A 45,544-nucleotide genomic window follows, 5' to 3' on the forward strand; every position below is an offset into this window, starting at 1 on the left:
TCGGGCGCGCTGTAGTCCGGAAAGTCCAGGTGGTGCGCAATGCGCGAACTCATGCCGGGGTTGGACTGGAAGAAGGTGTCCATGCGGTTCTTGTAGCCGGCCAGGATCACCACCAGGTCGTCGCGCTGGTTCTCCATCACCTGCAGCAGGATCTCGATGGCTTCCTGGCCGTAGTCGCGCTCGTTCTCGGGGCGGTACAGGTAGTAGGCCTCGTCGATGAACAGCACACCGCCCATCGCCTTCTTCAGCACCTCCTTGGTCTTGGGCGCCGTGTGGCCGATGTACTGGCCCACGAGGTCGTCACGCGTGACGCTGACCACATGGCCTTTGCGCACATAGCCCAGGCGGTGCAGGATCTGCGCCATGCGCAGCGCCACCGTGGTCTTTCCGGTGCCGGGATTGCCGGTGAAGCACATGTGCAGCGAAGGCGCCTGCGCGGCCAGGCCATGCTGGGCGCGCAGCTTGTCGATCACCAGCAGCGCGGCGATGTCGCGGATGCGGGTCTTCACCGGTGCCAGGCCGACCAGGTCGTGGTCCAGCTCGTCCATCACCGATTCGACCTGGCTTTGTGCCAGCACCTCGGCCACGGTGCGTGCCGGTTCGGCGGCCGGCACGGGCCGCGGCGCCGCGGCTGCGGCCGGTGCCGAGGCACCGGGAATCGAATACAGCGGAGTGCTCACGAGACGCGCCTGTTGAACGTTAGAGAATGACGCAGTTCATGCGCCACCGCGCTCGGCTTCGGGCCGGTCGGTGGCATAGCTGTGCGTGGTGTAACGCATCGAGCGGCCGTTCACCTCTTGCCGCACCAGCTTGAAGCCGGGCTCGCGGGCGGGCCGGTTGACGATGAAGCTCATCGTGATGGTCTCGACACCGCGCGTCGAGTCGAAGGCCATCAGCCGGATGTAGTGCTCCGGAAAAGTCTTGCGGCAGGTGTTCAGTTCCAGCATCACGCCGGCGGCGTCCTGCAGGTCGAACATCGGCATGCCGAACATCTCCCAGTAGGTGTTGCGCGGATGCGGGTCGTCGGTGTATTCCACGCTCCAGGCATAGCCCTTGGCCAGGCCGTAGTCGATCTGCAGCGCGATCTCGGCGTCGTTGAGTTCGGGCAGGAAGCTGAACTGGCCTTGCGTGAGCCGGCCGGTGGGGTTGGTCATCATGATCGGGGTTCCTTCAGGCCGCTTCAGGCCAGCGATGGCGTGACGGCAAAGTCCGAGGTGTCGGTGGACGCGTAGTTGAAGGTGATGTCGCCCCAGGTGTCCAGGGCCTGCTTCAGCGGGCTGCAGAACTGAGCAGCCTGACGCAGGATGTCGAGGCCTTCATGCTTGATGTCGCGCCCTTCATTGCGCGCTTTCACCATGCACTCCAGCGCCACGCGATTGGCCACGGCGCCCGCCTGAATACCCGCCGGATGCCCAATGGTGCCGCCGCCGAACTGCAGGATCACGTCGTCGCCGAACAGGTCCAGCAACTGGTGCATCTGGCCGGCATGGATGCCGCCACTGGCCACCGGCATCACCTTCTTCAGGTCAGCCCAGTCCTGGTCGAAGAACAGGCCGCGCGGCAGGTCTTGCTTGGTGACGCTGTCGCGGCAGCAGTTGTAGTAGCCCTGCACCGTCATCGGGTCGCCTTCGAGCTTGCCGACTGCCGTGCCGGTGTGCAGGTGATCGACGCCGGCCAGCCGCAGCCACTTGGCGATGACGCGGAAGCTCACGCCGTGGTTCTTCTGCCGCGTGTAGGTGCCATGGCCGGCGCGGTGCATGTGCACGATCATGTCGTTCTTGCGCGCCCAGTTGGCCATGCTCTGGATCGCCGACCAGCCGATCACCAGGTCCAGCATGATGATCACCGAGCCCAGTTCCTTGGCGAATTCGGCGCGCTCGTAGATGTCTTCCATCGTCGCGCCGGTCACGTTCAGGTAGCTGCCCTTGACCTCGCCGGTGGCGGCACTGGCCTTGTTGACGCCGTCCATCACGTAGAGAAAGCGGTCGCGCCAGTGCATGAAGGGCTGCGAGTTGATGTTCTCGTCGTCCTTCATGAAGTCCAGCCCGCCCTTCAGGCCTTCATAGACCACGCGGCCGTAGTTGCGGCCCGACAGGCCCAGCTTGGGCTTGGTGGTGGCGCCCAGCAGCGGGCGGCCGAACTTGTCCAGCCGCTCCCGTTCGACCACCAGGCCGGTCGGCGGGCCCTTGAAGGTCTTGACGTAGGCCACCGGGATGCGGATGTCTTCGAGCCGCGCGGCCTTCAGCGGCTTGAACGAAAACACGTTGCCGATCAGGCTGGCCGTCATGTTGGCGATCGAGCCCTCTTCGAAGAGGATCAGGTCGTAGGCCACCCAGGCGAAATATTGGCCCGGCTGTCCCGGCACCGGCTCCACCTTGTAGGCCTTGGCGCGGTAGCTGTCGCAGGCCGTGAGCCGGTCGGTCCACACCACCGTCCAGGTCGCGGTGCTCGATTCACCGGCCACCGCCGCGGCGGCCTCGATCGCATCGACGCCCTCTTGCGGCGTGATGCGGAACAGGCACAGCACATCGGTGTCCTTGGGCTGGTAGTCGGGGTCCCAGTAACCCATCTGCCGGTATTTCAGGACGCCGGCGCTGTAGCGTTTCTTGGCATCGGTGATCACGCCTTGTTCGACGGGTAGGTTCACGGTGGGCTCCAGATCAGGGGATGAATGCGTCGGTGAAGCCACTGTAGGAAGCCAGGCAAATAAGGTAAATTCAATTCTTCTTTGGTTTGACCTAAGCTTTTCCTTAAGCATGAACATCACCTTCCGTCAGCTGCGCGTGTTTGCGGAGGTGGTGCGCCAGGGCAGCGTGCAGCGCGCGGCCGAGCAGCTGCACCTGACGCCGCCGGCGGTGTCGATGCAGATCAAGGAGCTGGAGTCGCAGGTCGGCCTGCCGCTGTTCGACCGCACCGGGCGCCGGCTCTCGCTGTCCACCGCGGGCGAGTACTTCGTGGTTTATGCGCGGCGCCTGCTGGGCACGCTGAAGGAGGCCGAAGACGCGATGGCGCGCTTCACCGGCGTGGAATCAGGCCTGCTGACGATCGGCATGGTCAGCTCGTCGAAGTACTTCCTGCCGCAGCTGCTGGCGCAGTTCCATGCCGAGCACCCTGCGGTGGCGGTGCGCCTGCGCCTGGGCAACCGCGAGCAGTTGGTGGCGCTGATGCAGGCCAATGAAGTGGACATGTCGGTGATGGGCCGCGCGCCCAAGGAATGGCCCAACCGCGCCGAACCCTTCGCGGCCCACCCGCATGTGCTGGTGACGGCCCCCAGCCACCCCTTCGCGCGCGCCGAAAGCGTGCCCGCGGCGGCGCTGGCCCGCGAAGGCTTCATCGTGCGCGAGCAGGGCTCGGGCACGCGCGCCGCGCTGGAGGAATACCTGTCTGCCCAGCACCTGCAGCCGATGTTCATCATGGAGCTGCCGAACGACGAAGCCATCAAGCAGGCGGTGATGGCCGGCCTGGGCGTGAGCCTGGTGTCACGCCACACCATCGGCCTGGAATGGCGCAGCGGGCTGATCAGCACGCCGCCGGTGGAAGGCCTGCCGCTGATGCGGCGCTGGAACCTGGTGACGGCCGCGGCCAAGGCGTTGTCGCCGGCCGCTGAAGCGTTTCGTTATTTCATGCTGGAGCGGGCGGAGGTGCATCTGGCCGGGATGTTTGGCGGGGAGGCGGCGCTGGGCTGAGGCGGTGCGGACGGGCTGAATCGTGCGCGCAGGCTCCGACGCGAGGCTGCCGCGCTGGCGCAGCCAAGCTGAAGCCGGGCTGATTCACGGCCTCGCGAAGGCCACCAGGGCCGCCTTGCCGGCGGTGCGGCTCAGGGCGATGCCAGCCCCCAGCACTTGCGCGCAGCTTCCTGCAGGAAGGCGGTCACCGCCCGCACGCGCGAAGCGTTGCGCCGGCTCGGCAAGGAGACGGCGTACATCGTGTACGTCGCCCGTGAAGCGAAATGCTCCAGGACTTCGACCAGCTTGCCATCCGCCGCATCTGCTGCAGCCAAGGGCCGTGACAGCACCCCGATGCCGGCGCCGGCCACGAGCGCGCGGTGAAGCAGGGCCGAGCTGTTGGCTGCCAGCTGCGATCTGACGGTGATCTCCAGCTTGCGCCCGGCGTTGCGGAACGCCCACGTGACGGCCGGTCCCTGCGCGGTATGCGTCACCGTCTGGTGCCGGTGCAGGTCCGCCGGCTCGGCCGGTTCTCCGTGGCTGCGCAGGTAGTCCGGCGACGCGTACAGGCGCCGCTCGAACGAACCCAATTCGCGGGCGACGACCGCATCGCTGCTGCCCAGCGTCGTGCGCAGTGCCACGTCGATGCCGTCGGTCACCAGGTCCACCACACGGTCATCGGCCACCAGTTCGATGCGCAGTGCCGGATGTCGCTCACGCAGTGCGGCCAGCTGCGGCACGATGAGTTGCTCGCAGATCTCCTGGCTCGACGCCAGCCGCACCGCGCCGGCCACACGGTCGCGTTGCTTGTCGAACGAAGTCGCTATCTCTTCGAGCCGGCCCAGGAGTTCACGCGATTCCTGCACCAACTCGGCGCCCTCGGGCGTTGCCGACAAGCCGTGCGTGGAGCGGCGCAGCAGCGTGATGCCGAAGCCGCCTTCGAGGCGGTCGACACCACGCGAGACGACGGATACCGCCACGTCCATCTCCCGAGCCGCTGCCGAGAACGATCGCAACTCGAGCGAGCGCACCAGCCAGCGCAGGTCGGCAGGGTCGGGCAGGAAAGCTCGCATCGGAAGGTCCTTTGCTCTTGGGCGCCTCGCGTCTGCTTTTGCTTGGCAAGCAAAACCGATTATGCCGAGCGACGGTTTCCGGACGCGGCCGGGCTGCCTACAGTCATTGCACCAACCACCCAGCAAGCGAAGGAAACAGCCATGCCCATCCTCAACGTCAAGGTCAGCGCGCCGCGCACGACGGAGCTTTCCGAACGCATCAACGAGATGCTGCTCGAGCTGACCAGCCGCGTGCTCGGCAAGCGGCGCGACCTGACCGCGGTGGTGATCGACTACGTCGACCCGCGCGACTGGTTTGTCGCCGGCAAGTCCTTGGCCGAACAGAAGCTGGCCAGCTTCTACTTCGACGTCAAGGTGGTCGACGAAACCAATACCAAGGCCGAGAAGGCGCGCTATGTGGCCGAAGCGTTCGAGGCCTTTGCCGCCCTGCTGGGTCCGCTGCACCACGAAAGTTATGTGCATGTGCACGACGTGCGGGCTGCCGCCTATGGCTTCGGCGGCAAGACCCAGGAATACCGCCACCAGCACCCGAGCCTTTGAGGAGACTGCCGTGGAATTCACCAAGCTCGTCGTCGCCGCAGCGATGCGCCGCGCTGGACTGGATGCCTGGATACCCGAAGGTGAGGGCAAGTGGTCGCTGCCGCTGCAGTTCCTGCCCGACGGCGCGGGCTGGGTCGAGCTGATGCGGCTCGATCCCGGCGTGCGCGTGGGCCTGCACCGCCACATCGGCGAAGTCCATGCGCTGAACCTCGCCGGCGAACGCCGCCTGAACGATGGGCGGGTGCTGCGCGCCGGCGACTATGTGTACGAACCCGCCGGCAATGTCGACTGGTGGGAAGCAACCGGCAAGGAGCAGCTGCTCGTGCACGTGGTCGTCAAAGGCAGCGTCGAATACCTCGGCGCGCACCACAGCGTGCTGCAGCGGATCGACACGGCCGATCGCATCGCCGACTACCGCCGGCACTGTGCGGCTATCGGCAGCCGACCGCAGGAGCTGGTTTGAACCGGCCTCGCCGTGAGCGCCAGCACGCGCCCGGAAGCAGTGGTAGCGCAGCCGCGGTGAGGCCGATCCGGGCTCATGGCTCGTTTAAAAAGGCTGTTCGGCGCCGCATTGCCGTCGTCAAACTTGAGGATGCCCTCAGCTGACACTCACGGCAATCACAACCTGCCAGTAGCAGGCATTCGTGACAAACGACTTTCGGGCAGGCGGCGTAGGATTCGTCCCGGACGATTCGGAGGCGCCATGAAGCACAGTTGGGCCAGACGATCAGCAAGGGCGTCGCTCTCGCTGCTGTCGGCTGCGACCCTCGCTGCTGCGGCGCAGGGCAATGGAATGTCGTTCTTCATCACCAGCAACGGACTTGGCAATGGGGCCGATCTCGGCGGTCTTGCCGGTGCCGACAAGCATTGCCAAGCGTTGGCAAAGACGGCAGGAGCCGGGTCGCGCACTTGGCGTGCCTACCTCAGCACAACCGCCAGCGCAGGTGCGCCAGCTTTGCATGCGCGCGAGCGAATCGGAACGGGACCGTGGCAAAACGCGAAGGGTCAAGTGATCGCAAAGGACCTTGAGCAATTGCATGGCGAAAATTCGCTGAACAAGGAGACCGCATTGACCGAGAAGGGCGACGTGGTGCCAGGCTATGGCGACACGCCGAATCGGCGCAACATCCTCACTGGCTCGACACCCGAGGGGCGCGCCTTCGATGGTCAATCAGACACGACCTGCGGCAATTGGACCCGCAGCGAGAACGAGGGTGCCGCTGTAGTGGGCCGCCATGATCGTTCGGGGGGCGATAGGCACCAAAAGTCGTGGAACTCATCGCGCATGTCGCGCGGTTGCAGCCAATGGCTACTACGCCAAGAAGGCGGCGACGGCTTGTTCTATTGCTTCGCGGCCGACTGAAAAAGGTGAGAAGCTCAGCGGCACGCGTGCTCAAGTCGCTGTGAGCGCCTCGACTGCAGCTCTACCGTGAGACGATCGCTTTGCGTCGATCCATTCCGGCCGGCGAGCGTCTCGACAGGCTGCAGGCGAACATCGACGTGGGTCTCCGCGCCAACGCGGACCGACGGGATCGTCACGAGGCCGGCGCCGGATCGAAGCGAATCGCACCCGCGGCGGCGGTGGACGCAAGGGCGGCGCAGCAGGCCCCGACGGCGGCATGTACGAGGGTCATCATGGCTTCCCTTCGCATCCGAACCGAACCTGTGAATACTGCTCCGCAACGGCCGCCGAGACAAGCCGGGATTGAACTCAGGACCCGGCCTGCAGCCGCCGTGCGCGCCGGAGTCGTGTCAGACTGTCTCGCGGGCCCGCCACCCCAGCCCCAGGATCGCAGATTGCCCGGACCTTGGCAGCCTGTGCGGCTCGAATGCACGTCTCTCTCATCCATTGGAGAACGCAAATGGTCAGCAAGAACACGATTTGTCTCTGGTACGACGGCACCGCGTTGAACGCCGCGAAGTTCTACGCCGAGACCTTCCCGGACAGCGCGGTGGGAGTTGTGCATCGCGCGCCGGGCGACTATCCCTCCGGCAAGGAGGGCGATGTGTTGACGGTCGAGTTCACGGTGATGGGCATCCCCTGTCTCGGCCTGAACGGCGGCCCGGCGTTCAAGCACAACGAAGCTTTCTCGTTCCAGGTGGCGACCGACGACCAGGCCGAAACCGACCGCCTGTGGAGCGCGATTGTCGGAAACGGCGGTCAGGAAAGCGCCTGCGGCTGGTGCAAGGACAAGTGGGGCCTGTCGTGGCAGATCACGCCGCGGGCCCTGATTGCCGCGATTGCCGATCCTGATCGCGCGGCGGCCAAGCGCGCGTTCGAAGCCATGATGGAGATGAGAAAGATCGACATCGCTGCCATCGAATCGGCCCGGCGCGGCTGACGCTCACTTTGGGCGTATAAGACCCTCGCCGTCATGGCGCCGGCGCCGGCGCTGGCGTTTGCGGCGCACCACGTTTCACCGCCTCCAGCAGCGGCGCCACGATGTCCATCGGCAGCGGGAAAACGATGGTCGAGTTCTTGTCGGCGGCGATCACCGTCAAGGTTTCCAGGTAGCGCAGCTGGATCGCCAGCGGCTGCCGCGCCAGCACCTCGGCGGCCTGCGCCAGCTTTTCGGACGACTGCAACTCGCCCTCGGCGTGGATCACCTTGGCACGCCGTTCACGCTCGGCCTCGGCCTGGCGGGCGATGGCGCGGATCATGCTGTCGTTCAAGTCGACATGCTTGATCTCGACGTTGGTGACCTTGATGCCCCAGGCATCGGTCTGGCTGTCGAGGATCTTCTGCAGGTCCAGGTTCAGCCGCTCGCGCTCGGACAGCATCTCGTCCAGCGTGTGCTTGCCGAGCACTGCGCGCAAGGTGGTCTGCGCCAGCTGGCTGGTGGCGGCAAGGAACTGCTCGACCTGGATCACCGCGCGCTGCGGGTCGACGACGCGGAAGTACAGCACCGCGTTGACCTTCAGCGTCACGTTGTCGCGCGAGATCACGTCCTGGCTCGGCACGTCCATCACCACGATGCGCAGGTCGATGCGCACCATCTGCTGGATGCCGGGAATCAGGATCACCAGGCCCGGGCCCTTGACGCGCCAGAAGCGCCCGAGCTGGAACACCACGCCGCGCTCGTATTCGCGCAGGATGCGCAGCGAACTGGCGGCCAGCAACGCCAGCAGCAGGAGAACGGGACCCAAGCTGAACAGCACACTCATCGCGGCGCTCCTGGAAGAGTGTTGAGGGTATTGGGGGTGTTGGCATCGGCCAGTGGGCTGACCTCGAGCGTGAGGCCGTCGACGCGCGTGACGCGCACGCGCTGGCCGGGCTGCAGCGCCTGGTCCGCGCGCACATGCCAGCGTTCACCGTCGACGGCGGCCCAGCCCTCGGCGCCGGAGAACTCCAGCACCTCGCCCGCGGCGCCGAGCAAACGCGTGTCACCGCCGACCAGCGGTTGCCGCCGCGCCCGGGCCGCCATCCCGGCCAGGCCGATCACCGCCGCGGCCGACGCACCGGTCACGCCGATGATCAGCGGCAGCGGGATGCGCAGGCCCGGCACATCGCTGTCGATCAGCAGCAGTGCCCCGAAGGCAAAGGCGGCGATGCCGCCCAGGCCCAGCACGCCGTAACTGGGCACGAAGGCCTCGGCCACGAAGAAAGCGACGCCGAGCAGGATCAGCGCCAGGCCGGCGTAGCTGATCGGCAGCATCTGCAGCCCCCACATCGCCAGCAGCAGGCACACACCACCAATGACGCCGGGCGCCACGAAGCCCGGGTTCATGAACTCGAACAGCAGGCCGTAGACGCCGAGCATCATCAACACCAGCGCCAGGCTCGGGTCGCTGATCACCGCCAGCAGCCGGCCGCGCCAATCGGGCTGCACGGTCACCACCGGCGCCTGCGCGGTGGTCAGCGTGACGCTGCCCGCGCGCGCATCCCCGAGCGCCACCACGCGGCCGTCGAGCTGGCGCAGCAGGTCGGCCACGTCGACGGCGATCAGGTCGATCACTTTGCGCGCCAGGGCTTCCTGCGCCGACAGGCTCACCGCCTCGCGCACGGCCTGCTCGGCCCAGACCGCGTCGCGCCCGCGCGACTGGGCCAGGCCGCGGATGTAGGCGGCCGCGTCATTCACGCGTTTGGCGGCCAGTGCACCGCCCTGGCCTGCTTCGGCGGCCGAAGCGCCGCTGGCCGGCCGGTCCGGCGCCTCGGCGCCGCGGCCGGGCGTCGGCAGGCCGATGGCGATGGGCGTCGCCGCGCCGAGATTGGTGGCCGGCGCCATCGCCGCGATGTGCGTGGCGTAGAGGATGTAGGTGCCGGCACTGGCCGCACGCGCGCCCTGCGGCGCGACGAAGCCGGCCACCGGCATTGGTGCCGCGAGGATGTCCTTGACGATGCTGCGCATCGCCGTGTCCAGCCCGCCCGGCGTGTCCATGCGCAACACCACCAGCTGGGCGTGCTGCTGTGCCGCACGCTCCAGCGAACGCTGGACGTGATCCGCGGTGGCCGGGCCGATGGCGCCCTGGATCTCCAGCACGAACACCGGGGCCACGCCGCTCGGGCTGGGGCCGCCCGGACCCACGGCGGGCGTCTGCGCAGCACTGACCAGCACCGCCAGCAGCGCGGCGGCCAGGGCCAGGCAGGCGCGGGATGTCATGGGCACTCCAGCCGAAGGCGCCCTGCGGCGCCCCTGCCGGGCAGCGTACACCTCCGCGGCAGCTGCCGCCAGCGCTCAGTTCTGTAGTCGGTCCAGCCCGAATGCCTGCCACTGCGCCGCCAGCCGCTGGTGCGCCGCATCGTCCAGCGCCACCAGCGGCGCACGCACGCGGCGCCAGCCCTCGTTTCCGCTCAGCAGCGCCATCGTGCTCTTGAAGGCGGCCGTCAGGCCATAACCGCCCAGGATGTCCAGCAGCGCCAGCATCTGTTGCTGGGACGCGGCGGCGCCGGGCGCCTCCGGCCCCTGCAGCAGCCGCTGCACCAGCTTCGGTGCGATGTTGCCGACGCCGCTGACGGCGCCGCGTGCGCCGCGCGCGGCCAGGGTCTGCAGGTCGGGCTCGTTGCCGACCCACACCTGCAGCGGCGGCATGAAGGCCTGGGCGAAGGCCAGTGACTGCTCGCGCTGGCAACCGCTGTCCTTCAAGCCGATGAAGCTGCCGGGAAACCGCTGCAGCAGCGAGCCGATGACGGCCGGGCTGAGCGCAACGCCCGAGACCTGGGGGATGTGGTACAGCACGATGCGCAGGCGCTCGTCGGCCACCTGGGCCACCAGCTGGCTGTAGAAATCGACGACGCCCTGGTCGGGCACACCCTTCAGGAAGAACGGCGGCAGCACCAGGCAGCCCTGTGCGCCGGCCTGCACCGCATGCCGCGTCAAGGCCACGGTGTCGGGCAAGGCCGCGCAGCTGGTCGACACCAGGATGCGAGCGGCCGGCACGCCGCCGGCGATCAGCCCGTCCAGCGCCACCTGGCGCTCGGCCACGGTGAAGGACGGGCCTTCGCCGGTGGTGCCGAAGGGCGTCACCCCCGTGCAGCCGGCGGCCAGCAGCGCGCGGGCATGGGCGGCGAAGGTCGGGATGTCGATGGCCAGCGTCGCATCCAGCGGCGTCAGCATCGCGGGCCAGAGGCCGGTGTAGGGCACGGATTCAGCAGTCATGGTGGTGGGGTGGGGTTGTCGGTCGGGGGACACGGAAGGTCAAGAAGGTCTAGGCACCAAAACGCTCGTCCAGCGACTGGTGATCTGGCAGGCCCACGACGCGGCCGAACTCGGCGTAGCTGATCGCCGGCACCTCGCGCGGCGTGCCGGTGGCCTGCAAGCTGGCCAGCGCCTGCTGCACCGCCAACGCGGCGCTGAACAGCGCGGTCACCGCGTACAGCACCACGGCAAAGCCCATGGCCTCCAGGTCGGCGGCGCTCAGCGCGGTGGTCTCGTTGCCGTCGACGATGGAGACGATCTTGGGACCGGGCAGCCCGCGCGCGACCGCCTCGACCTCGGCGATCGTCTTGATGCCGTCGACGAAGACCAGGTTCACGCCGGCGTCCTGGTAGCGCCGGGCACGGCCCAGCGCCTCGGCCATGCCCACGGCGGGCAGCGCGTCGGTGCGGCCGATGATCAGCAGCGGGTCGCTGCCCCGGGCGGCCAGCGCGCAGCGCAGGCGGCGGGCATTCTCGGCAGCATCGATCAGCCGGATGCCGGCCATCTGGCCGCAGCGCTTGGGTGCCACCTGGTCTTCCAGGTGGATCGCGGCGACGCCGGCCTGGATGTATTCATGCACCGTGCGCTCGATGTTGGACGGCCCGCCGTAGCCGGTGTCGGCATCGGCAATCACCGGCAATGCCGTGGCGCGCACCATGTCGCGCGCATGGCCGCACATCTCGGTCTGGGTCAGCAGGCCGATGTCTGGTTGGCCGAGACGGGACGCGGTGGCGCCGAAGCCGGTCATGTAGACCGCCTCGAAGCCGGCCTGCTGCACCAGCCGGGCCGACAGGCTGTCGTAGGCGCCGGGCGCACGCACGATGCGGCCGCTGGCGAGCAAGGCGTTCAGCTGGCTTGCCGGATGCCGGTCCATGGTCAGCTCATCATCAGGCCGCCGTCGATGTTGATCGACTGGCCGGTCATGTAATCGGCGGCGGGCGAGGCCAGGAACAGCGCCAGCCCGGCCACGTCCTGCGGTGTCTGCGGCCGGCCCATGGGCACACCGGCCACGCGCTGGCGCCAGGCCTCGCCCTGCGGCAGGCCTTGCAGCGCGGTCCAGTCGCGGTCCATCGCGCGCCACATGTCGGTGTCGACCAGGCCGGGGCAGATGGCATTGACGGTGATGTGCGGCGCCAGCGTGATGGCGGCCGATTGCGTCAGGCTGATCACCGCCGCCTTGCTGGCGCGATAAGGCGCAATGACGCTGGCGATGGCGGCCGCGCCGGGGCGGCCGGCGATGGAGGCGATCTGGATCACCTTGCCCCGCGGCCGGCCCTCGGCCAGCGGCGATTGGCTCAGCATCTGCCGGGCGGCGGCCTGCAGCGTCAGAAAGCTGCCGGTGACATTGACGCCCAGCATGCGGTCCCAGTCGGCGGCGTCCAGCTCCAGCAAGGGCTTGAGCTGCATGATGCCGGCGTTGCACAGCATCACGTCCAGCCGGCCGAAGTGCCGCACGGCGGTGGCCACCTGCGCCGCAGCTTCGTCGGCGTTGCGCACGTCCACGCGCAGGGCCATGGCCTCGGCATCGGCGGCACGCAGCGCGGCGGCGGTGGCCTCGGCGGCGGGGCCGTCGATGTCGCTCAGCACCAGCCGCGCGCCCTGCGCCGCGAAGGCCTGGGCCAGGCCGCGGCCGATGCCCTGGCCGGCGCCGGTGATGGCGACCACCAGACCGGTCAAGCCGGGCATGCGCGGATCCGCCGGCACCTCAGTTGCCCCGGATGCGCTTCAGCTCGCCGAACACCAGGCTGATCGCCTCCGCGCCGATGGTCTTGCCGTGGTGCTCCTGGATCACCGCGGTCTTGGCCCGGATGCGACTCATTTCGGGCGGGCTGATCTCGTTGACCTGCATGCCCTTGCTGCGCAGGTTGGCCACGCTCTGCTCGCCCTTGGCGCGGTTGACCTTGCGCTGCTCCTCGCGCCCCACGGCGGCGCATTCCTTCAAGGTGGCCTGCTCCTGAGTCGACATCGTGTCCCAGGCCTTCCTGGACAGCAGCACCAGCGTCGGGCTGTAGGCATGCTTGGTCAGCGTCAGGTACTTCTGCACCTCGTAGAACTTCATGTTCTCGATGTTCGTGTACGGGTTCTCCTGGCCGTCCACCGTCTTGGTCTCCAAAGCCGAGTAGACCTCGGAGAAGGCCATCGGCACCGCATTGCTGCCCAGGGTCTTGAAGGTGTCGATGAAGATGTTGTTCTGCATCACGCGCATCTTCACGCCCTCGAAGTCCTCGACCCTGGTGATCGGGCGCTTGGAGTTGGTGGTGTGACGGAAGCCGTTCTCCCACCAGGCCAGGTTGACCACGCCCACGGCCGGCAACTTGGCCGCGAACCAGTCGCCGACCTTGCCGTCGAGCAGCTGGTCGGCCTCTTTCTCGTTGTTGAACAGGAAAGGCAGGTCGAACACACCCAGCTCGGGCAGGATGCCCACCAGCGGCGCTGTGCTGGTCAGCACCATCTCGATCTGGCCGGTGCGCACGCTCTGCGTGGCCGTCAGGTCGTTGCCCAGCGAGCCGTCCCAGTAGGGCGTGATCTTCAGTTTTCCGCCGCTCTTGGCCAGCGTGCACTCGCCCATCTTGGCCAGGCCATTGCCCATCGGGTGTTCCTTGCTCACGCCGTTGGAGACGCGCAGGTTGCGCTCCAGGAACTGGGCTTGCACGGTGCCGGCGCCCAGCAGTGCGAAGGCGGCTGCCGCGGCCAGAAGTCGGAAGGAATGCATCAGAGTCTCCTTGAGTCGTCGTGAGTGAACGGAAGAATCCCGCTGGCCGCCGCCCCGTCGAGCAGGCGCTTCGGGGGGGTCATGTCAACCACCGAAGCGGCACCATCACCAGCGCGGGGAACAGCACGAGCAGGAACAGCACGATCAGTTCGGCAATCAGGAAGGGCCACAGGCCCTTCATCAGTTCGCCCATCGAGATCTTCGAGATGCCGCAGACGACGTTGAGCACGATGCCCACCGGCGGCGTGATCAGGCCGATCGAGTTGTTGATGATGAACAGCACGCCGAAGTACACCGGGTCGATGCCGGCCTGCTTGATGACCGGCATCAGCACCGGGGTCAGGATCATCAGCGTCGGTGCGAAGTCGAGTGCGGTGCCGATGACGACGATCAGCAGCATGATCACGGCCATCAGCAGGATCGGCCGGTCGATGAAGGGCTGCAGCATCGCGGCCACCTGCTGCGGCACTTCGCTGGTGGTGATCAGGAAGGCCGAGACCAGGGCCGCGGCGATCATGAACACCACCACCGCCGTCGTCTTGGCTGCCGAGACGAACAGGCCGTAGACGGCTTTGAAGGGCAGTTCGCGGTAGACGAAAGCGCCGATCACGAAGGCGTAGACGCAGGCCGCCACGCCGGCCTCGGTGGGCGTGAAGATGCCGAACTTCAGCCCGCCGATGATGCCCAGCGGCATCAGCAGGGCCCAGACACCGTCGACCCCGGCGCGCAGGCGCTGCGCCAGCGGCTGGCGCGGCAGGGCCTGCACCTTGTCCTTGCGCACCACCCACAGCCAGGCGATGACCAGCGCAAAGGCAATCATCAGGCCGGGGAACACGCCGGCCAGCAGCAGCTTGCCGATCGACACGTTGGCGATCACGCCGAACACGATCATCGCGATCGACGGCGGGATCACCGGCCCCAGCACGCCCGCCGCGGCGATCAGCCCCGAGGAGCGCGGCACGTCGTAGCCGGCGCGGCGCATCATCGGGATCAGCAGCGTGGCCACCGCGGCGGTGTCGGCCGCGGCGCTGCCCGAGATCGCCGACATCACCACCGTGGCGAAGATGGCCACCAGGCCCAGCCCGCCGCGGATGTGGCCGACCCAGGCCAGCGCGAAATCGACGATGCGCTTGGACAGGCCACCGGTGTTCATCAGTTCGCCGGCCAGGATGAAGAAGGGAATCGCCAGCAGCGGGAAGCTGTCGGCGCCCTCGATCAGCTTCTGCGCCAGGATCGTGGTGTCGATCTGCCCTTGCGAGACCATCAGCGCGGCGGCGCTGACCAGCAGCGCGATGGCCACCGGCACGCCGAACGCCATCGCACCCAGCAGCGAGACGGTGAAGACGAGGGTGGTCACGTCAGGAGCTCCTCGTTCTCACGCACGTCGATCAGCTCGGCGTCGCTGAGGCGGCCGCTGACCAGGCGCCAGAGCTTGACCAGCGCGATCGCGGCAATGCCCAGTGCGGTGAAATAGCCCAGGCCGAAGATCCAGCTCATCGGGATGCCGGTGATCGGCGCGGCATTGGTGGCATTGATCTCGTGCTGGCGCCAGGTGCCCCAGAACAGCATCGCGCAGACCATCAAGGTCAAGCCTTCGCAGACCAGCAGGCAGACAATGCGGCCGCGCCGCGGCAGCCGCGCCACCAGCATGTCCACGCCCAGGTGGGCCCCTTCGTAGGCGGCCAGCACCGCGCCGATGAAGGTCAGCCAGACGAAGCAGAAGCGCGACAGTTCTTCCGACACCGAGATGCCGGAGTTGAAGGCATAGCGCAGCACGACGTTGCCGAACACCATCAGCACCATGGCCAAAAGCAGCGCGACCAGCAGGGCCTCGATGAGCTTGATGGCCAGGCGCATTCAGATCACCTTGCCGGGGTTGAGCAGGCCCAGCGGGTCCAGCGCCGCCTTCAGAGTGCGCATCAGCGCGATCTCTTCCGGCGAGCGGGCGTGGCCCAGGTAGGGCTTCTTGGTCGTGCCGATGCCATGTTCGGCCGAGATGCTGCCCTTGAAGTCGCGCACCAGGCCGTAGATGACCTCGTCCATCGCGCGCTTGGGCTGCTGCTCGACCGACAGGCCGGGCACCCAGCTCACCAGGTGCAGGTTGCCGTCGCCGATGTGGCCGTAGTAGACGCTGTCGCAGCCCGGAATGGCCGCGGCCAGCGCCGCCTTGCAGCGGGTGGCGAAGGCATGCATGTCGCGCACCGCCAGGCCGACGTCGTAACTGATGTGCGGGCCCAGCGCCGAGAAGAACTCCGCGCAGGCGTCACGCAGGCCCCAGAAGGCCTGCGTATCGGCCAGCGACTGGGCCACCGCGGCGTCACTCAGCAGGCCCTCGTCCAGCAGGGCTTCCAGCCACTGCTGGAAGCGCGGACCGTCGATCGTGGCGTCGGTGCCCTGCGCTTCCACTAGCACGTAATGGCCGTGGCCACCGGTGACCGGCGAGCGCACGCCGACGCGCTCGGTCACCACCTGCCAGTAGTCGGGCCACATCACCTCGAAGGCCGATAGCAGGGGCCCCAGGCCGCGCCGCGCCGCGCCGAGCAGGCGCTTGACGCTGTTGTAGTCGGGCAGCGCGCACAGCGCGGACATCGTGCAGCCGGGCTGCGAGTGCAGGCGCAGCACGATGCGGGTGATGATGCCCAGCGTGCCTTCGCTGCCGATGAACAGGTGCTTGAGGTCGTAGCCGGCGTTGTTCTTCAGCATCTTGTTGAGGCTGGTGACCACAGTGCCGTCCGGCAGCACCCATTCCAGGCCCAGCACCAGTTCACGCGCCATGCCGTAGCGAATGACGCGGTTGCCGCCGGCGTTGGTGCTGAGGTTGCCGCCGATCGCGCAGGAGCCGCGCGATCCCAGGTCCAGCGCGAAGTACAGGCCGGCATCGGCGGCGGCGCGCTGCACCGATTCGAGCGGCGTGCCGGCGCGCACGGTCATCGTGCAGGCGTCGGCATCGATCTCTTCGACGCCCACCATGCGCTCCAGCGAGATCACCACCCAGCCGGGCTCGGGACGGGCGCCGCCGCACAGCCCGGTCAAGCCGCCCTGCGGCACCACCGCCAGGCCGGCGGCGCGGCAGGCCTTCAGCGCCGCCGAGACACCGGCCGCGTCGACCGGGCGCACGACCGCCAGCGGGCGTTGCGGCGGCTGCGTGCTCCAGTCGTTGCAGTTGCGCTCCGGCACCGCGTCGCCGATCAGCACGGCGGTCTCGCCGAGTTCATCGCGCAGTGCCCGCAGCGCGGCGATGGCCGAGGCGGCAGGCTGGGTGGCGGGCGAGTGGGTCGCTGGGGCTTCGACAAAGGACGACATGACAGGGCGCTTGGCGCAATCAAAGGAGCGAGTAGGATTGTCTTGTATGTAAGGTACTAGAGCACCAGAACAAACCCCAATGCCTCGCGCCGCGCCGGCGGCTGCCGCCCGCATCACGATCTGACAGACTCACCCGTCGGGCGCGCGATGGCGCCCAGCCCATCACTCCCACCCAGGTCGTCCCGTTGCTGAACTCGTCCCGCTTCAAGATCGAGACCCCGAAGTCGCTGGCCAGCCGCGTGGCTGAACGCCTGCGCGAAGCCATCATCGACGGCGAGTTCGCGCTCGGCGCGATGATTCCGGAGGAGTCGCTGGCGGCGCAGTTCGGCGTTAGCCGCACCCCCGTGCGCGAAGCACTGAACCAGTTGCAGCTGCAGGGCCTGGTCGTCGTCAAGCCGCAGCGCGGGAGTTATGTCTTCGAGCCCAGCGAAGCGGACATCACGGCGATCTGCGAGTTCCGCTGCACCGTGGAGCCCAGCGCCGCCGAGCTGGCCTATCACCATGACCGCGAGGCCACCGTGGCGGCGCTGAAGGCGGCCATCGCCGAGATGGAAGCGGCCCGCGGCGCGCGCGATCCCGTGCGCTACGGCCGCGCCGACACGCGGCTGCACGAGGCCTTCTTCGACCACTGCGGCAACCCTTACATGCTGGCCGCCTATGCCACCGCGGCGACCAAGATCGCCACGCTGCGCACGCACCTGTCGGCGCCGGCCGATGTGCTGCACTCACGCGGCTTCGAGCAGCACACGCGCCTGCTGCGCCTGTTCGAAGCCGGCGACTTCACGGCCTTCCGCGCGCTGATGCACGAGCATGTCACCGGCACCCGCGACAACTATGTCAACAGCCTGAAGGCGCGCGGCGGCTGAAGGGAGCGAACAGGCCCGGCCGAGTTCAGATGCCGTGCGCGCCGGCCGCTTCGCGAGCCTGTCGGCAAGTCCTTGGGCCTCGCCGCGCCCGAGTTTTCGCCTGACGGCGACAGTGGTACGCTGTGTACCAGAACTTGGTGAGGTACACAGCATGCGAACGAACATCGAGATAGACGACAAGCTCATGAAGGACGCCCTGAGAGCGACCGGCGCAAAAACCAAGAAGGAAGCCGTGGAGCTTGGTTTGCGGACCTTGGTTGAACTCCGGGCGCAAGAGAAGGCGCGTGAACTGCGAGGCAAGATCACCTGGGAAGGTGACCTCGACGCCATGAGGACCGACAGATGATCCTTGTCGATTCCAGTGTCTGGGTCGACTACTTTCGTTCGGCCGACACGCCACAAGTCGCACTTCTTGACTCCTTCTTCGGGCGAACGCGCATCGCAGTCGGGGACTTGATCGCGGCAGAAGTCTTGCAGGGCGTTCGTGATGACAAAGAATTCAAGTGGGTCAGGAAGGTGTTCGACACCTTCACCCGCCTTGACCTCTGCGGATACGAATTGGCATTGAAGGCATCCGAGAACTACCGTGTTCTTCGGGGCAAGGGCATCACGATTCGCAAAACGATCGATAGCTTGATCGCGACGCGATGCATCGAAGACGGCCTCACGCTCTTGCATTGCGATCGGGATTTCGCGCCCTTCGTCGCGCACTTGGGGCTGCGCGAGGCCTATTCGGAAACCAGGGTTTGAGGTAGCGCGCAGACAGCGGCGCGGCGCTTGGCCCGCACACTGACTGATAAGCAAGGGCACCTCGCGGGCCAGGTAGTACGCCCTTGGCTGTCGCGATGACCGCGAGGCCTCATCGCATGCGCGAAGTGAGCGTCCGAAGTTCCTGACGACGCTTCTGGCTGCCTGGTGCGTTCGGGAAGAGTGAGGTCACACCATACAACGGCGCCGAGGGATGGGACGTGATTGCCCCCAGGATGTACTCGAAGCCGACGAGAAAGTGCAGTGCACCACACGCTCCGGGCTCCGAGTTCTCTGTGCGAAATACGCGCGAGGACGGCGATTTTCCCTTGATGCGCTCCAGGACCTCATAGTGAACCTCAATCTGGTCCCTTTGATCAGAAAGCGTCTTTCGCTCGCGCTTGACCAGTTTCACTTCGGTGATGAGCACACGGAGCAAGGTCGTTGCCTTGTCGGCGACATCTTCGGCACTGGGCTGCACGAAGATACATGCGTTTGCTGTTGAAGCAATGAGCGCGGATGCAATGACCAGTGCGGAAATGCGGGAGAACATGGCGGACAAACGGGTCGTGAGGATTTCGACAGTGGCAAGGCTCATGCGCGCTCTCCGTCCTTCTGACGGGTGCATGCCAGCCCGGCCACCCGCAGCATCGCCGCCAGGCTGCGCTCGACATCTTCGTCCGTCGTGGCCCAGGAGCACACGCTGATGCGCATCGCGGTATGCCCCTGCCATTCGGTCACGCCGCACCAGCAGGTGCCTTCGGCCTGCAGCTGGTCGATCACCTGTCGCGTTATGGACGCGTCACCAAAACTCACCAGCACCTGGTTCAGCACCACCTCGTTGTGGATCGTGAACCCGGCGGCGGCCAGCCCCTGGGCGAAGCGGCGCGCGTGGCGGCAGCAGCGCTCGATCATCTCTGCCACGCCGCTGCGGCCCAGTGCGCTGAGCGCGGCCCAGACGTCGACACCGCGGGCGCGTCGCGACAGCTCCGGCGTGTAGTCCGACGGCGCGCGCACGGCGCCCTGCGCCGGCAGGTAGGCGGCGGTGACCGACATCGCGGCGCGCAGCGCGTCGCCGTCGCGCACGAAGGCCAGGCCGCTGTCGTAGGGCACGTTCAGCCACTTGTGGGCATCGGTGGCCCAGGAGTCGGCCAGCTCGGCGCCGTGGCACAGCGGCTGCAGCGACGGCGCGGCGCGGGACCACAGGCCGAAGGCGCCGTCGACATGCACCCAGGCGCCGGCCTCGTGCGCGGCGTTGCACAGTGCTTCGATCGGATCGAAGGTGCCGGTGTTGACGTTACCGGCCTGCACACACAGGATGCTCGGACCGGCCATGCGCGGCAGCCGCTCGGCGCGCAGGCGACCCTGCGCATCGGTGGCGACACGCACGACGCGGTTGCGGCCCAGCCCCAGCACGCCGAGCGCCTTGAACAGCGTGGGGTGCGCTTCGGCGCCGACGATCACGGTGATCGGCGGGGCGCCGAACAGGCCGTCGGCTTCCACGTCCCAGCCGGCACGCGCCAGCACCGCGTGGCGCGCGGCCGCCAGCCCGCACAGGTTGGCCTGGGTCGCGCCGGTGACGAAGGCGCCGCCCGCCTCGCGCGGCAGGTCCAGGATCTCCAGCAGCCAGCGCAGCGCGACCTGCTCGAAAGCCGCGACGCCCGGCGTGGCGGCCGGTGCGGCAGCATTCTGGTCCCACGCGGTGGCCAGCCAGTTGGCGGCCACGCTGACCGGCAGCGCACCGCCGACCACGTAGCCGAAGAAGCGCCCGCCGGCCATCGCCGAGGTGGCGGGCGAGCCGATCTCGTCGAGCCGGTGCAGCACGGCTTCCGGCGCTTGCGGCTGCTCGGGCAGCGGCTCGTCCAGCGCGGCCAGGCCGGCGATGGCCTCGGGCTGCGGCGCCACCGCGCGCGTGGGCAGGGAGTCCAGGTAGCGGCTGGCGCGCCGCGCGGCGTCGTCGAGAAGGGATGTCATCGGGGGTTGCGGCCTTGCCGGCGGGGGGGTCAGCCCCATTTTCGCCAAGCGCGCCCACTGCGCAGTCGGCGCCGCAAGGCCGGCACCAGGCGCGCCAGCAGCAGCGCCAGGGCCAGCGCCGCGAAGGCCGGGCGCAGGTCGGCCCGCGCCAGCACCGGGCGGGCCAGCGCCGGCGCGGTGAGTGCCTCGGCCAGCCCATCGCCGCTGTGCAGGCGATGGAAGTCCAGCCCCAGTTCGCCGGCCAGCAGCCGCAGGTAGCCTTCGCGCAGCGCCGACAGATGCTCGCTGCCGGCCACTCCACCCGGCAGCGCGGACGGGACATTGCCGCCGCGCACGCCGGGCCGTGCCGGGGCCGCGGCGTCGTCGTCAACCAGCTTCTCCCCGCCCAGGCTGGCGCCGCGGCCCTGGCTGTACGGGTCGGTCTGCATCACTTCGTCGGCCCGCCAGAATCCCATCGGGCGACCCAGTGGATCGGTCTTCGGGATCGGCACCGGCAGCAGCCCGCCGACGCCGACGATCAGCCCGGCCACATCGCCCGGCTTGTCGTCGAACGCCGGGCGGTGCCGCGGGTTCAGCGGCGGGGCCTCGTGGCCGTCGGTGACGAACACCAGCGAAGGTTTGCCCGGCAGCAGCTTGACCACGCCGATGCCGCTGTGCAGGCCCTTGGCCACTTCGCTGTTGCCGGACCAGGCCATGCGCCCGTCGATGCCGGCCAGCGTGGCCTGCAGCTCGCCCAGGTGCTGGCACACCTCCACCGGCGCCATCAGCAGGAAGCTGCGGTACTCGGTGAAGACCGCCCAGCCGATGCGCGAGCCGCAGGGCAGCTGCGGCAGGGCCTGGTGCAGCGCCTGTTTCGCGAAGGCCAGGCGCGACACCGGCTGCCCGGCCAGCTGCTGATCGGTGACGTTCATGCTTTGCGTGATGTCCAGCACCACCACCTGCGCCACCAGCGACTGTTCCAGCTGCAGGCCCGGGTTCAGGAAGCTGGCCGCCAGCGCCAGCGCCGCGGCGGCCAGCAGGCAGCGGTCGCGCTCGTGGCGCCACAGGGCCGCGGCGCGGCGGTTCAGGCGGGCCATCCAGCCCATGGCGGCCCTCATGGCGGTCTTCATGGCAGCCCGGGCGAATGCCCCCGCATGGTGGTCACCGCGCGTTCGGCATTGCGGGGTTCGGCGGCCGGCGCCTCTTCGGCTTCTTCAGGGTCGGGCAGCAGGCGCTGCGCACGCTCGAGGTTGTAGCGCGCGTCCCAGTGCGCGGGGTCGTCGCGCAGCAGCTCGCGGTACAACTCCTTGGCCAGCTCGATCAGCGGAATCGCCTGGCCGGGCTGGGGGCCGGCGCGCACGCGCTGGGCCTGGCGCAGCAGCAGGTTGGCGCTGTTGAAGCGGGCGGCCTGGCGCAGCGATGCATCGGTGTGCAGCGCCTGATAACGGCTCAATGCCACGTCCAGCGATCCGCTGGTGGCCAGCGCGTGGGCCTGGGCGAACTGCAGCTGCGGCGCGGCATCGGCTGCCGGCGCCGGCCCTGCCGGCGGCACCTGGCCCGATTCGATCAGTGCATTGAGGCGCTGCACCCGCCAGGTGTGCGTGGCATCGACCGCGGCCACCAGCACCAGCACGGCCAGTGCGATCCAGACCCGGCGCGTGCGCTGTTGGGCGACGTTCAGGGCTAGGCCCATCGACGGATCTCCAGCAGGTTGGCCGCCAGCAGCAGCAGCACGCACAGCAAGGCCAGGCCGTGGGCATGGGGCGAGAGGTCGCGCCGCGGCACCAGGTCGCGGTAGACGATGGGCAGGTTCTCCAGGCGATTCAAATCCTCGATGGCCTTCTGCAGCGCGGCCGGGTTCTCGGCTTCGTAGGCGCGGTAGGGCGCACCCAGTGATTCGAAGTAGCGGTGCAGCATGTACTCCGGCACCACGTCCAGGTTGGACGGCGCCTCGTTCGTCTCCAGCGTCAGCCCCGGGCTGTTGACCGAGCGCAGGTAGATCCAGTAGATCGCCACGCGGTGTTTGCGCACCAGCTCCTGGATGCGCTCGCGGGCCGCGGGGTCGAGCTTGTCGCCGCCGTCCGACACCAGCAGCACGATGCGCGACCCGGTATAGGGCCGGTCCTCGAAGAACGACAGCGCCGATTCCAGCGCCAGCGCGATGTTGGTCTCGGACAGGCCGCGCCCGACGTTGCCCGCGGCAATGGCGGCCTGGATGACCTCCTGCTTCTGCGTGAAATCGAGCACCCGCATCGGCACGGTGCTGAAGACGACCATGCCGAAGCGGTCGTCAGCACGCTTGGCGGCGAACTCCGACAGCAGCGCTCTCGCCACCCGGCCCTTGGGCTCGCGCGCGCGGGCACTGCCGAGCCGGACGTAGTAGTCCAGCGCTTCGGGCCCGGTGCCGCGCGGCGCCGCCGCCGCGCCAGCCCGGCCGCCGGCGAAGCCCTGGTCCATGCTGCGGCTGCGGTCCAGCACCAGCACGATCTCGGCGCCCTTGCCCACCCGTTCAATCGTGTAGGCCGGCCGGTACGGGCCCGCCAGGCCGATGACGATGCCGGCCAGCGCCAGCACCGCGACCAGGCGCAGCCCGACCTGCAGCGCGCTGGAGACCCCATCGCGCGGCATCAGCGCGACGACGGCGTTGCGCAGCTCATGCGCCGCGCCGGGCAGCAAGGCCAGCAGCGCCAGCGGCAGCAGGCCCAGCAGCCAGGGATGCGCGAAGCTGAGGTAGGCATTCATGCCGCGCCCCGCTCCGCATCGCAGCAGGCCTTGCAGAAGCGGCGCAGCCACGCGTCGTGGTCCGTCGCCTCGGCCGCCGCGCCGGCAAAGAACTGCTCGCGCGAGCGCTGGAAGAACAGCGCCAGCTCGGCGCGTTGGCCGGCAAACTGCGGGTGGGCGGTGATGAAGCGCTCGATGTCCGGCTCGAACAGCACCTGGCCCGCCGTCTGGTTCAGCGCCTCGTGCACACGCTTGAACATCTCCTGCCGCCGTTCGGCGAAAGCCGACTCCGGCAGCCCGCGCAGCGCACGCCAGGCCATCGTGAAAGGACGCCGGCGCCGCGCCCACCACGGCAAGCCCAGGTAGACATGGCCAAGGTAGCCGGCCGCCAACAGCAGCAGCACGAAGTAGGCCGTCAATCGCGCCCTGGCCGGGCCGGTGTCGATCAGCGGCGGCGCGGCATCGGGCCGCAGTTCGCCCAGCCCTTCGCGCACCGGGGCCTCGGCCGGCGCCAGCGGCGCCACGGTGAGCGGCCAGGCATCGACACGCAGGTCTTCGATGCGCGACGGACCTTTGACACGCAAAGTGAGCGGCGGCAATTCCAGCGTGCGCACCTCGGGCGGCGACAGGAACACCTGGTAGACCAGCGTCAACTCATGGCGGCTGCCCACCAGCTGCCAGCGGCTGCGCTGCGTGACCTGCCGCAGCTCCAGCGCCTGGCCGCGGCGGGCGCTCTGCGGCAGCGAGCTCTCGTCGAAGGCACTGCCGGCCGGCACGTGCACGGTGACGATGCGCGTGACCCGGTCGCCGACGACATGGCCGAAGGCGCGCGGCTCCTGCACCGTCACGGTGGCCACCTCGTCAGCGGCCCGCGCGGTGCCGGCAGCCGGCATCAGCAGCGCGGCCAGCATCACCGGCCCGAGCCGGGCGCAAGCCCGCGCGCGCATCGGCTTCATGCGTGGAAGTGCCGGGTCACGGCATCGGCATCGAAGCCCTCGGCCAGCAGCAGCGGGCTGAGGCGGTGGGCGCTGAACAGCTGGAACAAGGCCTCGCGCCGCTGGGCCTGCCGCGCCAGCCACTGCCGGCGCAAGGCCGGGCGCCACCAGACCAGCCGGCGCGCGCCGCTCTCGGGGTCCAGCACCTGGGCCAGGCCACGCGGCGCGCTGAGGGCGAATTCCCGCGCATCCCACAGCAGCACCGGCACCACCTGGTGCGCGGCCAGGCTGTCCAGCAGCGCGGCGACCTCGTCCAGCGGCAGGTGGAAATCCGACAGCAGGAAGACCAGTGAGCGCTGACGGTTCAAGTAAGCGTGGGCGGCCAGCAGGCCTTGTGCCGAGCGGCCGTCGGGCTGCAACACGCGCAACGCGGCGGCAACGGCGTGGCCGGCACCGCGCGTGCGTGTCTGCGGCTGCAGAAAGTCCTGGCGCACGGCGCTGTCGCAGCCGATGAAGCCGAAGCTGTCGCCATTGCGCCAGACCGACCAGGCCAGGCTCTCGGCAAAGTCGGCCATCACCTGCAGCTTGGGGCGGGCGCCGGCGAAGCCCATCGACGCCGACAGGTCGGCCACCATCGTGACCGGCACCGATTTGCGCTCGCTGTGCACACGAACGATCCAGTTCTGCAGTGGGTCGCGCAGGCTGGCGTGCAGGTCGAGCCGGCGGGCATCGGGCGCGTCAAGAAGGTTGGCGTGGCCGCGGAATTCGAAGCCGCTGTCGCCACGCGTGCTGCGGTGCCGCCCCGGGAAATGGCCCCGTACCGTGGCGCTGACGCGGTAGTGGATTTCCGCCGTCGTCAAGGCGCCGCGACCTGGTTCAGGATGCCGGCGATCAGCGGGCCCGAGATGTCGTGGCGCCGCATCTCGTACACCGGCTGGTAGACGAGGCGATGGGCTATGGCATCGGCGAACACCGCCTGCACGTCTTCCGGCGTGACAAAGGCGCGCTCCTGCAGCCAGGCGTTCACGCGCGCCGCGCGCAGCAGCATGCTCATGCCGCGCGGGCTGGCGCCGGCCAGCATCAGCGTGGACACATCGAGGCCGGACACGCGCACGCCGAAGTCGGCCGGCGCGGCAGTGGCCTGCCACAGCGCCAGCGCATAGGACTGCAGCGCCTCGGAGGTCTCGATGCTGCGCTGCACCTGTTCAGCCACGGCGTTCAGGTCCTGGTGCGCCACCATCGCGGGCTGGAGTTCGCCGACCAGCCGGTCGGTGTCGTGGTAGCGCGGGTCGAACATCAGCCGGCGGCGGTCTTCCGCGGTGGCCGGCGGGTCGATGGTGACTTCCAGCATGAAGCGGTCGCGCGCCGCGGAGGAGATTTCGAAGGTCTCTTCCCGCTCCACGCGGTTGCGATCAGCGAACACCAGTAGGTGCGGCAGCCGGTACTCGCGGTTGAAGGCCGAGACGCTGCGCTCGGCCATCGCCCGCAGCAGCAGCGAATGCACCTGCGGGCGGGCGCGGTTGATCTCGTTGAAGAAGAAGATCGACAGGTCCTCGCCATGCCGGATCAACGGGCCGGGATCCACCGCCGGCCGGCCGTCGCTGCCGATGTGGGTGTAGTAGATCAGGTCGTTGGGCATCAGGTCGATGGTGCCCTCGGTGCGCGCGAAATCGCCGCCCAGCACCTGGGCAAAGGCGCGCAGCAGCGTGGTCTTGCCCACGCCCACATCGCCCTGCAGCAGCACGTGGCCGCGCGCGAAGACGGCCAGGTTGACCCGCCGGATCACCCGCGCCTGGCCGATCACGGCCTTCGCCACTTCAGCCTCGACCGCCAGCGCGCGCTGGCGCCAGTCGGTCAACAGCGCATCGCTTCGGTCCATGCAGATCCCTTGTCCGGAGCTAACGCCCCACGGCACGGTGCCGGCAACGGCCCGGGCGCGTGACAGTCTGCCCCGGCCGCGACACAGCGGCCGGAGCCGGCGGGCTCACAGCCGCAGGTCAAGCAAGAGCCAAGCCGCGGGGATTCGCTGCCCTGGCCGCTTGCGGCGGCCTGTCCCTGCCGCGGCCTTCTAGAAGCGCAGGCGCGCGCCCAGCCACAGCGCACGCGGCGCGCCGGGGGCGAGAAAGCGCTCATGGCGCCAGTCGTCCGGTGCCTGCAGCGTGCCGCCGGCGTCGAAGGCGTTTTCGCCGAGCAGGCCGGCGCTGGCATAGCGCCGGTTGAAGGCATTGCTGAGCTTGGCGAACAGCTCGACGCCGGAGCCCAGCTGCCAGCTGCCGGTCAGGTCGAGCACCGCGAAGCCGCCGATGCGCCCGGCACCAAAGAACTCGTCGCCATCCGCTTGGTGGGCGTTGTTCTCGTTGCCGCGCAGGGTTTGGCCCGAGAAGGCCCGCAGCTGCGCACCGACGCCCCAGGTGGCGGCCGGCTTCCAGTCCACGCCGAGCTTCAGGCTGTGTTCGGGCAGGCCCGGCAGGCGATTGCCGGGCCGCACTTCGATCTCGTCGTCGCCGGTGCAGGCAGCGCTGGTCTCCGCGCTGCTGTTGCCTTCGGCAACGATGCAGGCCGAGGACTCGAAGCTGGCCCGCAGGAAGCTGTACGAGGCCGACCAGTTGAAAGCACCGTTCTGCTGCACCAGGCTCAGCTCGACACCCTGGCGCCGCGTGCGGCCGAAGTTGGTGAAATAGCCTGCCGCGCGGCCGTTGCTGATGAACAGCAGGTCGTCGCGGTTGGTGGTGCGGAAGACCGACGCATTCCAGCGCAGCTGCGGCGTCAGGCTGCCGCGCGCGCCGGCTTCGACCGTGCGCGAGACCACCTGCTTCAAGGGCGGGTCGGACTGCAGCGCATTGGGCAGCACACAGGCCTTGTCCGGGTCCGAGCAGCCCAGCTCGATCGGGCTGGGCGCGCGGTTGCCCTGGCTCATGCTGGCGTAGGCGGTCAGGCTCGGCGTCAGCTGCCAGGTCAGGCCAGCGGCGGGGTTGAACTTGCGGTAGCGGCCCTCGCCGTCCAGCGTGGTCGGCAAGCCGAGCGTGAGCCGCCCTTCGTCGACGGTGCTGACGCGGGTGCTGTTGAAGCGGCCGGACAGCGTCAACTGCAGGTTGTGCTGCAGCGCGATGAGGTCGTGCACGAAGACGCTGGTGGTGCGGCTGCGGCCGGAGATCAGCGCATCGACCTCGGGCTCATCCTCGGGGATCACGGCGCGGGTGGCGTCGAGCAGGCCTTCGGCCTCGGTCTGCATGAAGCGGCTGCGCGCGCGGTCGTGCGAGGCGCCCAGCGTCAGCCGGTGCTGCTCACCGGTCCAGTTGGACTGGATCGTGACGCCCTGCCCGCGCTGCTGCGTGCGGGTGCGGTTCTCGACACCGCTGGCTTCGTCGTCGGGCGGGTCGTAGTCGTCGTTGAGGTCGCCGTTCAGCGTGGCGGCGCGCGCATGGCGGGTGTACAGCGTGGCCGATACGCGGTGGCGCGGGCTGAGGTCGACGCTGGCGTTCAGGCTCAGCAGCGTCATCGTGTTCTCGGTCTGGTCGGGCCGGGTGTAGACCTGCTCGCGCCGGTGTTCGAGCATCGATTCAGGCAGCAGGCCGTTGCCGATCATGCGATTGCGGCCATGGGTCAGCGCCAGCTCCCAGGAGACGCTGTCGGTGTGCTGGCCGGCCTTGGCAAAGAACTGGCGCAGCTGCGAGGGCGAGTGGTCGCGCCAGCCGTCTTCATCGAAGCTGCTGGCGGCCAGGAACAGGTGGCCGCTCTCGCCCAGCCGGCGGCCATGCGACAGCTCGGTGCTGACGCGCTTGAACGAGCCCGCCTGGACCTCGACTTCGGTGCCCGGGTGGGTGTCGCCGCTCTTGGTCTGCAGCGACAGCGCGCCGCCCAGCGTGTTCAGGCCGAACAAGGGGTTGGAGCCCGGCAGCAGCGTGATGTGGGCCAGCGCGGCCTTGGGGATCAGGTCCCAGTTCACCACGTCACCGAAGGGCTCGTTGATGCGCACGCCGTCCTGGTACACCGACAGGCCCTGCGGCGTGCCCAGCAGCGGGCTGGCGCTGAAGCCGCGGAAGTTGACGTCCATCTGGAACGGGTTGCCCTGGATCTCGTTGACGTTGACGCTGGGCAGCTGGCTGCTCATGAAATCGGGCAGGTTCAGGCTCTGCAGCTGGCGCAGGCGCTTGTCGTTGGCGGTCTGCACGTTGGACGGGATCTGGTCCTTGGCCACGCCGGTGCCGGGCACGGGCGTGACGCCGACCACCTCCACTTGCGGCAGGCTGGTGGTCGGCGCGCCCTGGCTCTGCGCCGCGGCGCCGGTGGCGGCCACGGCCATCAGGCCCGCGAGAGCCAGCGGGGCGTGCCGCCAACGCGGCATCGTTCGAATCATCGGATGTCTCCTGCTGTCGTTGTGTGGCGCCGCGCCGCATCGCGCGCGGGCACTGCCGTGCACGCTAACAAGCGCGTGGCGCGCTGGCCAGGGAAAACTTCCCGGCGCGCGGCGTCAGGAGCCGCGCCTCACACCCCCGCCGTCGACACCACGCCGTGCCGGATCGCCAGGTGCGCCAGCGCGGCCGAGGTGGCGACGCCGAGCTTCTCCTTGATCACCGTCTGATGATTCGAGATGGTCTTGGCGCTGAGCTTGAGCGCCTGCGCGCATTCACCCGGCGAGTGGCCTTGCGCGAGCAGGCGGAAGATCTCGAACTCGCGGCCGCTTAAGCCGGCAAGCCGCTGGCTTTCGTCGTGCGGGTCACGCTGGAGCAGGCCGGGTGGCAGCGCGGCGTCCAGGTAGCGCCGGCCGGCGTGCAAGGCGCGCACCGCGTCGACCAGGCTGTCCGGCGGGCTGGCCTTGGTGAGGAAACCGCGCGCGCCGGCGTCCAGCGCGCGGCGCACCAGCAGCGGACTGTCGTGCATGCTGAAGACCAGGATGCGAGCCGCCGCATCACGCTGCAGGATGCGCCGCATCAGCGCCAGCCCGCCGCCGCCGGGCATGGACAAGTCGGTGACGACCACGTCAGGTGTTAGCGCGACGAAGGCGGCGTAGGCCGCATCGGCGTCGCCGGCCTCGTGCACGATGCGCATGTCGCCCGCCTGGTCCAGCAGCCGCAGGTAGCCGCTGCGCACCACCGGGTGGTCGTCGGCCAGCATGACGCGGATCACGCCGCCTCCCGCCACGCGGGCGCCGCCGCGGCCAAGGGAATCTGCAGCTGCAGCCGCACGCCATGGCCCAGCGTGCTCTGCACTTCCAGCACGCCGCCGAGGGCCGCGGCACGCTCGGTGGCGCCGAGCAGGCCGAGCCCGCGCGAGGCGGCCCCCACATCCATGCCGCGGCCGTCATCCTGGATGCTCAAGTGCAGACCCTCGAGCGCGCTGCAGGCCAGCTGCACACGCACCTGGCTCGCACGCGCATGGCGCATCACATTGGTCAGCGCCTCCTGGGTGATGCGGTAGACGGCAATGTCCATCGCATCGGCCAGCCCTTCGATCGGGCCCTCGTGGTGGAAGACGCAGCTCACGCCGCTGCGCTCCTCCCAGGATTCGCACAGCGACTGCAGCGCAGCGACGAGGCCCAGCGCATCCAGCTCGGCCGGCCGCAAGCGGCGCAGCAGGTCGCCCACCAGCTGGTGGAGGTCCTGCGCGGCGGCATCGGCACGCTGGGCGGCCGCGAGCATGCCGGCACGGTCGTCAGCCGCGCAGCGGCGCAGCCAGGCTGTTTCCACGCGCACGGCGCTGCAGCCTTGGCCGAACTCGTCGTGCAGCTCGCGGGCCAGCGCGCGGCGCTCGCTCTCCTGCAAGGCGATCAGGCCCTGCGCCAGCGCGCGGTTGTGGTCCAGCAGCGCGTTGACATGGGCTTCGGCCCGTTCGCGGCGGGCCAGCTCGGCCAGTGCATCGCGCCGGCGGCGCAGCGCGTACCAGGCCAGGCCGCAGGCCAGCACGGCCAGGCTGAACGGCAGTTCGTCCAGCTCCCAGTGTTCGTAGCGGGCCAGCCAGCGCACATAGCGTTCGTGGAACTCCAGGCTCAGCGACAGCGCATAGCTGCCCAGCGTGGCCAGGGCCACCCAGCCCAGATCGCGCCGCGAGCGACCGAGTCCCATTTGCTCAGGACCCGACACGCGACAAGCCCATGCGCTCAACCATCAAGCGCTCCTTGACGTACTGCTCGCGCAGCCACTGGCCGTATTCGACCGGACCCAGATAGTCCAGCACCTGGTCGTACTTGGCGAGTTCCTGCACGAACTGCGGCTCGTGCATCGCTTTCTTGAACGCGTCGTGCAGCACCGTCACCACCGCCGGCGGCAGGCCGCGCGGGCCGCCCAGGCCATAGGGCGACATCGCCACGATGTTGTGGCCCAACTCCTTCAGCGTGGGCACCTGCGGCCAGCGCGGCGAGCGCTTGGCCGCCAGCGTGACCAGCAGGCGCAGGCGGCCCGAATCGACGAAGGGCGCGAAGCCGGTGGAGTTGACGCCGGCCATCACCTGCCCGGTGTCCACCGCCAGCGTCAGCTCGGAGGTGCCTTTGTAGGGCACGTGGATGTAGCGCAGGCCGCGTGCGGTGAACAGTTCTTCGAGCACGATGTGCGGCGTGGTGCCGACGCCATTGGTGGCGATGCTCAGCTCGCCCGGGTGCGCACGGGCGAAGGCGAACACGTCGTCCAGGCTGCGCAACTTGCTGGCCGCGCCCACCAGCAGACCGAAGGTCACGCCCGAGATCTGGATGATGGGCGTGACATCGCGCACCGGGTCCCACAGCACCTTCTGCGTGTGCGGCGCGCGCAGCACCGGCTGCGGGATCTGGGCAATGGTGTAGCCATCGGGCTCGGCCTGCTGCAGGATCGGCATCGCCAGCGTGCCGCCGGCGCCGGCCCGGTTCTCGACATGCACGCTCTGGCCGAGGTGCACCGAGACCAGTTCGGCCAGCAGGCGCAGCGTGATGTCCGTGGCGCCGCCCGCGGCCCAGGGCACCCACAGCGTGATCGGTTTCTGCGGGTAGCCGTTGCCCGCCGGCGCCGCATGCACGTCCGCAGCACCGAACCCGCCGAGACCCAGCGACGCTGCCGCCAGCAGCCATTCGCGCCGCCGCGTCATGGCGGGCCACCGCCGCGCTTGGTCAAGCCGCCGAAGCCGCGCTGCGGGTCGTAGCCCCAGCAGGCCAGCGTGAAGAACACCAGCCCGCAGCCCAGCACCACCCAGGGCGCGAACCCGGGGTCCTTGGCGTAGAGCGCGAAGCGGATCCACTCCACCGCATGGGTGAACGGGTTGAAGCGGGCCAGCTGGTAGACCCATTCGGCGCCGGACTCCTGCAGCTTCCACAGCGGGTACAGCGCGGTGGACAGGAAGTACATCGGGAAGATGACGAAGTTCATCGTGCCGGCGAAGTTCTCCAGTTGCTTGATGTGCACCGACAGCAGCAGCCCCAGCGCGCCCAGCATCAAGGCGCCGGCCAGCAGCGCGGCCAGCGCATGCAGGCCGGCCAGCGACAGCAGCGGCAGTTCGGTGCCGAGCAGCGCCGCCACGACCACGAAGGCCAGCGCCTGCAGCACCGAGAGCAGCGCCGTCGCGCTGAGCTTGCAGAACAGCAGCCAGGCGCGCGGCAGCGGCGCGGTGAGCAGCAGGCGCATCAGCCCCATCTCGCGGTCGTAGACCATCGCCAGCGACGATTGCATGCCGTTGAACAGCAGCACCATGCCGACCAGGCCCGGCGCGATGTAGACGTCGTAGGGGATGTAGGTGTCGTAGGGCTCGACGATGGCCACGCCGAAGACATTGCGGAAGCCCGCGGCGAACACCGCCAGCCACAGCAGCGGACGCACCAGTGCCGAGACCAGGCGGCCGGTCTGCTGCGAGAACTTCAGCAGCTCGCGCAGCACGATGGCGCGCAGGGCCTGCAAGGCATGGGGGATGGCGCTCCGGCGCTCGGCGCTGGCGGCGGCCGATCCGGCCAGGAGGCCGGCCTGCGGCGGCCCGCCACGCGCTGCTGAGGTGTTGTGTTCGCTCATCGCGCCACCTTGCAGGCTTTCTCGGGCGCATCGGCGCCCAGCGTGTCGAGCACGTTCGTGGGATGCAGCAGGCCGTCGATCGGGGCCTGCGCGATGACGCCCTGGCCGTCGGTCAGCAGCAGCGGCTGGCGCAGCTGGCCGTCCCAGGGGCGGAAGCTCATCAGCGTGCCCTTGGAGCCGTCGATCGGTGTGCCGGCCAGTGCCTTGGCCCAGGCGGCGTTCGGTCCCTTGGGCGCCGCCGCGGCAGCGCCGACCAGCGCCTTGCCGGCCAGCCAGGCCACCCAGTCGTGCGCCGTCATCGGCCGCTTGGTCGCCTTGGCGAAGCGGCGCGAGACCTGCGGTGCGCCATAACGCTCGAACTGCGCGTGCCAGGCCACGGCCACCAGGCCGGCGTCGCCGACCACCGGCCGCGGCAGCACCGTGCGGTAGGGCAGCGAGCGGGCGAATTCGCCGTCGCTGTCCACCACCCAGACGGCGTCGTAGCCGGCGCTGGCGGTCAGCAACAGCGGGTTGGCCAGATCCCGCTCACGCGGGTCGGCCGAGAGCTTGAACGGCCGGCTGGCCACCAGCTTCAAGCCATAGCGCTTGATCGCGGCCTGCGCAGTGGCTGCCCGCACCGCGTCCTGCGGGCTGGGGCCGGTCAGCAGCAGCACCTGGGTCCATTTGCGCGCCGTCAGCGTCTGCGCCAATGCATCGGCGCGCATGCGTTCGCTGGACATCAGGTGGAACAGGCGCGCGCGGCAGTCCTGCTGGCGCGCGCGGTCGGCGGCGTCGGACAGGTTCAGCACCGGCAGCTTGACGGCATCGGCCACGGCCAGCATCCAGTCGGTGGGCAGGTCGGTCAGCAGCACCGCGGCACCGGCTTTTTCTGCGGCCAGCGCCGCGGCGCGTGCGGCTTCCAGCGAACCAGCGGTCTGCTTGCTCAGCGCCACCGCGGCCTGCACCGCTTCCAGCTCGAACTGGCCTTCGTCGAGGGCGAGTGCCAGGCCATCCTCCGCCGGCCCGCCGGGGTGGCCCAGGTAGGCACGCTCGGCGCGCGAGCGCTCCAGCCGCGGGTCATCGGCCGGCGTGATCAGCGTGGCTTTCAGCGTGGCGGCCACGGCCGGTGCACTGGGGACGAAGACAGCCAGGGCCAGCATCACGGCGGCGGCGCACGCGGCACCTTTGTTCATTCGACGATCACCAGGCCGTAGGGTACGCGCCCGACTGGGATGCTCTTGATCGCCTTGGCGCCGGCGACGTCCACCACCGTGACGTCGTCGCTGAGGCCATTGACGACCCAGAGCTGCTTCTCGGCCTTGTCGAGCGTGACGTTCCAGGCCCGTTTGCCGACCAGCACCAGATCTGTCACCTTGCGCGCCGGCACGTCGATGAAGGCCACGTGGTTGGCTTTGCCGAGCGAGACGAAGGCGCGCTTGCCGTCACGCGTCATCGTGATGCCCACCGGCGTGATGTCTTCGGCGCGCGCGCCCTTGACCTGGAACTTCAGCGTGCCGGCCACGCTGTGGTCGGCGATGGTGACGATGCTGACGCTGGCATCCAGCTCGTTGGTGACCCACAACTCCTTGCCGTCCGGCGTGATCGTCATGCGCCGCGGCCGCTTGCCGACCTTGATGTTCTTGACCACCTTGGCGCTGGCCACGTCGATCACATGGACCAGGCTGGCCACCTCGGAGGTGACGTAGAGCGTCTTGCCGTCGGCGCTGACCTTCACGCCCTCGGGCTCCTTGCCCACCTTCACGGCCTTGAGCTTTTTGCCGCTGGCCGCGTCGATGAAGCTGGCTTCGCCTTCGTCTTCATTCGAGACGTAGATCGTCTTGCCGTCGGGCGACAGGTCGAAGGCCTCGGGCTCGTCGCCGAGCGGGATGCGCCGCAGCGACTTGCCGGTGGCCGGGTCGATGACATCGGCCGCGTTCGAATCGGTGCAGGCCACCAGCAGCGTGCCATCGGGCGCGCGCTGCACATGGCGGCCGCGCTTGCAGGTGGCGATAGTGCCCTTGACCGCGAGCGTCTTGACGTCGATCAGCGTGATCGCGTCGTCCTTTTCGCTGGACACGTACGCCGTGCCCTGGGCCAGCGCGGCGCCGGTACCGAGCGCGAGGACGAGCGCTGCTGTCAATTTGAATGGGGGATGCATGTCGAGTGCGTGTCAGGGCTTGCTGCAGGGGTTGCCGATTCAGGCGGTGCGGGCGATGAAGCCCGCTTCGAGTGTGGGTTCACCGAGTGTGGCCGTCACCGCGGCCGGCGTGCCATCGGCCAGCAGCGCGCCCTTGTGCAGCACCAGCACGCGGTCGGCGGCCTGGGCCTCTTCGACCCAGTGCGTGGCCCACAGCACGCAGGTGCCGCGCTCGCGCACATCGGCATGCAAGGCAGCCAGCAGGTCTTGCCGCGACTTCGGGTCCAGCCCCACGGTGGCTTCATCCATCAACAACACCGCGGGTCGATGCAGATTGGCCCGCACGAGTTCCACCTTGCGCCGGTTGCCGCCGGACAGCTCGCGCGCCTTGCGGTCCAGATCCGTGCCCAGGCCCAGCGCGGCGCAGTCGTGTGCAATGCGTTCCTTGGCCAGTGCACGCGGCAGGCCCTGCAGATCGGCCTGGAACAACAGGTTGCGCCGCACGCTCAAATCCAGGTCCAGCGAGATCTGCTGGAACACCACGCCGATGTGACGCAAGGCGCGCGTGGCGGCCGTGCGCAGCGAGTGGCCGGCCACCTCGACATCGCCTTCGTCGGCGGCGAACAGCCCGGTCAGCACCTGGAACAGCGTGGACTTGCCGGCGCCGTTCGGCCCCAGCAGCGCGACGAAGCTGCCGCCGCCCAGCGCCAGCGACAAGGACCGCAGCGCCGGGTGTTTGCCATAACGTTTGGTCAGGCCCTTGATTCGCAGCATCGCGGGGGCCGGCTCGGGAAGCGTCATCGGGACTCGTTTCTTCTGCGCTCGCGTCGGGGCGCAAGGATATAGCCTGCAGAGCAAGCCATGGGCCCGCCGCACAGCGACCGAAACGACACGCCGGTGAGTCACGGCGAGACACTCTGTGCCGATGTGGATGCAACGCTTTCACCGCAGCGTGTCAGGCTGGGAAATGGCAGATCGCGCGCGTCAGTGCATGCCCCGTTTCCCACTCGTGGTTTCCCTATGAGGATCATCCCTAGGTCGGCGCATCGAAGTCGACAGCAGCCTGGGTGCGTCACGAGGGAAGTTCGCGTTAGTCCTGTCCTCGGGCGGCGGCCTGGCGGCGTTGCAGAGCACGGGAATGCGCGCGAATCAGCGCATTGCCACGGCGCGCAAAAAACCGGGCGCAGAAATTGCGGTTAGCTGCACGCCGAGTTCTCGAGGTCGCATGACGCATTCGCCGGGTGGACGATGTGTTGCGCGACCGGGCTCCGGTCACTTTCACAAGGAGACATCGATGCGAATTTCTTGGCAGTCCCTTCGGCCCGCCTGGGCGCTTCTGGGAATGGCGCTTCTCGCAACGCCGCACTTGGCCCGGGCCAATGCGGATGTCGAGAAGAACATCGCCAACTCGAAGAACTGGGCGACGCAGGCTGGTGACATGTTCAACCAGCGCTACAGCAAACTGAATCAGATCAACACCGGCAACGTCGGCAAGATGCAGGTCGCCTGGACCTTCTCGACGGGTGTGCTGCGCGGTCACGAGGGCTCGCCCCTGGTGGTCGACGGCAAGATGTATCTGCATTCGCCCTTCCCCAACAAGGTCTTCGCGGTCGATCTCGACTCGCAAAAGATCCTCTGGAAATACGAACCCAAGCAAGATCCCGCGGTGATCCCGCAGATGTGCTGCGACACCGTGAACCGCGGCCTGGCCTATGCCGAGGGCAAGGTCATCCTGCAGCAGGCAGACAGCATGCTGATTGCGCTGGATGCCAAGACCGGCAAGGTGGTGTGGTCGGTGAAGAACGGCGATCCGAAGCTCGGCGCTGTCAACACCAATGCACCGCACGTCTTCAAGGACAAGGTCATCACCGGCATCAGCGGTGGCGAATGGGGTGTGCGCGGCTTCATCGCGGCGTACAACCTGTCCGACGGCAAGCTCGCGTGGAAGGGCTACAGCGTGGGCCCGGACGCCGAGATGCTGATCGACCCCGACAAGACCATGACCTGGACCGACGGCAAGATGGCGCCGGTGGGCAAGGACTCGTCGCTCAAGACCTGGCAGGGTGACCAGTGGAAGATCGGCGGCGGCACGACGTGGGGCTGGTACAGCTACGACAAGGCGCTGAACCTGATGTACTACGGAACCGGCAACCCGTCGACCTGGAATCCGGCGCAACGTCCTGGCGACAACAAGTGGTCGATGACCATCTTTGCGCGGGACGTGGACACCGGCATGGCCAAGTGGGTCTACCAGATGACGCCTTACGACGAATGGGACTTCGACGGGATCAATGAAATGATCCTGGCGGACATCGACGTCAAGGGCAAGGCGACCAAGGCGCTGGTGCACTTCGACCGCAACGGCTTTGGCTACACGATGGACCGCGTCAGCGGTGCACTGCTGGTGGCCGAGAAGTACGACCCGAAGGTCAACTGGGCCACGCACGTGGACATGAAGACCGGACGGCCGCAGGTGGTGGCGAAGTACTCGACCGCAAAGAATGGCCCGGATGTCAACACCAAGGGCGTCTGCCCGGCGGCGTTGGGCAGCAAGGACCAGCAGCCGGCTTCGTATGACCCCAATACCAAGCTCTTCTACGTGCCGACCAACCATGTCTGCATGGACTATGAGCCGTTCAAGGTCGAATACACCGCGGGCCAGCCGTATGTGGGCGCCACGCTGTCGATGTTCCCGGCACCGGGCAGCCACGGCGGCATGGGCAACTACATCACGTGGAATGCCGGCACCGGCAAGATCGTGCAGTCCAAGGCCGAGAAGTTCTCGGTGTGGAGCGGCTCGCTCAATACCGCTGGCGGCTTGTCCTGCTACGGCACGCTGGAGGGTTACCTGAAGTGTGTTGACGCCAAGGACATCACGAAGGAACTTTTCAAGTTCAAGACGCCTTCTGGGATCATTGGCAATGTGTTCACCTACGAACACAAAGGCAAGCAATTCTTGGGCGTGTTCTCCGGCATCGGCGGCTGGGCCGGCATCGGCATGGCAGCCGGTCTCGAGAAAGACACCGACGGTCTTGGCGCCGTGGGTGGCTACCGTGAACTGAATCAGTACACCGAACTCGGCGGCTCGCTGACCGTGTTCGCCTTGCCGAACTGATGACATAACGGCCGCGCTTTTCAACGGCCTGAACCGAGGGGGATGGCGCCAGTGGCTCCGTCCCCTTTTTTTGATGGGTGATACAAAGATGTTTCGCAAATCCATGCTCGGGCTCACGATCCTCCTGGTGAGCACCTCCTTCGCGCAATCGGCGCCCACGGCTCCCTACAAGGTGGTGGACGGCTACAAGGTCGACCCGGAGACGATGAAGGGCTTTCGCACCTGGCGCGCAGCGGCCTGCGACCGCTGCCACGGCGCCAACCAGGAAGGCATGGTCGGCCCCTCGCTGGTGACCGCCTTGAAGACGCTGACGAAGGAAGAATTCGTCAAGACCGTGCGAGATGGCCGGCTGGAAAAAGGCATGCAGAGTTTCGGCACCAGCCCGCAGGTGATGGAGAACATGGACCAGCTCTATGCCTACCTCAAGGGCCGCTCCGATGGCGCGATAACGCGTGCAAAGGTCGAGCCGATGCCATGACGCGGCCGCTGCCCCGATCGTCCCTCCGCTTGATGGCCACGGGGCTGCTGCTGGCAGCGCTGGGCTCGCCCGCGCTAGCGCAGCAGGACACACCGGCCATGCGCAAGGCCTTGCGCGTGTGCCAGGACCCGAACAACCTGCCGTTCTCCAACACGCAGGGCGAAGGCATCGAGAACCGCATTGCCGAGGTCTTCGGCAAGGCGCTGGGCCTGCCGGTGACCTATTACTCGTTCCCGCAGCGCCTGGCCTTCATCCGCAATACGCTGCGCTACAAGCTACCCGGCGAGGACTACCCCTGCGACATCGTGATGGGTGTGCCCGCCGGCTTCGACCAGGTGTCGACCACCAAGCCCTATTACCGGTCGACCTACGCGCTGGTGTTCCCGCGCGGCAAAGGCCTGGACCAGGTCACGTCGAGTGCAGAGTTCCTGCGGCTCGATCCGGCCAAGTTGTCCAAGCTGCGCATCGGCATCTACGACCGTTCGCCCGCCTCGGAATGGCTGAGCCGCCATGGCCTGGTCGAACGCGGCGTGCCCTACAAGATGATGAATGCCGACCCGCAGCAATACCCCGGCGAGATCATCGAGAAAGACCTGGCCAGCGGCAAGCTCGACGTGGCCATCGTCTGGGGCCCGATCGCGGGCTACTTCGCGCAACGGGTGAAGAGCCCGGCGCTGGCGGTGGTGCCGATGCAATCCGAGCCCGGCATCCGCTTCGACTACCCGATGGCCATGGGCGTGCGCTACGGCGAGCGTGAGTGGAAGCAGCAGGTCGAATCCCTGCTCGAATCGCGGCGCACCGAGATCCTGGCCATCCTGAAGGAGTATGGTGTGCCGCTGGTCGATGAATCCTTCTCTGCACCGGGAAAGTGACCCCTGCTGCGACTCCACACGACCGCACGCCATGATCCGCCTGCCGCTGCTACTGCTGCTTGGCGGGCTGCTGTGCCAGCCCGCACTGGCGCAGCCTGAGCTCGCCGGGCACGTGAGCCTGGGCGCCAGCGTGCTGCGCATCGAGGCACCACGGGTCAGCGGCGGTTATGCCTTCGGCTCGGGCGTGATGGTCGATGTCGACAAGCTGATCACCAACTGCCATGTGACGCGTGAAGCGCGGGAGATCCACGTCGTGCGCGGCGGCATGCGCTGGTTCGCGGCCGGCCAGGCCGTGAACATCGATCACGACCTGTGCCTGCTGCATGTGCCCGGCATCCAGGCCCGCGCCGTGCCGCTGGGCCAGGGCGCCGAGTTGACAGTCGGCCAGCCGCTGACGGCGCACGGCTTCACCGGCGGCACGGTGATGCAGCACAGTGCCGGCGAAGTGGTGGCGCTGCACCGCCACGATGGTGCGCAGGTGATCCAGGCCTCCAACCGTTTCAGCTCCGGCGCCAGCGGCGGCGGCCTGTTCGACGATCAGGGCCGCCTGGTCGGCATCCTGACCTTCCGCCTGCGCGGCGGCGCCGCGCACTACTTCGCCGCGCCGGTGGAATGGGTGCGGCAGTTGCTGGAGACCACCACGCCGGAGCAGTTCCGCCCGATCAAGCCCTTCGAGACCGAACAGCTGGCCTACTGGCAGCAGCCCACGAATGCCCAGCCGCAGTTCCTGAAGGCGGCCGTGCTGCAACGCGACAGCCGCTGCGCCGATCCGGCCACCGAAACCCGTGCGGCAGACACCGGCGAACCCGGCCATGCCGCGCCCGCGCCGCCGCCCTGCCCGCCTGCCCGACACTGAGAACCATGACCCAGATGTTTCGCCGCTCAGCCGCCACCAGCTGCCTGATCCTGGCCTTGCTGGCGGCACCTGCCGCGGCGGCGGCCGAGGACTTTTCCCCAGCCGAGCGCGCGCTGTTCGTCACCAACCAGCTGGCCTCGCTGAAGCCGCCGGCTACGCTGAACTACAGCTACCGCAAGAGCGGCAGCCTGGAGGCCGGTTTCGACGACAGCGTGAGCATCGCGCTGCGCGCGCAAACCGACGGCAGCTGCTGCGCCGCGACGGCGAAGTTCCTCAGCGGCGAGCGCCGACTGAGCCTGCCGGACGTGGAATCGGCCCAGGGCAACCCGGTGATCCTGGCCTTCCTGGAGCGCGACATCCGCGAGATGCAGCGCCTCACCAAGGGCCAGGCGAATTATTTTCGCAAGCGCATCCGCATGGCGGTCTACCAGGGGGCCGCGCTGCGCCCGGTGACGCTGAGCTACCGGGGCCGCAACGTGGCCGGGCAAGAGATCGACATCTCGCCCTACCTGGACGACCCGCTGCGCCCACGTTTCGAGAAACTGGCGAACAAGCAGTACCTCTTCACGCTGTCTGACGCGGTGCCGGGCGGTGTCTACGCCATCCGCAGCCGCATTGCCGGCGAGACCGCCGATGCCGCGCCGCTGCTCGTCGAGGAGTTGCGCATCGAGGGCGCAACGCCCGCCACTCCGCCACGCCAACCCTGAATCTTCGAAAGCCCGAGCCCATGACCCATCCGCCCCGCATTGCGCTGAGCTTCACCCTGCTGCTGGCCGCCCTGGGCGCTCATGCCAACGACTTTCCGACCGTCGAACGCGTGCTCTACGTGCAGGAGTGCATGCGCGCCAACCCGGGCCCGAACTTCGAGATGGTCAACAAGTGTTCCTGCGCGCTGGACAAGGTCGCCGCCCAGGTGAAGTTCGACGAGTACGTGACGATCTCGACCATGGCCAAGGCCGTCTCGATCGGCGGCGAGCGCGGCGGCGAACTGCGCGACAACGAAACCATCAAGCCGCAGATCGCGCGCTACCGCGAGCTGCAAACCAAGGCCCAGGCGGCCTGCTTCATCGGCGCCGGCCCCCGGTAGCACCCGATGATCCTGCAGCACCGCCTCCGCAGCGCATGGGCCCGCCTGCTCATGCCCGGGGCGGTGCTGCTGCTACTGATGCTGGCGGCGGGCGGCGCGGCGCAGGCCCAGCTGCCTTCCGGCGACGACCCGGAGGCCAGCGCCATCTGGCACAAGGTGCGCGCCAGCCTGTTCGAAGGCCGCAGCATTGCGCCGGCCAGCGCGGACACGCTGACGCTGGAAGCACCCTCGCGCGCCGTCGATGCCGCGGTGGTGCCCATCGTCATCCGCACGCGGCTGCCGCAGACGCCATCCAGCCACGTCAGCCGCATCTACCTGCTGATCGATGCCAACCCCTCGCCGATTGCCGCGATCTTCCACTTCACGCCGGACAGCGGCCGTGCCGACATCGAGACCCGCGTTCGTGTGGATGCCTACAGCTTCGTGCGTGCCGTGGCCGAGACCAGCGACGGCCGCCTGTTCATGGCCACGCGCTACGTCAAGGCTTCGGGCGGCTGCTCGGCGCCGCCCGGCACCGATGTGCGCGCGGCACTGGCGGCGATGGGCCAGATGCGCTTTCGCATCGAGGGCGACATGGCCGGCACGACGCCGGTGCTGACCCAGCTGCAGATCAACCACCCCAACCATTCGGGGCTGGCGATGGACCAGTCCACGCGCCAGTACACACCCGCTCACTTCGTGCGTCGGGTCGATGTCAGCTACGGCGAGCGGCCGGTGCTGTCCGCGGACGTCGACTTCTCGATCAGCGAGAACCCGATCTTCCGCTTCTACTTCCTGCCGCGCGGGGCCGGCACGCTGCAGGCCACCGTGGTCGATTCGCACGACCTGCGCTTCGGCGCCACGCTGTCGCCGCGTGAGCCGCGGCGCTGATCGGCGGCCCGTTTCGTGCCGGTCGGTGTGAAGATGCGCCAACGCTGCCGCGGCAGCGTCGCTTTGCTGCGGCTCACGCTCGCTCTCGCACCGGCACTTGCACTGCCGCCGGCCCAGGCGGCGCCGTTTGCCTACATCACCAACCAGGGCAGCCATGATGTCTCGGTGATCGACCTCGCGCTGCAGCAAGTGGTGGCCACGGTGAAGGTCGGCCGCTCGCCGGCTGGCGTGGTGGCGTCCAGCCGCGCCGGCCAGGTCTTCGTCTCCAACCCCGACAGCAAGACGATCTCGGTCATCGACATGCGCGGGCAGCGGCTCGCGGCCACGCTGCCGGCCGGCGAAGGACCGGTGGGCCTCGATGCCTCGCCCGACGGCACGCTGCTCGCGGCCGCGGACTGGTACCGCAACCGCCTGCTGCTGATCGACCCGCGCACGCCGACGGCACCCTACGGCGAAGTGGCCCTCGGCCGCGCACCGGCCGGCGTGGCGGTGCACAGCGACGGCAACACCGTGTTCGTCGCCGAGCGCGACGACGACAGCGTCGCGGTGGTCGATGCCCGCGAACGCCGGGTACGGGCGCGGGTGCCCGTCGGCTCGCACCCGTTTGCGCTGCACTTCGACGCGGCCCGCGAACGGCTGTACGCGCTGAACGTGCAAAGCAACGATGTCTCGGTGATCGACACCCACCGGCTGGTGGTACTGGCCACCATCGGCGTCGGCCGTGCGCCTTATGGCGCCGCGCTGGCCCACGCCGGCACGCTGCTGTACGTGACCAACCAGCATGGCAACAGCGTCAGCGTGATCGATGCCGAGACCTTGCGCGTGCTGCGCACGCTGGACGGCTTCGCCTACCCCGAAGGCATCGCGGCGCACGACGATCGTGTCTACGTCGTCAACTGGATGGACGACAACGTCAGCGTGCTCGACGCCGAGTCCGGCCGCACGCTGAGCCGCATCGCCACCGGACAGAACAGCCGCGGCTTCGGCGCCTTCATCGGCAGCCCGCTGCCGCCGTGAGTCCCGTGACCCACGCTCCTTTTCCCCGACCCCTGCAACCCCCACGCTCGCGAGAGAACCTGACATGCTGAATCCCGGAACCCGCGCGCTCGCGGGACTCGCTCTCCTGATCGGACTTGCCGCCCCCGGCGCGGCGCACGGACCCACCCGCCAGAAGGTGACCGAACAGGTCGTCATCGACGCCACGCCCGCCGCAGTGTGGGCCAAGATCCGCAACTTCGATGCGCTGAAGGACTGGCATCCCGCCATCGCCGAGAGCCCGGCCGACAAGGGCAATGCCGTGGGCTCGGTGCGTTCGCTCAAGGTCCAGGGCGGCGGCGCGCTGAGCGAAAGTCTGGAGACCTACGACGACACCGGCATGCGCTACAGCTACCGCGCCAAGGACGGCGGCGCGCTGCCGGTGACCAACTACACCTCGACGATCAGCGTGCGCGCGGACGGCAGCCGGGCATTGGTGGAATGGCGCGGTGCGTTCTACCGCGGCCACCCGGGCAACAACCCCCCGCCCGAGCAGAACGACGACGCTGCGGTGCGGGCGATCACCGGCGTCTACAAAGCCGGGCTGGAGAACCTGAAGAAGGTCGTCGAAAGCAAGTGATGGCCGGCGGCAGGTCATGAGCGCCCCCAGGCCGGCCGAAGCCGGCCGTCCCCCGTGGGGATCCAGCAAAGTGGCAGAGCCATATTTGCAGGTGACGTTTTCGCGCCGCCAGATCACCATCGCCCTTTGCGGGTTGGGCGCGGGAGCCCTGCTGACCGGCATGAGCGCCTGCGCCTCGCCGCACGATGGGCCGCCCAGCGCGGCGCTGCACGAAGGACCCGACGGCGCGCCCCTGCGCGTTGTGCCGGTGGCCAATGGCGTCTACCTGGTCGGAGGCGCCGCCGGCCTGGCCGACCCGCAGAACCTGGGCCGCATCGGCAACACCGGCTTCATCGTCGGCAAGTCCGGCGTGCTGGCCATCGACACCGGCACATCGCATGCGCACGGCCTGGCGCTGCTGCGCGCAATCCGCCAGGTCACCGACAAGCCGGTGCGCCTGGCGCTGGTCACGCACACGCGGCCGGAGTTCCTGTTCGGCGGTGCGGCCTTCCGCGAGGCCGGCATCCCCATCGGCATGCACGAGAAGACGGCGCGGCTGATGGCCGCACGCTGCGACACCTGCCTGAAGCAGCTGCGCCAGACGCTGGGCGACGCGGCGATGCAGGGCACCACGATGTACAAGCCCGATCGCGAGTTCGCTGCCTCGCATGCGGTGGACGGCACGGTGGACGCTGCGGTCGGCGCGATCGGCCGCGCCGTGCGCGTGCTGTACTTCGGGCACAGCAGCGGGCCCGGCGACATCGCCGTGTTCGACGAATCCAGCGGCGTTCTGTTCGGCGGCGGTTTGCTCGACCACGGCCGCATCCCGGACATCCAGGACGCCAACCTCGACGGCTGGAAGCGCGCGCTGGCCGAGTTGCGCGCGCTGCGGGTGAACACGCTTGTGCCCGGGCATGGCACTGCGACATCATCGCCACTGATCACCACCGTGGAACGCTACCTGGTGCAGCTGGAAACCCGCGCACGCGCGCTCGCCGAAGCCGGCACCTCGCTGATGGACGTGCCCGAAGCCACGGCACTGCCCGAGTTCAGCCGGTGGGAGCAGTACGACACCATCCACCCGCGCAACGCCACGATCGCCTACTTGCGCTTCGAGCGCGAGCTGTTCTTCAAGTAGCGCAGCACCCGCAGCACAGAACCTGACGCCACGCACCATGAACCGATCCGAATTATCACGACGAAGCGCCCTGCAAACCATCGCCCGCGCAGGCCTGGGCGGCGCGGCGCTGTGCACGCCGGCCTTGCCCGCGCTGGCGGCCGTCGGCGGCTTGCCATCGGCGACGCATGGCGATTCATCACCTGAATGGGAGCGCCTGCGCGAAAAGCTGTTTGCCCAGCGGCCCATCGAAGCCCAACCCCTGCTCAGCGCGGTGCAGCTGATCGTGCCACTGCGCGCGGCCTATGGCGCCTCGGTGCCGGTGAAGATTGTTTCCAAGCTGGCGCAGCAGACATCGCTGCACGTGCGCCGGCTGTATGTGCTGGTCGACAAGAACCCGTCGCCGCTGGCCGCGATGCTCGATCTCACGCCCGAGCTCGGCCAGGCCGATTTCGAGACCCGGTTGCGCGTCGACGAATACAGCCATGTGCGCGTGGTCAGCGAGTTGTCGAACGGGCAGCTGCACATGGATTCACGCTACGTCAAGACCTCCGGCGGCTGCTCGGCACCGCCCAATCGCGAGTCACTGCACCTGATCGGCAAGACCCTGCTCAAGGTCCCGGGCACGCTGAAGCTGAACGAAGTGAATACCGCCGATGTGACGGTGATCCACCCCAACGACACCGGTTTCGAGCTGAACCAAGTCACTGTCATGTACATCCCGCCGCACTTCGTGCGTTCCATCCGCGTCAGCTACGCGCAGCGCAAGCTGTTCGACGCGGAGCTGGACTTCTCGGTCAGCGAGAACCCGAGCTGGCGCTTCAACTTCGTGCCGCATGGCCGCGGCGAGTTGCGCGCCGAGGTCACCGATTCGAAGGACGGGCAGTTCGTCGGCACGCTCGCCGTGGGCTGAAGGCGCAGGCCCGGCATGCCAGCCTTTCTCGCGCGGGTCGCATTGCTGGGCGCCCTGCTGCTCTGCTGCAGCGCCTGGGCCGGCTTGCCGGCGGCCTATTCACCGCGGGTGGTGCAGCCCAGCGGCCTGCCGCAACGCCATGAGTTCGACCTGACGGCGGCACTGCAGCAAGCGCGGCGCGAGCACAAGCGCCTGTACGTCTACCTCGGCGCCAGCGATTGCGCCTATTGCCGAAAGTACGAGGCCTTCCTCGACCGCAATTCAGCCGAGCTGGTACCGCACTTTTCCAAGCAATACCTGGTGGTCGATTTGCGCAGCAACCTGTCGGTCACGGCGCAGCAGCTGTACATCCGGGTCGGCGCCAGTAGCCTGCCCTATGCGGAGTTCCAGCGTTCGATCGGTGACGAGCG

General features: G+C 68.5%; 49 protein-coding genes. 20 read left to right on the forward strand and 29 right to left on the reverse strand.

Translation table 11 applies throughout. The features are described 5' to 3' along the window. The 3 genes from VLK61_RS20385 to VLK61_RS20395 all read right to left on the reverse strand — a co-directional run. Positions 1 to 680 (reverse strand): AAA family ATPase (locus VLK61_RS20385; protein ID WP_325423462.1); only part of this gene is annotated, 680 nt, incomplete at its 3' end. Positions 681 to 716: 36 nt separating this feature from the next. Further along, positions 717 to 1,157 (reverse strand): ribulose bisphosphate carboxylase small subunit, encoded by a 441-nt coding sequence (locus tag VLK61_RS20390; protein ID WP_325423463.1) that lies wholly within the window; start codon positions 1,155 to 1,157, stop codon positions 717 to 719. A gap of 23 nt (positions 1,158 to 1,180) precedes the next feature. Next, a complete protein-coding gene (locus tag VLK61_RS20395) occupies positions 1,181 to 2,647 on the reverse strand; it encodes a form I ribulose bisphosphate carboxylase large subunit (protein WP_325423464.1) in 1,467 nt (488 codons plus the stop codon). Between the two features lie 109 nt (positions 2,648 to 2,756). Here VLK61_RS20395 and VLK61_RS20400 point away from each other — a divergent pair, with 109 nt between their 5' ends. Further along, positions 2,757 to 3,686: a LysR substrate-binding domain-containing protein gene (locus VLK61_RS20400; protein ID WP_325423465.1), complete on the forward strand. Its 930-nt coding sequence runs from the start codon at positions 2,757 to 2,759 to the stop codon at positions 3,684 to 3,686. A 131-nt stretch (positions 3,687 to 3,817) separates the two neighbouring features. On the opposite strand, the gene VLK61_RS20405 is transcribed toward VLK61_RS20400, so the two are convergent. Then, positions 3,818 to 4,738: a LysR family transcriptional regulator gene (locus tag VLK61_RS20405; protein ID WP_325423466.1), complete on the reverse strand. Its 921-nt coding sequence runs from the start codon at positions 4,736 to 4,738 to the stop codon at positions 3,818 to 3,820. Positions 4,739 to 4,879: 141 nt separating this feature from the next. Here VLK61_RS20405 and VLK61_RS20410 point away from each other — a divergent pair, with 141 nt between their 5' ends. The 4 genes from VLK61_RS20410 (at position 4,880) to VLK61_RS20425 (ending at position 7,620) form a co-directional block, all read left to right on the forward strand. Further along, positions 4,880 to 5,278 carry a tautomerase family protein gene (locus VLK61_RS20410; RefSeq protein ID WP_325423467.1) on the forward strand — a complete coding sequence of 133 codons (399 nt, stop codon included), beginning with the start codon at positions 4,880 to 4,882 and terminating at the stop codon, positions 5,276 to 5,278. 10 nt (positions 5,279 to 5,288) lie between these two features. Beyond that, a complete protein-coding gene (locus tag VLK61_RS20415; protein ID WP_325423468.1) occupies positions 5,289 to 5,741 on the forward strand; it encodes a cupin domain-containing protein in 453 nt (150 codons plus the stop codon). Between the two features lie 240 nt (positions 5,742 to 5,981). Further along, positions 5,982 to 6,641 (forward strand): hypothetical protein, encoded by a 660-nt coding sequence (locus VLK61_RS20420; protein ID WP_325423469.1) that lies wholly within the window; start codon positions 5,982 to 5,984, stop codon positions 6,639 to 6,641. 499 nt (positions 6,642 to 7,140) lie between these two features. Beyond that, the gene (locus VLK61_RS20425; RefSeq protein ID WP_325423470.1) at positions 7,141 to 7,620 is read left to right on the forward strand and encodes a VOC family protein; all 480 of its coding nucleotides are present in this window, start codon (positions 7,141 to 7,143) and stop codon (positions 7,618 to 7,620) included. A 31-nt stretch (positions 7,621 to 7,651) separates the two neighbouring features. On the opposite strand, the gene VLK61_RS20430 is transcribed toward VLK61_RS20425, so the two are convergent. The 9 genes from VLK61_RS20430 to VLK61_RS20470 all read right to left on the reverse strand — a co-directional run bounded on the left by VLK61_RS20430 (position 7,652) and on the right by VLK61_RS20470 (position 16,930). Beyond that, positions 7,652 to 8,443 carry a slipin family protein gene (locus tag VLK61_RS20430; protein ID WP_325423471.1) on the reverse strand — a complete coding sequence of 264 codons (792 nt, stop codon included), beginning with the start codon at positions 8,441 to 8,443 and terminating at the stop codon, positions 7,652 to 7,654. Then, complete coding sequence (locus VLK61_RS20435; protein WP_325423472.1) at positions 8,440 to 9,879, reverse strand: NfeD family protein; 1,440 nt, start codon at positions 9,877 to 9,879, stop codon at positions 8,440 to 8,442. The genes VLK61_RS20430 and VLK61_RS20435 overlap by 4 nt, the downstream gene beginning before the upstream one ends. 75 nt (positions 9,880 to 9,954) lie before the next feature. After that, on the reverse strand, positions 9,955 to 10,875 hold the full coding sequence (locus VLK61_RS20440) for a dihydrodipicolinate synthase family protein (protein ID WP_325423473.1): 921 nt from the start codon (positions 10,873 to 10,875) through the stop codon (positions 9,955 to 9,957). 49 nt (positions 10,876 to 10,924) lie between these two features. Then, positions 10,925 to 11,788 (reverse strand): isocitrate lyase/PEP mutase family protein, encoded by an 864-nt coding sequence (locus VLK61_RS20445; protein ID WP_325423474.1) that lies wholly within the window; start codon positions 11,786 to 11,788, stop codon positions 10,925 to 10,927. A 2-nt stretch (positions 11,789 to 11,790) separates the two neighbouring features. Further along, positions 11,791 to 12,600: an SDR family NAD(P)-dependent oxidoreductase gene (locus tag VLK61_RS20450; protein ID WP_325423475.1), complete on the reverse strand. Its 810-nt coding sequence runs from the start codon at positions 12,598 to 12,600 to the stop codon at positions 11,791 to 11,793. Positions 12,601 to 12,619: 19 nt separating this feature from the next. Beyond that, positions 12,620 to 13,627, reverse strand: a complete 1,008-nt coding sequence (locus tag VLK61_RS20455; protein ID WP_325423476.1) for a TRAP transporter substrate-binding protein — start codon at positions 13,625 to 13,627, stop codon at positions 12,620 to 12,622. Between the two features lie 79 nt (positions 13,628 to 13,706). Continuing rightward, positions 13,707 to 14,984 (reverse strand): TRAP transporter large permease, encoded by a 1,278-nt coding sequence (locus tag VLK61_RS20460; protein ID WP_325423477.1) that lies wholly within the window; start codon positions 14,982 to 14,984, stop codon positions 13,707 to 13,709. Continuing rightward, on the reverse strand, positions 14,981 to 15,484 hold the full coding sequence (locus VLK61_RS20465) for a TRAP transporter small permease (protein ID WP_325423478.1): 504 nt from the start codon (positions 15,482 to 15,484) through the stop codon (positions 14,981 to 14,983). The genes VLK61_RS20460 and VLK61_RS20465 overlap by 4 nt, the downstream gene beginning before the upstream one ends. Then, complete coding sequence (locus VLK61_RS20470; RefSeq protein ID WP_325423479.1) at positions 15,485 to 16,930, reverse strand: FAD-binding oxidoreductase; 1,446 nt, start codon at positions 16,928 to 16,930, stop codon at positions 15,485 to 15,487. It abuts the gene before it with no gap. Positions 16,931 to 17,115: 185 nt separating this feature from the next. Between VLK61_RS20470 and VLK61_RS20475 the strand changes: the two genes are divergently transcribed. From VLK61_RS20475 to vapC, 3 genes are all read left to right on the forward strand, one after another. Beyond that, positions 17,116 to 17,796: a GntR family transcriptional regulator gene (locus tag VLK61_RS20475; protein ID WP_325423480.1), complete on the forward strand. Its 681-nt coding sequence runs from the start codon at positions 17,116 to 17,118 to the stop codon at positions 17,794 to 17,796. 151 nt (positions 17,797 to 17,947) lie between these two features. Next, positions 17,948 to 18,142 carry a type II toxin-antitoxin system VapB family antitoxin gene (locus VLK61_RS20480; protein ID WP_325423481.1) on the forward strand — a complete coding sequence of 65 codons (195 nt, stop codon included), beginning with the start codon at positions 17,948 to 17,950 and terminating at the stop codon, positions 18,140 to 18,142. Next, positions 18,139 to 18,546 carry a type II toxin-antitoxin system VapC family toxin gene (vapC, locus tag VLK61_RS20485; protein WP_325423482.1) on the forward strand — a complete coding sequence of 136 codons (408 nt, stop codon included), beginning with the start codon at positions 18,139 to 18,141 and terminating at the stop codon, positions 18,544 to 18,546. The genes VLK61_RS20480 and vapC overlap by 4 nt, the downstream gene beginning before the upstream one ends. A 109-nt stretch (positions 18,547 to 18,655) precedes the next feature. On the opposite strand, the gene VLK61_RS20490 is transcribed toward vapC, so the two are convergent. The 16 genes from VLK61_RS20490 to VLK61_RS20565 all read right to left on the reverse strand — a co-directional run bounded on the left by VLK61_RS20490 (position 18,656) and on the right by VLK61_RS20565 (position 35,006). Continuing rightward, positions 18,656 to 19,141: a hypothetical protein gene (locus tag VLK61_RS20490; protein WP_325423483.1), complete on the reverse strand. Its 486-nt coding sequence runs from the start codon at positions 19,139 to 19,141 to the stop codon at positions 18,656 to 18,658. Continuing rightward, positions 19,138 to 20,517 (reverse strand): pyridoxal phosphate-dependent decarboxylase family protein, encoded by a 1,380-nt coding sequence (locus VLK61_RS20495; protein ID WP_325423484.1) that lies wholly within the window; start codon positions 20,515 to 20,517, stop codon positions 19,138 to 19,140. The genes VLK61_RS20490 and VLK61_RS20495 overlap by 4 nt, the downstream gene beginning before the upstream one ends. Before the next feature lie 29 nt (positions 20,518 to 20,546). Then, positions 20,547 to 21,614 carry a vWA domain-containing protein gene (locus VLK61_RS20500; RefSeq protein ID WP_325423485.1) on the reverse strand — a complete coding sequence of 356 codons (1,068 nt, stop codon included), beginning with the start codon at positions 21,612 to 21,614 and terminating at the stop codon, positions 20,547 to 20,549. Between the two features lie 8 nt (positions 21,615 to 21,622). Beyond that, positions 21,623 to 22,189 (reverse strand): MxaK protein, encoded by a 567-nt coding sequence (locus VLK61_RS20505; protein WP_325423486.1) that lies wholly within the window; start codon positions 22,187 to 22,189, stop codon positions 21,623 to 21,625. After that, a complete protein-coding gene (locus VLK61_RS20510) occupies positions 22,180 to 23,238 on the reverse strand; it encodes a vWA domain-containing protein (protein ID WP_325423487.1) in 1,059 nt (352 codons plus the stop codon). Before VLK61_RS20510 ends, VLK61_RS20505 begins: the two co-directional genes overlap by 10 nt. Then, the gene (locus VLK61_RS20515; protein WP_325423488.1) at positions 23,235 to 24,173 is read right to left on the reverse strand and encodes a hypothetical protein; all 939 of its coding nucleotides are present in this window, start codon (positions 24,171 to 24,173) and stop codon (positions 23,235 to 23,237) included. Before VLK61_RS20515 ends, VLK61_RS20510 begins: the two co-directional genes overlap by 4 nt. Next, entirely contained in the window at positions 24,170 to 25,012 is an 843-nt protein-coding gene (locus VLK61_RS20520; RefSeq protein ID WP_325423489.1) for a DUF58 domain-containing protein, read from the reverse strand. Before VLK61_RS20520 ends, VLK61_RS20515 begins: the two co-directional genes overlap by 4 nt. Continuing rightward, complete coding sequence (locus VLK61_RS20525) at positions 25,009 to 26,031, reverse strand: AAA family ATPase (protein WP_325423490.1); 1,023 nt, start codon at positions 26,029 to 26,031, stop codon at positions 25,009 to 25,011. The genes VLK61_RS20520 and VLK61_RS20525 overlap by 4 nt, the downstream gene beginning before the upstream one ends. 189 nt (positions 26,032 to 26,220) lie before the next feature. Beyond that, positions 26,221 to 28,509 carry a TonB-dependent receptor gene (locus VLK61_RS20530; RefSeq protein ID WP_325423491.1) on the reverse strand — a complete coding sequence of 763 codons (2,289 nt, stop codon included), beginning with the start codon at positions 28,507 to 28,509 and terminating at the stop codon, positions 26,221 to 26,223. Positions 28,510 to 28,637: 128 nt separating this feature from the next. Next, the gene (locus tag VLK61_RS20535; protein WP_325423492.1) at positions 28,638 to 29,279 is read right to left on the reverse strand and encodes a response regulator transcription factor; all 642 of its coding nucleotides are present in this window, start codon (positions 29,277 to 29,279) and stop codon (positions 28,638 to 28,640) included. Next, the gene (locus VLK61_RS20540; protein ID WP_325423493.1) at positions 29,276 to 30,214 is read right to left on the reverse strand and encodes a sensor histidine kinase; all 939 of its coding nucleotides are present in this window, start codon (positions 30,212 to 30,214) and stop codon (positions 29,276 to 29,278) included. Before VLK61_RS20540 ends, VLK61_RS20535 begins: the two co-directional genes overlap by 4 nt. A 4-nt stretch (positions 30,215 to 30,218) precedes the next feature. After that, entirely contained in the window at positions 30,219 to 31,205 is a 987-nt protein-coding gene (locus VLK61_RS20545; RefSeq protein ID WP_325423494.1) for a tripartite tricarboxylate transporter substrate binding protein, read from the reverse strand. After that, positions 31,202 to 32,116 carry an ABC transporter permease gene (locus VLK61_RS20550; RefSeq protein WP_325423495.1) on the reverse strand — a complete coding sequence of 305 codons (915 nt, stop codon included), beginning with the start codon at positions 32,114 to 32,116 and terminating at the stop codon, positions 31,202 to 31,204. The genes VLK61_RS20545 and VLK61_RS20550 overlap by 4 nt, the downstream gene beginning before the upstream one ends. Beyond that, on the reverse strand, positions 32,113 to 33,288 hold the full coding sequence (locus tag VLK61_RS20555; RefSeq protein WP_325423496.1) for a branched-chain amino acid ABC transporter substrate-binding protein: 1,176 nt from the start codon (positions 33,286 to 33,288) through the stop codon (positions 32,113 to 32,115). The genes VLK61_RS20550 and VLK61_RS20555 overlap by 4 nt, the downstream gene beginning before the upstream one ends. Further along, entirely contained in the window at positions 33,285 to 34,253 is a 969-nt protein-coding gene (locus tag VLK61_RS20560) for a PQQ-dependent catabolism-associated beta-propeller protein (protein ID WP_325423497.1), read from the reverse strand. The genes VLK61_RS20555 and VLK61_RS20560 overlap by 4 nt, the downstream gene beginning before the upstream one ends. A 39-nt stretch (positions 34,254 to 34,292) precedes the next feature. Next, the gene (locus VLK61_RS20565; protein ID WP_325423498.1) at positions 34,293 to 35,006 is read right to left on the reverse strand and encodes an ABC transporter ATP-binding protein; all 714 of its coding nucleotides are present in this window, start codon (positions 35,004 to 35,006) and stop codon (positions 34,293 to 34,295) included. Positions 35,007 to 35,526: 520 nt separating this feature from the next. On the opposite strand from VLK61_RS20565, the gene xoxF reads away from it, so the two are divergent. From xoxF to VLK61_RS20625, 12 genes are all read left to right on the forward strand, one after another. Next, positions 35,527 to 37,347: a PQQ-dependent ethylene glycol dehydrogenase XoxF gene (xoxF, locus tag VLK61_RS20570; protein WP_414636836.1), complete on the forward strand. Its 1,821-nt coding sequence runs from the start codon at positions 35,527 to 35,529 to the stop codon at positions 37,345 to 37,347. Between the two features lie 88 nt (positions 37,348 to 37,435). Beyond that, positions 37,436 to 37,825 carry a c-type cytochrome gene (locus VLK61_RS20575; RefSeq protein WP_325423499.1) on the forward strand — a complete coding sequence of 130 codons (390 nt, stop codon included), beginning with the start codon at positions 37,436 to 37,438 and terminating at the stop codon, positions 37,823 to 37,825. Between the two features lie 32 nt (positions 37,826 to 37,857). After that, positions 37,858 to 38,697 carry a substrate-binding domain-containing protein gene (locus VLK61_RS20580; RefSeq protein WP_325423510.1) on the forward strand — a complete coding sequence of 280 codons (840 nt, stop codon included), beginning with the start codon at positions 37,858 to 37,860 and terminating at the stop codon, positions 38,695 to 38,697. 31 nt (positions 38,698 to 38,728) lie between these two features. Further along, positions 38,729 to 39,553, forward strand: a complete 825-nt coding sequence (locus tag VLK61_RS20585) for a S1 family peptidase (protein WP_325423500.1) — start codon at positions 38,729 to 38,731, stop codon at positions 39,551 to 39,553. Between the two features lie 5 nt (positions 39,554 to 39,558). Further along, entirely contained in the window at positions 39,559 to 40,260 is a 702-nt protein-coding gene (locus VLK61_RS20590) for a hypothetical protein (protein WP_325423501.1), read from the forward strand. A 20-nt stretch (positions 40,261 to 40,280) separates the two neighbouring features. Beyond that, entirely contained in the window at positions 40,281 to 40,640 is a 360-nt protein-coding gene (locus tag VLK61_RS20595) for a hypothetical protein (protein WP_325423502.1), read from the forward strand. Between the two features lie 6 nt (positions 40,641 to 40,646). Further along, positions 40,647 to 41,510 (forward strand): quinoprotein dehydrogenase-associated SoxYZ-like carrier, encoded by an 864-nt coding sequence (locus VLK61_RS20600; protein ID WP_325423503.1) that lies wholly within the window; start codon positions 40,647 to 40,649, stop codon positions 41,508 to 41,510. A gap of 33 nt (positions 41,511 to 41,543) precedes the next feature. Continuing rightward, positions 41,544 to 42,527, forward strand: coding sequence for a YncE family protein (locus VLK61_RS20605; protein ID WP_325423504.1), 984 nt, complete (start codon positions 41,544 to 41,546; stop codon positions 42,525 to 42,527). A 64-nt stretch (positions 42,528 to 42,591) separates the two neighbouring features. Then, entirely contained in the window at positions 42,592 to 43,125 is a 534-nt protein-coding gene (locus VLK61_RS20610; RefSeq protein ID WP_325423505.1) for an SRPBCC family protein, read from the forward strand. A 160-nt stretch (positions 43,126 to 43,285) separates the two neighbouring features. Continuing rightward, positions 43,286 to 44,242, forward strand: a complete 957-nt coding sequence (locus VLK61_RS20615) for an MBL fold metallo-hydrolase (RefSeq protein WP_325423506.1) — start codon at positions 43,286 to 43,288, stop codon at positions 44,240 to 44,242. Between the two features lie 37 nt (positions 44,243 to 44,279). Continuing rightward, a complete protein-coding gene (locus VLK61_RS20620; protein ID WP_325423507.1) occupies positions 44,280 to 45,134 on the forward strand; it encodes a quinoprotein dehydrogenase-associated SoxYZ-like carrier in 855 nt (284 codons plus the stop codon). Positions 45,135 to 45,149: 15 nt separating this feature from the next. Continuing rightward, on the forward strand, positions 45,150 to 45,544 hold a 395-nt coding region (locus VLK61_RS20625; RefSeq protein ID WP_325423508.1), incomplete at its 3' end, for a thioredoxin family protein.

This window comes from Aquabacterium sp., from assembly GCF_035476535.1.
Classification (GTDB): Bacteria; Pseudomonadota; Gammaproteobacteria; order Burkholderiales; family Burkholderiaceae_C; genus Pseudaquabacterium.

Coding starts and splice junctions, on each gene's coding strand:
- VLK61_RS20390 (WP_325423463.1), bottom strand. CDS start 1,157: ATGATGACCAACCCCACCGGCCGGCTCACGCAAGGCCAGTTCAGCTTC.
- VLK61_RS20400 (WP_325423465.1), top strand. CDS start 2,757: ATGAACATCACCTTCCGTCAGCTGCGCGTGTTTGCGGAGGTGGTGCGC.
- VLK61_RS20405 (WP_325423466.1), bottom strand. CDS start 4,738: ATGCGAGCTTTCCTGCCCGACCCTGCCGACCTGCGCTGGCTGGTGCGC.
- VLK61_RS20410 (WP_325423467.1), top strand. CDS start 4,880: ATGCCCATCCTCAACGTCAAGGTCAGCGCGCCGCGCACGACGGAGCTT.
- VLK61_RS20420 (WP_325423469.1), top strand. CDS start 5,982: ATGAAGCACAGTTGGGCCAGACGATCAGCAAGGGCGTCGCTCTCGCTG.
- VLK61_RS20425 (WP_325423470.1), top strand. CDS start 7,141: ATGGTCAGCAAGAACACGATTTGTCTCTGGTACGACGGCACCGCGTTG.
- VLK61_RS20430 (WP_325423471.1), bottom strand. CDS start 8,443: ATGAGTGTGCTGTTCAGCTTGGGTCCCGTTCTCCTGCTGCTGGCGTTG.
- VLK61_RS20435 (WP_325423472.1), bottom strand. CDS start 9,879: ATGACATCCCGCGCCTGCCTGGCCCTGGCCGCCGCGCTGCTGGCGGTG.
- VLK61_RS20440 (WP_325423473.1), bottom strand. CDS start 10,875: ATGACTGCTGAATCCGTGCCCTACACCGGCCTCTGGCCCGCGATGCTG.
- VLK61_RS20445 (WP_325423474.1), bottom strand. CDS start 11,788: ATGGACCGGCATCCGGCAAGCCAGCTGAACGCCTTGCTCGCCAGCGGC.
- VLK61_RS20450 (WP_325423475.1), bottom strand. CDS start 12,600: ATGCCCGGCTTGACCGGTCTGGTGGTCGCCATCACCGGCGCCGGCCAG.
- VLK61_RS20455 (WP_325423476.1), bottom strand. CDS start 13,627: ATGCATTCCTTCCGACTTCTGGCCGCGGCAGCCGCCTTCGCACTGCTG.
- VLK61_RS20465 (WP_325423478.1), bottom strand. CDS start 15,484: ATGCGCCTGGCCATCAAGCTCATCGAGGCCCTGCTGGTCGCGCTGCTT.
- VLK61_RS20470 (WP_325423479.1), bottom strand. CDS start 16,930: ATGTCGTCCTTTGTCGAAGCCCCAGCGACCCACTCGCCCGCCACCCAG.
- VLK61_RS20480 (WP_325423481.1), top strand. CDS start 17,948: ATGCGAACGAACATCGAGATAGACGACAAGCTCATGAAGGACGCCCTG.
- vapC (WP_325423482.1), top strand. CDS start 18,139: ATGATCCTTGTCGATTCCAGTGTCTGGGTCGACTACTTTCGTTCGGCC.
- VLK61_RS20490 (WP_325423483.1), bottom strand. CDS start 19,141: ATGAGCCTTGCCACTGTCGAAATCCTCACGACCCGTTTGTCCGCCATG.
- VLK61_RS20495 (WP_325423484.1), bottom strand. CDS start 20,517: ATGACATCCCTTCTCGACGACGCCGCGCGGCGCGCCAGCCGCTACCTG.
- VLK61_RS20500 (WP_325423485.1), bottom strand. CDS start 21,614: ATGAGGGCCGCCATGGGCTGGATGGCCCGCCTGAACCGCCGCGCCGCG.
- VLK61_RS20505 (WP_325423486.1), bottom strand. CDS start 22,189: ATGGGCCTAGCCCTGAACGTCGCCCAACAGCGCACGCGCCGGGTCTGG.
- VLK61_RS20510 (WP_325423487.1), bottom strand. CDS start 23,238: ATGAATGCCTACCTCAGCTTCGCGCATCCCTGGCTGCTGGGCCTGCTG.
- VLK61_RS20515 (WP_325423488.1), bottom strand. CDS start 24,173: ATGAAGCCGATGCGCGCGCGGGCTTGCGCCCGGCTCGGGCCGGTGATG.
- VLK61_RS20525 (WP_325423490.1), bottom strand. CDS start 26,031: ATGGACCGAAGCGATGCGCTGTTGACCGACTGGCGCCAGCGCGCGCTG.
- VLK61_RS20530 (WP_325423491.1), bottom strand. CDS start 28,509: ATGATTCGAACGATGCCGCGTTGGCGGCACGCCCCGCTGGCTCTCGCG.
- VLK61_RS20540 (WP_325423493.1), bottom strand. CDS start 30,214: ATGGGACTCGGTCGCTCGCGGCGCGATCTGGGCTGGGTGGCCCTGGCC.
- VLK61_RS20545 (WP_325423494.1), bottom strand. CDS start 31,205: ATGACGCGGCGGCGCGAATGGCTGCTGGCGGCAGCGTCGCTGGGTCTC.
- VLK61_RS20550 (WP_325423495.1), bottom strand. CDS start 32,116: ATGAGCGAACACAACACCTCAGCAGCGCGTGGCGGGCCGCCGCAGGCC.
- VLK61_RS20555 (WP_325423496.1), bottom strand. CDS start 33,288: ATGAACAAAGGTGCCGCGTGCGCCGCCGCCGTGATGCTGGCCCTGGCT.
- VLK61_RS20560 (WP_325423497.1), bottom strand. CDS start 34,253: ATGCATCCCCCATTCAAATTGACAGCAGCGCTCGTCCTCGCGCTCGGT.
- VLK61_RS20565 (WP_325423498.1), bottom strand. CDS start 35,006: ATGCTGCGAATCAAGGGCCTGACCAAACGTTATGGCAAACACCCGGCG.
- xoxF (WP_414636836.1), top strand. CDS start 35,527: ATGCGAATTTCTTGGCAGTCCCTTCGGCCCGCCTGGGCGCTTCTGGGA.
- VLK61_RS20575 (WP_325423499.1), top strand. CDS start 37,436: ATGTTTCGCAAATCCATGCTCGGGCTCACGATCCTCCTGGTGAGCACC.
- VLK61_RS20580 (WP_325423510.1), top strand. CDS start 37,858: ATGGCCACGGGGCTGCTGCTGGCAGCGCTGGGCTCGCCCGCGCTAGCG.
- VLK61_RS20585 (WP_325423500.1), top strand. CDS start 38,729: ATGATCCGCCTGCCGCTGCTACTGCTGCTTGGCGGGCTGCTGTGCCAG.
- VLK61_RS20590 (WP_325423501.1), top strand. CDS start 39,559: ATGACCCAGATGTTTCGCCGCTCAGCCGCCACCAGCTGCCTGATCCTG.
- VLK61_RS20595 (WP_325423502.1), top strand. CDS start 40,281: ATGACCCATCCGCCCCGCATTGCGCTGAGCTTCACCCTGCTGCTGGCC.
- VLK61_RS20600 (WP_325423503.1), top strand. CDS start 40,647: ATGATCCTGCAGCACCGCCTCCGCAGCGCATGGGCCCGCCTGCTCATG.
- VLK61_RS20605 (WP_325423504.1), top strand. CDS start 41,544: ATGCGCCAACGCTGCCGCGGCAGCGTCGCTTTGCTGCGGCTCACGCTC.
- VLK61_RS20610 (WP_325423505.1), top strand. CDS start 42,592: ATGCTGAATCCCGGAACCCGCGCGCTCGCGGGACTCGCTCTCCTGATC.
- VLK61_RS20615 (WP_325423506.1), top strand. CDS start 43,286: ATGAGCGCCTGCGCCTCGCCGCACGATGGGCCGCCCAGCGCGGCGCTG.
- VLK61_RS20620 (WP_325423507.1), top strand. CDS start 44,280: ATGAACCGATCCGAATTATCACGACGAAGCGCCCTGCAAACCATCGCC.